Source organism: Actinospineispora spinosispora DSM 44797 (assembly GCF_000429025.1).
Classification (GTDB): domain Bacteria; phylum Actinomycetota; class Actinomycetes; order Mycobacteriales; family Pseudonocardiaceae; genus Pseudonocardia; species Pseudonocardia spinosispora.
Genome location: NZ_AUBB01000017.1, coordinates 113,962 through 169,343 on the forward strand (window position 1 = coordinate 113,962; position 55,382 = coordinate 169,343).

Here is a 55,382-nt window from a genome sequence, read left to right on the forward strand (position 1 = left end):
ACCTGACCCGGCACGACTGGCGCAGCTTCCGCCTGGACCGGCTCTCCGGACCGCACCGGACCGGAGCCCGGTTCCGGCCGCGTGAGCTCCCCGCGGAAGACCCCGTCGCGTTCGTCCGTGCCGGGCTCGGCAATGCCGCGGTCGGATACACGGTCAGCGCGGTCGTGAGCGCACCGGAGGACGTGGTCAGGCAGCAGATCGGGCGGTGGAGCACGGTGACGGCCGTCGACCAGAGCTCCTGCCGGCTCGAGATGGGTGCCGACTCGCTGGAGTGGCCGGCGATGGCTCTCGGCTCGCTCGGCGTGGAGTTCCAGGTCCTCGGACCACCGGAGATGATCACCTACCTGCGGGAATGGAGCGTGCGCTTCGACCGTGCGACCCAACCGCATCATGGGTGACGTCAGTGCGCGAGCCACGCCCTGTGGCTAGTCCCGGGGCGAGACCGAGAGACCGCTACAGGCACGGGTCAGGTCGTCGAAGGTGAGCACCGCCCGGTCCACGAGCAAGGTCCTGCTCAACGTCAGCATCGCAGTGGCGGCGACCCGGTACTCGGGGTCGTCGAGGGTCTCCAGGTCACTGACCTTGGCCAGACCGATCGTGCGCCGAGCAGCCTCGCAGCCGGCGAACCCCAACCCGTCCTGCCGGATCAGCCGGAGCCACGCCGTCAGATAGGCGTCCGGGTACTTGCCGGGTGCCTGCCTGGTGGGCCACAGCTCGCGCATCCGGGCGCGGAAGCTGAACCAGCTCGACCCGACGGCCTCGAAGAGGCTCTCGGCACGTGACCGCTCACCGAGCGCGGCGGCACGGATCCCGGCGAACATCAGGTTGGCCCACCACAGCCCGAGATCGAACCCGATCGGACCGTAGAAGGCGAACTCCGAGTCGAACGCCTTCACCGACAGCTGATCGCCGTCGCCGCGCACGAACACGCTGCCGGAATGCAGGTCACCGTGCAGCAACGCCTCAGCAACGGTGAGGAACCGGTGTTTCATCCCCATCGCCGCGTCGACCCAGGCCTGGTCGGCCTGCAAACGCGACACCAGTGGGGCCACGCACGGGCGGACCGAGTTGCGGTCCGCGCCGAGATACGGCTCGGTGAAGATCAGGTCCTCGGTGATGAGGCACAGCTCGGGGTTGATCGCCGCACCCGCGCGTCGCCGGAACTCCTCCTCACCGAGAGCAAGCCACGACGTCCCGAACGCCACATCGGCGACGTACCGTCCGATCAGCTCGGACACTCCCGCATGCGGTCCGCCGGCGTTCAACCTGGTCCGCAGCACCTGGTGGTCCGAAAGGTCCTCCAGTGCCATGACGTAGCGCTCCTGATCGAAGTCGATCAGCCGGCACACCGAGTCCGACAGCGCGCAGTGCGCCGTGATCGCCGCCGCCTCCCGGGTCGCACGCTCCTCGGTCATCGGCCACTCGGGACCGACCAGACGCACGTAGGGCAGCGCCTGTTTGAGCACGAGGCCACGCCCCTCGGCGTCGGCGCACACGAAGACCAGGTTCAGGTTGCCGTCGCCGACCTCGGCGACGGTCAGCGTCGCGGGGTCCACCAGTCCTCGCAGTGCCGCGCGCCCGGCCAGGTAGCCCGGTACCTCGTCAACCGTCAACGATGTGCCGCCCATGATCGATGACCTCCCGTCACACCGTCGCCGCGCGGCGCTTGCGACGTAGCGAGAACGACATGAGCAGCGCGAAGATCAGCACGAGACCCTTGATCAGGTCCTGGGTGAAGTACGGCAGCCCGAGCTGCGTCAGCCCCTGCAGGATCAGCCCGATGAAGATCGCGCCGACGACCGTGCCCAGCGCGTTCGGCTTCTTCGCCCCGAGCACCGCGTACCCGACAAGGGTCATCGCCACGGCGTCCAGCAGCGCCGAGTCACCGGCTGTCACATCACCCTGGCGCAGGCGCGAGGCGAGGATCATGCCGGCGATCGCCGCGAGCACCCCGGAGATCGCGTACGCGGCGAACTGGTAGCGACGCACCCGGGCACCGGCCAGCCGCGCGGCCTCGACGTTCCCGCCGACGGCGTAGAACACCCGGCCGAACCTGGTCTTCTCCAGGAACACCCAGACCAGCACCGCGATCAGCAGGAACAGGTACACCGACAGCGGAATCCCGAGAACCTGTGCGCTGTCGATCGCGGCGAAGTCAGAGGTGAACCGCCCGGTGACCTTCGTGCCGTCGGGCAGGGACATCCCGGTGATCAGGGTCTGCCCGTCGACCAGCCAACGTTTGAGGCCCTGCACGGTGAACATCGTGCCCAGCGTGGCCAGCAGGGGCGGCACGTTGAGCAGCACGATGAGCGCGGCGTTGACGCAGCCCACGACGGCACCGGCGAGCAGACACGCGACGATCGCGCTGGGCCCGGTCAACGCCATCCGGATCATCACCACGGCGGCGACGGTGACGGACAGACCCGCGACGGCGCCCACCGACAGGTCGAGGTCACCCACCACGGCGGTGAGTGTCATCCCCAGCGCGGCAACAGCAGCCACCGCCTGGGTCTGCAGGATGGACACCACGTTGTCCGCGCTCGCGAAACCGGGGATGACCAGTGAGAACACCACGGCGACGAGCACTCCGACGAGCACGACGCCGTACCGTACGAAGAACTCGGTGACCGAGAATCCGGTCTGATCGCCGACCGAGGCCGTTGTCATGACTCCACCCTTCTCAGGTCCCGGTCGTCTCGGCGAGCAACGCCGACGGTCGCGCGCTCATCGCCTCGATCAGCCGGGGCCGTGATGCCTCGGACAGCTGCAGGTCGGCCGCGACCCTGCCGTGGCTGAACACGACGATGCGGTCACCGACCTCGAGCGCCTCGTCCAGGTCGGACGTGGCGACGAGGACCGCCGCCGACGTGGTCAGCTCGCGCACTGTGGCCCCGATGTCGTGGCGGGCGTTGATGTCCACGCCTCGGAACGGTTCGTCGAGCAGCAGCACCCTGGGGGAGCCCAACAACCACCGCCCGATCATGACCTTCTGCTGGTTACCGCCGGACAGGGTCTGGATCGGGCTGTCCGCGTCCCTGGCGACCACACCCAGGTCGTCCATCATCGACTGGGACGCACGACGCTCCGCGGCGGTCCGCATGACGGTTGCCGAGGAGAACCGCCCGACGAACGGCAACGTCATCTGCGAGTACAGCGGCCAGCCCGGCACGATCGCCTGCTCGTGCCGTGACTCGGGCAGCAGGTACACACCCCGGTCGACCGCCTCGCCCGGATACCGAGGGCCGAACGGCTTCCCGTCCAGCTCACGGCTGCCCGCCACCACCGGCCGCGCCCCGAAGATCCATTCCAGCAGTTCGGTCTTGCCGCTGCCGAGCAGCCCGAGCAGCACGGTCACCTGGCCGGAGTGCAGCTCGAGCGAGAACGGCTCCGAATCCGGGAAGACCTGCACGTCCCGCAACGTCATGGCGGTGGCCCCGCCGGGCAGCGCGGCGCGTGTCGACTCGGCCGGCTGCCGGTCGAACAGTGCCTGCAGCGCCGACGGCCAGTCGAAGGTGCCGGTCTCGTCACGGTCGAACTCGCCGGTCATCGCGCCGTCGCGCAGCACACCCACATGGTTGCTGAGCCGGTCGAACTCGGCGAGCTTGTGAGTCACGAACAGCACCGTCATGCCCTCGTCGACGAGCGACCGGACCAGATCGAACAGCCGGTTGGTCTCCTCGGCCGACAGCGCCGACGTCGGTTCGTCCAGGATCAGGATCTCCGGCCGCCGGGCCAGGGCCCTGGCCAGCACCAGCAGCTGTCGCTCGGACACCCCGAGCCTGCGCACCGGCGACCGGAGGGTCTGCCTGGTCAACCGCATCCCGAGTGTGTCGGCGACCGTGAGCGCATGCCGTTCGGTGCGGCCCCGGCTGAACCCGACCGGCGAACCCCGCTCGGTCAGGGTGTCCAGCGCGAGGTTCTCCGCGACCGTCATGTCCAGGATGACGCCGTCGTTCGGGTTCTGGTGAACGCTGCCGACACCGAGCCGGTGCGCGCTCGTCGGGTCGGGGAAAGCGACCGGGCGGCCGCCCACGACGATCTCGCCGCCATCCGGGGCCTCGGCGCCGGACAGAATCTTGATCAGCGTGGACTTGCCGGCCCCGTTCGCGCCCATCAGCCCGTACACCGAGCCCTTCGGCACCGCGAAGCTGACGCCGCGCAGGACCCGGTTCGGCCCGAAGCTCTTCGAGACGCCTCGGACCTCGAACGCGCTGTCCGAGCCCGCGCCGGCGGTCCCAGCCATGTGCCTAGGCCCCCGGCTGGATCCGGGGCATCCACGCTGAACCGAGGATGTCCGGGGTGTTCAGCTCGGGCAGGGCACGGCGCAGGTCGTCCATGTTCGTCACGTTCTTCTCCCGCAGCATGTCCTGGGGGACGAGCGCCGCCGGGATGGTCAGCTTCTCCGGCATGGCGACACCCGAACCCGCGGCGACCGCGGCGCGGCCGACGATCGCACCCACGTTGGCCGGGTCGGTGGCCGCGGTCGCGCGCCACGGGCTGCCCTGCTCGGTCATCAGCTGGATGTCCGCGGTGGAGATGTCCACGCCGTACACCTTGACCTTGTCCGACAGGTTGTTCTGGCGCAGTGCGATGAGCGTGCCCTTGGCCAGCTCGTCGTACGCGGCGAACGCGACGGTCGTGCCCGGCGCGGCCTTCAGCGCGGCGGCGCCCTCCGTCGCGGTGTCCGACGCGACCGACTCGGTGTACTTACCGAAGTGCGCGACCTGGGTGAAGCCGGGGTTGCTCTTGAGGAACTGTTGGTAGACCGCATCGCGGGAGTCGAGCGGCGCGATACCGGACACGTTCACGTACGCGACCTTGCCGCCTGCCGGGTTGTCCTGCTTGAGGTAGTCGAGGATCTTCGTCGCGATCGATGCGTCGTCCTGCGAGATGTACATGGCCTTGCAGTTGGCGATGGCGACGTCGTACACGACCACCGGGATGCCCTTGCCGATCGCCTCGTCGATCTTCGGGTTGACCGAGTCGGCCAGCCCGTGGTCCACGATGATCACCGACGGTTTCGCGGTGATCGCGTCCGTGAACTGGGAGACCTGCTTGGCGTTGTCACCTCGGGCGTCGAACACGTCGACCTTGCCGCCGGCCGCCTCGATCTGCGCGGTGGCGCCCCGGCCCCACTGCTCGAAGTAGTCCCCGACGCCGGACTGACGTACCAGCGCGACCCGGAACCCGTCCTTCAGCCCGGCGGGCTTCTCGGCCGGCAGGGCGAAGTCGTTGCGCACGGTGCGCTCGCACGGTGCTCCAGCGGCCTGTCCACCCGGCTGGCCACCGCCCCCACCGCTCGGGTTCTGCGAGCAGGCCACCGTCAGTGTCGCCATCGCGGAGGCGAGGACGAGTGCGCCGATCATCCGGACGCCACGCTGCGTCGTGGATTTCATGATGTCTCCTGTTCGATCCCGGGCACTTGGCCGGTGGAAAGGTCGATGACACGTGCGTCGGTGACGATCGCGGTGATCAGCTCGGCGGGCGTCACGTCGAAGGCCGGGTTCAGTGCGGTGGCGCCAGCCGGCGCGACCCGCAGACCCCGGAAGGTGCAGACCTCGTCGCTGCCCCGGTCCTCGATCTCGATGTCCGCCCCGGTGGCGGTGTCCCCGTCGACCGTGGTCTCGGGCGCGACCACCAGGAACGGCACGCGCGCGTGCGCCGCGGCGAGGGCCACCGCGAACGTGCCGATCTTGTTGGCAGTGTCGCCGTTGGCGGCGATCCGGTCGGCGCCCACCAGCACCGCGTCCACACCCCCTCTGGCGAGGGTGATCGCGGCCGCCGAGTCGACGATGACGTCGTAGCTGGCACCCATCCGCGCCAGCTCCCACGCGGTCAGCCTCGCGCCCTGCAACAGTGGCCGTGTCTCGCACGCGACGGCGCGTTCGAGGCGTCCTTCGAGGTGTAGTTGTTCGACGACTCCCAGTGCCGTGCCGTGCTCGACGGCGGCGAGGGCACCGGTGTTGCAGATGGTGAGAACGGTCAGCCGTTCCCGGCCGGGGACCAGCTCGGTCAGTAGATCGCTGCCCCGCCGCGCCATCGCGCGGCACGCGGCGATGTCCTGGTCACGCACGGCGAGCGCCGCGTCGAGTGCCCCCGGCGCACCCGCGCGGTCGAACGCGGCCAGCGCCGTGTCGACTCCGAACGCGAGATTGACCGCTGTCGGCCGGGCCGCCCGCAACCGGGTGATCGCCTGTCGTGCCTGGTCGAGAGGCTGCGTCTGGACCGCTAAGACCACACCCATCGCACCGGCCACACCCAGCGCTGGCGCCCCACGAACCGCGAGCCGAGTGATCGCGTCGATGAGCTCGTCGACCTCGTGAACGTCCAGAACGGCCAGCGTGTCCGGCAGCCGTGTCTGGTCGATCAGCTGAATGTGCCCAGGCCCGTCCGGCGCCGGAATCCAGTCGATCGTGCGCATTCGCGTCTGCCTCCCGCTCCCGTGCTCAGGAGCCTCTCACCCGCCAGAGTGTCCCGTTTCACCCGAAAGGTTGTCGGACAACCTCGCGCACGTCAAGATGGATGTATGGCGACCCCCACACGGCGGCCGCTCGCCGACGACATCGCCAGGGCGCTGAAGGCAGAGATCCGCTCCGGTGTGCACGGCCCTGGCGAGAAGCTTCCGACCGAAGCCGACCTGTGTCGGCGCTTCGGGGTCTCGCGCGCCACGGTGCGCAGCGCGGTGAAAGAGCTCGACGTGCTCGGGCTGGTGCGCACCCAGCACGGGGTCGGCACGTTCGTCCGGCCGCGCCCCGCCGTGCTCGACGGGCTCGAACGGCTGGGGTCGATCAGCGACTCGATCAGGGCGAGCGGCAAGATCCCCGGTCACGAGTATGCGAGGCGCACCCTGCGACACGTCCTGCCGGACGAGGCGGAACGGATGGCGGTCCCACCGGACACCGAGGTGTTGGAACTGCGGCGGCGGATCACCGCCGACGGCCAGGTGGTGGCCTACTCCTACGACCTCGTGCCCCGCAGTCTGCTGCCCGACCCGGTCGAACCCGACAAACCGGACGGATCGGTCTTCGCCTACTTCGAGAACGACCTCGGCGTCCATCCGGCACTGGGACTGGCGCGGGTGCACGCGGTGGAGTCGGCGCACATCGCGTGGGGCCCCTCGGCCAGCAGGCACCGCCTGTTCATCCTGCTCGACCAGCTGCACTACGACGCGACCCACCAGCTGCTTGCGTACTCCCGCACGTACTTCATCGAGGGCGCCTACGAGTTCCAGCTGGTCCGCACCAGCCCCTGACCATGATCGCCGCGGCCTCCGCGCACCCGGTCCGGGCCGGGTTCCTAGTGTGGAGGTGTGAGTGCACCCATTGTTGTCGCGGAAGTGGTCCGGAACGGGTTCGTGGAAGGCCACCATCACGGTTCGGTCGTCGTGACCGGACCGGACGGCTCGATCGAGTCGTCCAGGGGAGTGGTCGAACGGCCGATGTTCCCCCGGTCGGCGAACAAGCCGATGCAGGCCCTCGGCATGCTGCGGTCCGGGCTGTCACTGCGCGAGGAGCTGCTCGCCCTCGCCGCGGCATCACACTCCGGTCAGGACTTCCACCTGACCGGTGTCCGCACGATCCTCGCGGATGCGGGGCTCGACGAGTCCGCCCTCAAGACCACACCGGGCTACCCCCTCGACGACGCGTCCCGGGACGCCTGGGTCCGCGCCGGCAACGGGCCGGCGCCACTGACGATGAACTGCTCCGGCAAGCACGCCGCGATGCTGGCCACGTGCGTCGGGGAGGGCTGGCCCACCGAGACGTACCTGTCGCCAGATCATCCGCTGCAGCGGATGATCCGGACCGCCCTGGAGGACTCGGCGGGGGAGCAGGTCACCTCGGTCGCGGTCGACGGTTGCGGCGCCCCGCTCCTCTCGATCAGTCTCGCCGGGCTGGCCAGGGCGTTCGGGCGGTTCGCCGCGGCGCCCCAGGGCAGCCACGAAGGTCTGATCGCGGATGCGTTCCGCACCCATCCCCAGTACGCCAGCGGCACCCGCCGCGACGAAGCGCGGCTGATCCGCTCGATCCCGGGCCTGTTCTGCAAGGCAGGCGCCGAAGGGGTCCTCGCCGTCGGGCTCCCCGACGGCAGGGGAGTGGCGGTGAAGATCGAGGACGGCGCGGCGCGCGCGAGGATGGCGGTCATGGCCGGCACGTTGCAGACCCTCGGTCTCGACCACGAGGTACTCGATGACCTGCGGGAACATCCGGTGCTGGGCGGCGGTGTGCGGGTCGGCTCGGTCCGCCCGGTCTGAGCGGCTCAGGCCCGCTCGGGAACCGGCGGCGCCGCGACGACCGGGCTCGAGGACCGCTCCCGCAGGCCGAGCGCCGTCACCGAGCCCGCGATGACCACCAACCCGAGCCACTGGGTCGCCGACAGCGTCCCTCCGAGTGCCAGGACACCGATCACCGCCGCGGTCGCCGGGAACGCGAGCTCGGCGACCGTCGCGCGCGCCGCCGCGGTCGAGCGCAGTCCGACGTAGTACAGCGCCAGGCTCAGCAGGCCCGGGATCAGCGCCAGCCCGATGAGCGGCCAGAGCTGGTCCAGGGTGATGCCCACCGGCGAACCCTGCCAGCCCAGGACGACCGCGGAGGCCGGCAGCCCGATCGCGAACCGCAACACCATGACGTCCTGGCTGCGCATGTCGATGCTGACCAGCCGGCCAAGGACCGTGCCGATCGCCCACAGGACGGCGGCCCCGATCGCGAGCAACGCCGCCACGACCGCCCGCAGGTGCACGTCGAGCGGGTCGGCGAACGCCATCAACCACGCGCCGGCGAGCGCGGGCACGGCGAACGTCCAGTACCCCGGCCGCAACCGCTCCCCGAGCAGCAGCGTGGCCGCGACGAGCGCGACGACCGGCTGCAGCTTCTGCAGCACCAGCGGCGTGATCGGGTCCCCCAGCTTCATCGCCTCGGTGAACATCGCCGTGGCGACGGCGGACGCCCCGGCCCCGATCGCGAGGAGAGCACCGCGCTGCCGCCACGAGGCCTCCCGGAACGCCCGCAGCGCCGACGGGAGCCACGGCAGCAGCACCAGCACGGCGATCAGGTGCTCCCAGAACACCACGGTCGACGCCGACAGCTGACCGCTCAACGGCTTTCGGAGCAACCCATCGGTGCCCCACAACGCCGCGGCCAGCGCGATCAGCCAGGTCCGGTCTGGAAGACGGTCCGTCACAACTGGAGTTCAACGCACGCGCGCCCCATCCGATACCGAACGTGAGGATGTTCGCAACCTCCCCGCTCGTCGACTACCGTCCGCCTGCGCACCACCTCGCAGAGCTTCGCGTTGCGTCGCAGACACTGCAGCGTCTGCGACGCGACATGACGCTCTGCGAAGACGCCTGAGAGGCGTCCGGGCGCGGCTGTACGGCTCAGACCGAGGCCAGATCGCTGCGATGGCGGCGGGACGCCATCGCCAGATCCAGCGCGGGCGCCACGTCGTCCGCCAGCATGCGCATGAGCTCCAGGTGGCGGTCGATGCGGCAGTCGGTCGGCTGCGCCTGCACGATCAGTCCGCTGGCCCACGGCATCGCCGGATCGTTCGTCCAGCGGTGAACCAGTTCCTTGGCGGGCGTGTCCCAGGCGGCGAACCGGGACAGCACGACCCTCGGCTCCTCGACCGCGCGCGTCCAGTAGCGGGTCAGGTCGTCGACCACGGTCGAGCCGGCGGCGTCGGCCGGACGACCGGAGATCAGCCCGATTCCCCGGGCAGCGGCCGCGTCCACGGCGGCCGGTGTGCCGGTCGCCCACCACATGCGCTGGTGCAGTCCCGGCGCTGGGGGGACCAGGTCGTCGCCCGACAACAGTCCGTGCAGCTGGTCGACGACGTCGAGACACTCGGCGTGCCGGGCCCGGAAGTCGTGGCCGAACACGTCCGACGCGACGTCGTCGGAACCCGCGCCGACCCCGAGCTGCAGTCTGCCCTCGCTCAGCACGTCGAGCGTCGCGGCGTCCTCGGCCAGGCGGCGGGAGTCCTCCAGCGGAGCCGCGATGACCGCAGTACCGAGGCCGATCGTGGACGTGTGCTCGGCGACCGCGGCGAGCAGGACCAGCGGCGACGGCGACCAGCCGGCGGAGGCGTTGCCGTGGTGCTGGGCGATCCAGAACGAGCTGAAACCGAGGGTTTCGGCGGCGACCGCGAGCTCGATGGTCTGGCGATAGGCGGCGGAGGGCCGGACATCGCTGGCGACGTGGGTGAAGTACCCCAGATGCCCCAACTGACCCAGTTGCATCGTTCGCACGGTAGCTGATCTCGATTTCCCGCGGATCGACAGGGTTCGACAGGCACGCCGCGTACGCGCTCGACGCGAGCGACCGAGATCCCCCACGATGGACGGGCCGGCCGATCAAAGGAGATCCCATGGCTTTCCCGAGTGACCTCGCCATCGCCCGTCGCGCGCGACTGAAGCCGATCGGAGACGTGGCCGAAGGCATGGGCCTCGGCGGGCACCTGCTCGAACCGTACGGCCGTGACGTTCTGAAGGTCCGTCTGGAGGCGATCGACGAGCTGGCCGATCGGCCGAAGGCACGCTACGTGGTGGTCTCGGCGATCACGCCGACGCCTCTCGGCGAGGGCAAGACCACCACGACCGTGGGGCTGGGACAGGCCATGGCTCACATCGGGCGCAGCGCCACCGTGGCGATCCGGCAGCCCTCGATGGGACCGACGTTCGGCATCAAGGGCGGCGCCGCGGGCGGCGGCTACAGCCAGGTCGTCCCGATGGAGATCCTCAACCTGCACCTCACCGGTGACTTCCACGCCGTGACCGCCGCGCACAACCTGTTGTCGGCGTTGTTGGACAACCACCTGCACCAGGGCAACGCACTGGGTCTCGACCAGCACCGCATCACCTGGCGACGGGTGCTCGACGTCAACGACCGGGTCCTGCGCAACGTCATCGTCGGCCTGGGCACCCGGGTCGACGGAACGCCCCGCCAGACCGGTTTCGACATCACGGCGGCCTCCGAGGTCATGGCGATCTTCGCGCTGGCCAGGTCCGTACCTGAGATGCGGGAACGGCTCGGCCGGATCGTGGTCGGCTACACCGGCGACGGCGCACCGGTGACCGCGCAGGACATCGGCGGCGCGGGCGCCATGGCGGTCATCATGCGAGAGGCACTCAAACCCAACCTGATGCAGACGCTGGAGAATACTCCGGTTCTCGTGCATGCCGGACCGTTCGGCAACATCGCACACGGCAACTCCTCGGTCGTCGCCGACCTGATCGGCATCCACGGCGGCGAGTTCCTCATCACCGAAGCGGGCTTCGGCGCGGACATGGGCGCCGAGAGGTTCTTCAACATCAAATGTCGGGCCTCGGGCCTGACCCCGGACGCCGCGGTGATCGTGGCGACCGTCCGCGCGCTCAAGGCACACTCCGGGAACCACCGGATCGTGGCGGGCCGCCCGTTGCCCGAGGCACTGTTCGCCGAGAACCCGGACGAGGTGCACGCGGGCGGGGCCAACCTGCGTAAACAGATCGAGAACATCCGCCTGCACGGGGTCTCACCGGTCGTCGCGATCAACGCTTTCCCCGGCGATCACCCTTCCGAGCACGCCGCCATCGCCGAGATCGCCGCATCGATGGGCGCGCGATCAGCCGTCTGCACCCACTTCGCGGACGGGGGAGCCGGAGCGACCGCGCTCGCCGAGGCCGTGGCCGAGGCGGCCGAGGAGCCGTCCGACTTCCACTTCCTGTACCCGGACGAAGCGTCGCTGCGGGAGAAGATCGAGACCGTCGCGACCAAGGTGTACGGCGCGGACGGCGTCGACTACGACCTGACCGCCGGCCGGCAGCTGGACAGCTACGAACGCAACGGGTTCGGATCGCTACCGGTGTGCATCGCCAAGACGCACCTGTCGATCTCCTCGGACTCGCACCTGCTGGGCGCGCCGACGGGGTGGCGCCTGCCGGTCCGGGAGGTCCGCGCGTCGGTGGGTGCCGGGTTCATCTACCCGATCTGCGGGGACATGCGGACGATGCCCGGGCTGGGCACCGACCCCGCCGCCCACCACATCGACCTGGACGACGACGGCGAGATCGTCGGGCTGTCCTGACGTGGACGACAAGGCCCGGAGCTTCGCGGATCTCACCGTCGCGGAGTTCCTCGACGCACTGGCGGCGCGACGGCCCGCGCCGTCCGCCGGTGCCGCGATCGGCGTGTCGCTGGCCATGGCGGCGGCGCTCGCCGCCATGGTCGCGCGCTACTCCGGGTCCGGGTTCGCCGACCTGGCGGAGCAGGCCGACGGGTTACGTCACCAGGCGATCGCCCTGGCGGACGCGGACTCGGCCGCCTACGCCGAGGTGCTCCGCGCTCGGGCCGCCCCAGCGGGGAGACCCGCGAGGACGGGACTCGTCAGCGAGGCGATGAAGAGCGCCACCGAGGTCCCGTGCGCCCTCGCCCGCCTGGGCGTCGAGGTCATGGCGCTGTGTGTCCGGCTCGCGCTCGAGGGCAACCCGAACCTGACGGGGGATGCGCGGACCGCGGCGTTCCAGGCCTCGTCGGCCGTCACGTCCGCAACCGACCTGGTCCGAATCAACACCAGATCCGAGCCCGGGCTGGCCGATCTGCTCCACCAGGCATCCAGGGATCGTGAGAAGTCGCTGCGGCTCCGGGACAGCCTGGAGTGATGAGGATCTGTCACTCGATCGGCCAGCACTGCGCAACTTCCACACGATCGGCGCGTCTGAACAAGTAGACGTCGCAACTCGTGTGGAGGAGTAAGCATGAACTGGTGCCGGACCGCGGGTGTGATCACCTCTGCTGTCGTGCTCACCGCTGTGGTGAGTGGATGCGGTGGGTCCTCGCCGACCGTCTCCAACCCGCCCTCCCTCGGGGCCGCGGCACCACCGCCGAGCGCCACGACGTCCGAGCAGGCCGCCGCTCCGGTGCCGAACGGCCCGACACCGAAGGCGGCGGGCCCGGATCGCTGCCATTCGGCGATGCTCGCTCTGTCGCTCGGCCGAGGTGGCGGCGCCGCGGGCTCCGTGTACCAGTCGCTGCGGTTCACCAACGTCAGCGGCAAGACCTGCACGCTGCAGGGCTTTCCCGGGGTTTCCTACGTCACCGGTGACAACGGGACCCAGGTCGGCGAGCCCGCCGTCCGCGTGGGAACCAAGGGCGACGTCGTGACGGTCGCGCCCGGCGCGACGGCATCGGTCGAGCTCGGCATGGTCAACGTCGGGAACTATGACGCGGCGGTCTGCAAGCCGACACCGGTCAAGGGGCTGCGGGTGTACCCGCCGAACGAGACGGCCTCACTGTTCATCCCCTCGCCCGGCACCGGTTGCGCGGGAACCCCGCCGGGTCAGCAGCTGAAGGTGACCACGATGAAGGCGGGGCAGGGCGACAACTGACCCCGCCCCGCGGCGCGGCTCACTGCAGGGGGAAGTCCTGGCCGTGCTCGGATTCCGGGCGGGTACCGAAGATCCGCCGCTGCGACTCCTCGATCGCCAGGTCGTTGATGCTCGCCTCACGCCGGCGCATCAGACCGTTCTCGTCGAACTCCCACAGCTCGTTGCCGTAGCTGCGGAACCACTGGCCGTCCGCGTTGTGGCTCTCGTACTGGAAGCGGACCGCGATGCGGTTACCGTCGAAGCTCCAGAGGTTCTTGCGCAGCGCGTAGTCGAGTTCGCGTTCCCACTTCTGTTCCAGGAAGGCCTGGATCGCGGCCCGACCGGACACGAACTGGTCGCGGTTACGCCAGACGGAGTCCTCGGTGTAGGCGAGTGAGACCCGATGCGGGTCCCGGGTGTTCCACGCGTCCTCGGCGGCTTGCACCTTCTTGAGTGCATCCTCACGGGAGAACGGGGGCAGGGGCGGACGCTGGTTCACAACGGGAATCCTCTCGACGCACGACACGGAGAACGATCGCTCTCCCGGAGAGTAGAGAACCGTCGTTCTCAAGGCAAGCGGCAACGCGTCACGACACCGATCGCTAGTTCCCGTTATGTCGAGATGGGCACCACGGGACGGCCGATCTGCGGCACGATCAGGGAGATCTGGTGCGGATGGATCTGCCAGAACCGCGTCTCCACGTCGCCGGCTCGCCACGCGTCGGCCAGACGGGTGGCGGCTTCGGGGTCGATCACCCGCCGGGGTCGCGGCCGCAGTCCGCAACGGGCCCGCACCTCGCTGTCCAGCGCCCGCCACGCCTCTTCCGCGGTGGCATGCACGCTGACCGTCGCCGGCCCCTCCTCGTCACCCAACATCAGGGTGTACACACTCACCACGTCGTACGACACGGACCGACCTCCGCTCACCCCGCCGACGCCGACCGGCTGTGAAGCCGGCGCGACCGTCGCCTATTCAACTCCATCCGACGACGCTGGTTACGCAACGCCACGCACTCCGTGCGCCCCGTGTTCACCGCCGCGTTCACCAGTCCGCCGGCAACTGACCTCGCGCACGCAGCTGACCAGCGAGATCGGCGTGTCCCCTCGCGGCGAGGTCGTCCGCGTACTCGGTGAACAGTTCCCGGTAGATGCCCCCGAGATGCCGATCGAGCAGCTCGGGCGCGGCGACATCGTCGTCGACACCGATCAGGCGCCACCGCGACGCGGCCGACACGAGCGGCTCGCCAGGTCGTCCGTCCTGCCGGTACCAGGACGCCGCGTGCTCGTTGAGGCCGAGCCTGCCGGTGTGCAGCGTGTAGAGGAAACGAACCGGGAAGAGCACCGACTTCGTGACCGACCGCACCCCGAGGGCCAGCAGACGGCCAGGCGCGCGCAGCCCGCCCAGGTAGTCGGCGTCGAAGCTCGACACGGCGAACCGCGCGGCATCCAGGACCAGGTCCTCATGGCCCGGCCGCACGACGGTCCCGCGACGGTCGACGCCGTGCAGCAGACGGCCGGAGTCGACGAGGTCCAGACGGTCGACCTGGGGGAGACGTCCACCGTTCCAGCCCTCTCCCCGGACCCCGGCCCAATCCGTCCAGAAGATCGACAGCCGACGCGCGAGTGGCGACCCGGTCCGCGCACGCTCGCCCACCCGCGCGATCCGCTCCGCCGAGTCCGGCCTGAGTCCGCGCAACACGAATGCGATGTCCACGTCGCTCACCAGCGGCGCGAACCCGCCGTGAGCGAGACTCCCCAGGGCGAACGCCGCATCCAGGTCGTCTCCGAACACCTCGACGGCGGCGTCGACCGCCGCGGCCAGCACTGCCTCGCCGTCCGCCTCGGTCTGACCGACCTCAGACATACAGAGCCCCGATCTCTCGTAGTAGGTGATCCCGCGCGGCTTCGGCCGACCTGACCTCGATGAGGACGTAGTAGGCGAGCCCCTCGGTCAGGGCCACCAGCCCGATCGCCGCATCGTCGGGGTCGAGGTGCGGCCGCAGGGCGGCCGCTCCGGCCGACCTGGCGAGCAACGCGGCCACCGCCTCGTGCAGCCGGGCGTACTGCTGGCGCAGTCCGGCCGCGATGGCGCCGTCGGACAGCGCCCGTGCGGTGAAGGACTGACGGACCCGCAGATGGGCCAGGGTCTCGGCGTCGTGGGGGATGAGCTCAGTCAGCAGGACAGTCAGCGCGAACCGTGGCGGCACGTCGTCGATCGCCGCACCGAGACGGTGAGCGATCCGTGCTTCACTGAGCTCGTTGCCCCGCGCGAACGCGGCCGCGATCAACGTCTCCTTGTTGGCGAAGTAGTGCTGGACCCGTCCCGAGGACACCCCGGCCTCCGTCGCCACCTCGTTCAGCGACACCGCCGCGAGCCCACGGTGCGCGACGATCCGGAGGACGGCATCGGCGAGGTCGTGGCGCCGTTGGTCGTGCTGCGCACCGGGTCCACGAGTCCGTCGATCCATCTCCGCCGATCTCTTCGATGTGACCGCATTGAATTACCCGGCACAGCGTAGCCAGCGGACCGGGAGTTGCGGCTTCGATCATCGGATCGTTAATATACTGACTCATCTATATATATGTGGGCTCACGAATGACTCCGCCGCATGCACTCGAAGGACCATCTTGACGATGACTGACCGAACGGAATTCAGCGGCAAAGTCGTGCTGGTCACCGGCGGCAGCCGGGGGATGGGCAAAGCCATGGTCGAGGCGTTCGCGGCCCGGGGTGCGTCCGTGATCATCGCCAGTCGCAAGATCGAGGCCTGCCAGGAGCTGGCCGTCTCGGTGAGCTCGGCCTACGGGGTCACAGCGGTGCCGGTGGCCTGCAACGTCTCGAGCTGGTCGGACTGCGACGCACTGACGGAGCGGGCGTACGCCGAGCTCGGCCGGGTGGATGTGTTGATCAACAACGCGGGGCTGTCACCGCTGTACCCGAGCCTGAACGAGGTATCGGAGGCGTTGTTCGACAAGGTGATCGGCGTGAACCTGCGAGGCCCGTTCCGGCTCGGCTCGGCGATCGGTACGCGCATGGCGGAGGGTGAGGGCGGTTCGATCATCAACATCAGCTCGATCGCCGCGATCCGGCCGGGACCACACGAGCTGCCGTACGCCGCCGCCAAGGCCGGCCTGAACGTCATCACCGAGGGCATGGCGCATGCGTTCGGCCCGTCGGTACGGGTGAACGCGATCCAGGCCGGGCCGTTCCGTACCGACATCTCGACGGCGTGGAGCCCCGAGACGTTCGCGCGGTTCGAACAGAGCCTGGCACTGAAGCGCTGCGGCGAGGCGGAGGAGATCGTCGGAGCCGCCCTCTACTTCGCCTCGTCCGCTGCGTCCTTCTGCACCGGCGCCGTACTGCGGCTCGACGGCGGCACGCCCTGAGTGATCGCTAGGCGCCGGGTGGCGCTTCGACCACGGCGATGTGGTTGCCGTCGGGGTCGCGCAGCATGAACATCAGGGGTGCCCCGGGGACGCGCATCAGTTCGGGGTCGACGTCCAGACCGTCCACCGCGCTGAGCCGGGCGTGTTCGGCCTCGACGTCGGTGCACTCGACACCGATGGCTCCGCCGCCGGGCTCACCGCCCATCGGCGGGTTGAGCGCCAGCCGTGCACGCGAGCCGGGCGGGGCTACTTCGAGCCAGCGGTACTCGTCGTGGTCACCGAAGCGGGAGTCACCGCGTACCTCGAAGCCCAGCGTCCCGGTGTAGAAGGCCAGCGCGGCGTCCTGGTCGGCGACGGTGAACATGGCGACGCCGATGTTCGAGATGGTCGTGGAGGTACTGATGTCGTTTGTCATGCTGTCCAGACCGGGGGAACGGCCGAAACTCATCGGGGTCCTGCCACATTCATCTAGGTTGACATAATGCCGATTATCGGGTCAGCGCCGACAGCGCGTTGACCAGCGGTGAACGCAGGGTCACCACGTTCCGACCCGCCCAGCCAGGCTCCACGCTGCTTCACCGGCGCCGCCATGTGTCGCGCCGTGACATCGACGTCCGCGCGGTTGCCTGAACCGACATCCCTGTCGATCGGCGGCCGTTCGTTAGTCCTATGTCAATGAGGCGTGCTCAGAGAGACTCGTATAGGTACACTCAATACATCAACACTTGTTGGCACTTGAGATGACAAGTGGCCGGCCGTCGGCGCCCGGAACTCCCCCGTCACTGCCTTCACGGACGATCGGATCCTGTATGAACCGGTTGGTCGACAGTCTGCGCCGAGGCCGCCAGGAGCGGCGTCTCCTCATGGCGGGCTTTCTGCCCACCGCCTATCCGGACCCGGTGGCGTTCACCCGCTGTATCGCCACCGGCTTCCAGGCAGGTATGGACATCGCGGAGATATCCCTGCCCAATCCACCGTTTCCGCAGGACGGTGCCCTGATCCAGCGGGCGTGTGCGGTCGGACGGAACCACGTGTCGGACGCGGCGGCCGCCGTGCGGTTGATGTCGGGTGCCCGGACCGAGGCCCATCAGCCCATCATCACGATGGCGGGTCGTCACACATTCGACACGCTCGGACTCGCGGGGCTGCTCGACGAATGCGTCGCCCACGACGTCGACGCGGTCATGTTCCCGGAGCACAGCCCGGCCGAGCAACGCGCGTTGATCGGACCCGTTCGCGCGGCCGGCCTCGAACAGGTTACTTTTCTCGCCCACAGCACGGACTGCGAAGTCCTCGCCGGTGACGATGTCGAGAACCCCGTCGTCTATCTGCGCTCGGCCGATCTGAAGACCGGTGACCGGTTCAGAACGAATGAGACGGTGGAGCGGCTGGCCTGGTTACGCACGCTGCTCGGCGGCAAGGACGCCTACGTGTTCGTCGGATTCGGAATCAGGGGACCGCGAGAGGTCGCTCCGCTGGCCGCGAGCGCCGGGGTGGACGGCGTCGTCGTCGGCACCGCGCTCGTGGAGGCGGCCGCTGCCGGACCACATGCCGTGCGCGACCTGGTTCGCGCCATCGGGCCGTCGCTCGCCCGGCCGGACTCCTACGCCGCTCCCCTGTGCACGTCAGCCACGGTCAGGTGAGACGCCGATCGGCGGGTATCCGGGCAGCAGCGAGTCGTTGAGCTCCTCCAGGGTCTTTCCCTTGGTCTCCGGAGCCATCATCACGCAGATCGCCGTCCCGACGACACCGCACGCGACGAACAGCCACATGGCGTGCGACAGTCCCCACGCCGAGACGAGGCCGGGGAACAACACGATCCCGAGGATCCCGCCGATGCGGCTGACCCCGGTGGCGAGTCCGGTGCCGGTCGCACGGACCTCGGTCGGCAACAGCTCCGTCGGGTAGAGGAAGTCCAGGATCCCCGGCCCGCCGTTGGCGCACATGACCGCGACCGCGAGCAGAACCGCGACCACGACGAGACCCGCCGACCCGATGACCGCGAGGACGAGCAGGCTCAGGGTGAGCCCGGCGAACGCCGCGATGATCAACGGGCGGCGTCCGACCCGGTCCACCAGAAGGATGCCGATGCCGGACCCGACCAGGCCGATCAGGCCGACGGCGGCGGACCCGACGCTGGCCTGCCACGCGGTGGTGGTCAGGGTGGCCAGAATCGTCGGCGTGTAGATCGTGATGCCGTAGTAGGCCATCGTGTACACGGCCCAGAACCCGCAGCAGAACACCGTCCATCGCAGAACCGGCCTGCTGAACAGGATCCGCCAGGGGCGCACGTCGGGCCCGCCGCCCGCCTTCGACAGCACCGGCGCGGCCGCGACGGTTCCGGCGTGGTCGCCTTCCAGATACGTCAGTACTTCGGCGGCGTCGGCGCCACGGCCTCGGGACCGCAGCCACCTCGGCGACTCGGGGACGCTGCGGCGCAGCCAGATCACCACCAGCGCGAACACCGCGCCGAGCAGCAGCATCAGCCGCCAGCCCAGACCGCCGAGCGGGGTCAGCGCCGCTCCGACCAGATAGGCGGCCGCCGAACCGGCGAACCACGCCGCGCCCATCCGGCACATCATCGCGCCGCGCCGAGCGGCGGGCGCGTACTCGGCGAGCAGGGTCGAGGAGATGGGGTAGTCCGCCCCCAGCGCCAGCCCGAGCAGGAACCGGAAGACCATCAGCTGCCACACGTCCTGTGCGGCGGCGGTGAGCACGGCGAAGACGACGAAACCGAGCAGGTCGATCAGGTACATCGCCTTGCGGCCCAACTTGTCCGTGAGCCGTCCGACGACCAGTGCGCCGATCAGCATCCCGATGACCGCGCTCGCCGCGAGCGGCGCCTCGACGCTCGCCGCCAGGTGCCACTCCTTCTTCAGCACCGGCAACGCCACGGCGATCACCGCCAGGTCGTACCCGTCGAGGAACGTGCCGGCGGCGGACAGGACGGTGACCTTGCGGTGGAACGCCGCCTGGGAGCTCGACTCGAGGAGCTCCCAGCTGTTGGGGGTGGTCGCGGACATCGGTCATCCCTCCCTGAGTCGCTCGGCCAGCGACTTCGTCACCGGCACCAGCAGGTCGACGTTGCGGTCCAGCGGTGTGCCTTCGGCATGCGGGCCGCCGACACCGTCGTGCACGTTCGCCGCCAGCCGACGGCCGATCGAGGCCATCCGCAGGACCCGGTCGGGCTCGGCCTCCGGATCGATCGCGGCGAGATGGTCGACCTGTTCGCAGCGGATGCGCAGGACGTCGTCGTGGAGCGAGAAGTCGACGAACCGAGCCTGGTTGGGCCAGTCGATCATCGCCGACGTGGCGACCTCCCAGAAGCCGCCGGTGGCGGTGCGTACCGCCTGTACCCGGTTCCGGTGGATGTGGCCGGACAGCCACAGGACGACGTTGGGGAACCGGTGCAGCACGGCTTCCAGCTCGGGCGCCACCGTTCTCGGCAGGTCCTGGCCGGGTAGGGGATCGCCGTCCCGGTCGAGCTGGACGTAGGAGTTGGTCAGTGTGGACAGCCCGTGGTGGGAGCAGAGCACGACCAGCTGGTCGGAGTGCTCGGTGTCGACCCAGCCGCCGTCCTCGGCCAGATACCGGGAGTGCGCGGTGACCAGCTCGTCCACCAGCCAGCGCAGCTGCTCGGCGCCGATGCTTCCGTCCGCGTAGCCACCGGGGTTGGTGGTGTCCAGCATCAGGACCTTCAGCGCGGGGTGTGGCTGGTAGCTCGCGTAGGCCCGCGTCTCCCCCGGCTCCGCCGCCGGCGCGAGCGCACCCGCCTCACGCAGCGCCGTCACGAACTCGCCACGTTCGAACGTCCGGCGGCGCACGTCGGCCGGGACGGGTCCGGTCGCGCCCACCGTGAAGCACATCGGATCACGCACATAGGCATCGATCGCGCGATCCGCCCCGGCCGCCTCGTGTACCCGCTCCCAGTCGTCGGGCCCAGCCGGCCCGGTGGGTTTGGCGGCACCGACCAGCAGGTTCTCGACCTCCCCCGTGGTACGCGCCCGACCCTGGACGAGTGCGTCGTGGTTGCCGTAACAGGCGATCCACGGCACTCCCATGCCGCTGGCCACGAAGGGCGCCGACCAGTCGGGCACCGCGCCAGGGTGCCGAGGTGTGTCCGGCGGGAGTGCCCACGCCGGGTGCTCACCACCGGCCGCGGCGTGCGCCGAGACGACTCCGGCTCCGCCGTGGTCACCCAGTGGATGGACGGTTCGGTCACCGGCCATCACGGCGAGGAAGTCAGCGAGCTCGTTGTGCTGCTGGCTGTCGGTGTTGTCGCCGGTGGTGATCACCAGATCGACCTCGCGGCCGGTGTGAGCGAGGTCGCGAATCGTGCGGGCCATTGCCTCGACCTGCGCCAACGCGGTGAACTCCTGCGGGCGGTAGCTGGGCAGCATGAGTGCCCAGCGGGGATCGCCACGAAGGTGTTCCAGGTACTCGACCCGCGCCGGTGAGCTCAGGTCGGCGATCTGGAAGTCGGTGACGTGCAGGATTCGGAACAGCACGGGCCGCTCGTCCCCGGCGTCCGAGTCGGGCCCGGCCACCAGGTCGGCTCGGGACCGGTGATGTTCACCCGGCCCTTCCTCCAGCAGCGCGAACCGCCCGTGCGTGCCGCCCCTGCGAATGGTGCGCGAGGTGGTGGGCCCAGGCCGCACCGGCGGGTCATCGGGGTCGGGTCGTGCTGGATCGAGTCGTGACACCTGGGCACCGCCTCGAACTACAACGTTTGAGTAGTGACGCGGGGGACGGTACAACGCCGCACCCGCCGAGAGGAAGGCTCCGCGAATGAACGCCCGGCGACTACTCCGTGACAGGAGGCACCGCGGTCGAGCCTCGCACCACGAACTCACCGGGCACGACGATGCGGAGCCGGCTGTGGGAGGGTGCCTCGATCCGGTCGATCAGCGCACTCGCGGCCGCCGTCCCGATGGCGACCCGGTCGACCCTGAACGTGGTGAGTGGCGGGTCGAGCAGGGCCGAAGTCGGCAGGTCGTCGTGGCCGATCACCGACAGGTCGCGCGGTACGCGTAGACCGACCGAACGCGCCGCCTGGTAGGCGGCATGCGCGATGAAGTCACCGTTGGTGAGCACCGCCGTCACCCGCTGGTCCGCCGGCCGAGCCAGCTCCGCGGTCAGCGCGTCCACCGCAGCGACGTCCGACAACGCCGTGGTGATCACCGTCGGTGACAGACCGTGATCGGTCATCAGCTCGGTGAACGCCGTGACCCGTTCCGGGTCCGGCGAGGTACGCGGCGGCGCGGTGACCAGCCCGATGCGGCGGTGGCCGAGGGCGAGGAGATGGTGCGTCCCGGTACGGACCGCCGCGGCCGCGTCGACGCGCACGGCGGACAGCTCCCCCGCCACCTGGCGACTGCAGTTGATCACCACGGCGGGTTTCCCGGTCTGGCGGGCCCACGCGCCGGCGGCACGACCGGAGCCGATCGGAGCCATCGCGAGGCCGTCGATGGCCCTGCTGGTCAACGCCTCCAGGAGCTCCTTCTCGTGCGGAACCTCGTAGCGCGACGACGTGATCATGGCCTGGTAGCCGCGCCGCGCGCACTCGAAGTCGAAGCCTTCGACGACGTCGAGGAAGAATGGGTTGCGCAGGTTCCTGATCAGCAGCCCGACGACTCCCGACCGTCCGGTCCGCAGCGTGACCGCGGCGCGGTCGGGCACGTAACCCAGTCGTTTCGCGGTCTCCAGAACCGTTCGGCGCAGCTCCTCCCCCACACCCGGACGCTCACGCAGCGCCAGGCTGACCGCGGACACCGAGATGCCGAGCGACGCCGCGATGTCACGCATGGTCACCGAGGTGCCGCCGGGCCGTGCCATGCCGCGAATCGTATCCCAGCCGCTCCGCGCGCCTTTCGGTCTTGCCGCAGGTCAAGGGAGTGTCCCCCGGCGAACCGGTCAGGTCAGGTGATCGAAGTCCCCTCGCACCCATGCCATGTAGCGGTCGGCCGAGCGCCGGACGATCGCCCGTGCCCCGCTGTCGATCGTGCGGCCGAAGTTGTCGTAGAGCCGGTCGAACTCGAATACCTCCACGGCGGTGGTGACCCGTTCGACGACGGCCGCGGACAGTGGGATTCGGTTCGGGTAGCTGCGCATGAAGGTCACCGACACGCGATCCGGGTTGGCCTGGATCGTGTCCGCTCCGAACAGGACACCCCTCCCGCCGGCGCCGTGTCGCCAGTGCGTCACGGCGCTGCCCGGGAAATGCCCTCCGACCTGGGCCAACGTGACACCGGGCAGCAGGTCGAGCGTGCCTGACCACGGCCGGACGACCGGGTCCGGCCGTGCGACCCACGCGAGGTCGACCTCGGGCACGAGCACCGGAACGTCACCGAGCGCGTGGCTCCATTCCACCTGCAGCCCGTACATGTGGGGGTGGCTGGCCGCGATCGCCACTACGTCGCCGATCTCCCGGACCCCGGCCACCGCGGACGCGTCGACGTACCCCGGAACGTCCCAGAGCAGGCAACCGTCGGCCGTCCGTACCAGATGGGCCTGCTGTCCGATGCCCACCGTGGGCTCGACCGTGACCCCGAACAGGTCCGGTTCCAGCTCGCGAAGCTGTACCCGGTGGCCTTCCGAGGACAGCTCGTCCAGGGTCGTCCAGCGCTGGCCGCCGACCGGCACCCATTGACGCTCGTCGGCGCAGATGGCGCACGTCTGTGCGTCGTCGGTGTGTTCCACCGCGCAGGTGTGACAGATTCGCACGGGCCTTCTCCCTCCGACCGAATGCCATTAATCGTAGGCAAACACTCGTTGGCTGAATAGTCAGTGACGCTACTTGACCGACCGGATGGCCGGTCATCACGATGTGGCCGGAGATCCTCAGCCCCGGCCGGACGGAGCCCGTCGTTCATGATCGTGGACTTCCATACGCACGTCGACGACATTCCGGCGCTGGGCTGGCACCTGCCGGCCGACGCCGTCCTCGCCCAGCTCGACGAGGCGGGTATCGACCAGGCCGTCGTGATGACGATCGTCGACACTCCGGCGTTGCGCCGGGACGCGCTGGAGATCCTGGCCTCGACCTGCGCGTCCTCCGGTGGCCGGCTCCATCCGTTCGCACGGGTGCACCCGTGGTACGACGAGGCGCCCGGCATGCTGGAGCACGCACTGGACGACCTCGGTTTCCGAGGGGTCAAGCTGCACGGGGTCTCGACGCTCGCGCACCCGGGTGAGGAGCCGGTTCTGCGCCTGCTCCGGATCGCGGCGGACCGGGGAGTGCCGGTGATGTTCCACTCGGGGGACGACCCGTTCACCACTCCCCTGGAGCTCGCCGACGCCGCCAGGGCGGTACCCGACGTCGCGGTGGTGCTCGCCCACATCGGCGGCTTCGGCCACACCGAGGACGCGATCGCCGTGGCCGAGGCACTACCCAACGTCTATCTCGACACCTCGGCGATGCCCTACCCCGCCGCGATCGCCGACGCGGTCGACAGGGCCGGCCCGGACCGGGTTCTGTTCGGCTCCGACGCGCCCGGTTGCCCGGCCCCGCTCGAGCTGGCGAAGGTGCGCCTCGCCGGCCTGGCCGAGGACGACCTGGACAAGGTGCTCGGCGGCAACGCGCTGCGGCTGTTGCGATGAGCCGCATCGTCGACGCCTGCGTGTTCCTCGGCCGCTCGCGCTACGGGGGCGAGCTGTCGCCCGCCCACGCCCTCTCCGTCGCGGAGACCCTGGGGGTGGACACGGTCGTCGGAGTCACCGCGGTGCCACCCGACCGCGACCTGCGCTCGGCCACCCGAGGGCTGCTGCAGCTGGCCGCGGTGAACACCGGCCCGGTGCGCCTCGCGGTGCTCGCCCGGATCGATCCCTGGGAACCCGATGCGGTCGCGTCGGCGACCGAGGCTCTGGAGCAGGGTGCGGTGGGCCTGTTCCTGAACCCGTGGGAGGAGACCTTCCGCGTCAACGACCACCCGCTGCTGGACCCGCTCATGCGGCTGCTCGCGGCCCTCGGCAGGCCCGTCGTCGTCGAGGCCGGCCATCCCTGGGTCTCCGAACCGGCCCAGCTCGCCGACCTCGCGGTCCGCCATCCGGATGTGTCGGTCGTCGGGACCAGGGGCGGACATATGAACATGAGCGGTCTGTCCGGCCAGACCGCACTTCGCGCCCTGCGCGCAGCGCCGAACCTCCACGTCCTGACCTCGGGCGTGTACCGGCAGGACTGGCTGGCCGACGTCGTTGCCCAGCTGGGCCCCGACCGGCTCTGCTACGGATCACTCGCTCCGCTGCTGGAGCCCCGCCTGGAGATACTGCGCCCGAAGGCGCTGCCCGACGCCGAGGCGCGCGCCGCGGTCCTCGGCGGCACGGCGAGCAGACTCTTCGCCCTGTGACCGCGTGCCTTCGAAGATCACCACGGCCTCACGGCTGTGCCCCTGCCGAGAAACAGCCGTCAGGCGGTGGTGATCATGAAAATGTTGCCGTGCAGGCCGACAGCAGGCCCTCGACCAGGGCAGGGTCGGCGTAGTAGGGATCGCCGTCGCCCTTCTCGGTCTTGCGCCGGTTGTACTCGAACAGGATCGCCAGCTTCAACAGCTGGAAGGACTCGTGCCAGCGCAGGTGGGCCGGTTCGCGGCCGGTCGCCTCGGCGTAGCGGGCGGCGAGGTCGTCGCGCGTCGGGAAGCCGGCCGCGGCGGTGACCGAGGACATCGCGGTGAGCGCGTGCGGTTCCTCCCCCGCAACCGCGTAGGTCGCCAGCGTGTACCCGAGGTCGGCGAGCGGGTCGCCGATTCCGGCGAGCTCCCAGTCGAGCACCCCGACGACGCGCGCCGGGGTGGCCGTGCCCAGCATGACGTTCCCGATCCGGTAGTCGCCGTGCAGCAGAGTCGGCTCCCCCGACACCGGCATCGAGGCACGGAGCTTGTCGCGCAGCTCACCGAACGGCGCCGGGAGGACGCCGCGGCCGTCGGTGATCAGGCGGGGAAGCCGCTCCAGCTGTCGTTCGAGATACCCGTCGGGACGCCCCAGGTCGGCCAGGCCTCGGCCACGCCAGTCGACGGTGTGCAGCGCCGCGAGCACGTCGATGAAGGCGTCGGCGGCCTCGCGGCGCGCGCCGAGGGTGTCCAGCCCGGCGGGCATCGTCTCGGTGACGACGACACCGTCGAGGCGTTCCATGACGTAACACGGCACGTCCATCACCTCGCCCTGCTCCGCGACGGCGAGCACTCGGGGAACCGGCACCGGCGTGTCGGCGAGCGCACGCAGGATGCGCGCCTCCCTGAGCATGTCGTTCGCGCCCTTCGGGATGGGCGGCGGTGGTGGCCGGCGCAACACGACCGTCCGGTCGCCGTCGGCGACCGCGTAGGTCAGGTTCGAGTGGCCGTCGCCGATGCGGGTCAGCTCAGGCGACCCGGTGCACACACCCTCGGCCCGCAGCCACCGGCCTACCGCCTCGACGTCGAACGGGAACGTCACGTCCGCGCCTCAACGAGGTTCTGGACGTAGGACGCGGGCCACTGTGTCTCGAACTGGCCCCAGCTGGCCTCGCCATCGATGGCCGCCCGGCACGCGGCCTCGTTCAGGACGGTGTTCGCCCCGACGGGAAGCGCGACGCTACCGAAGCGGTCCAGCACCAGTTCCGTCTCACCGCCCTCCTCGTCGACCAGCGTCGCGTGCAGGCGCCGGCTGGTCATGTCGTCGTCGTAGACGGCACGGCAGCGAGCGTCGACCAGCCCGACGGGTTCGCCGTCGCGCAGCACGTAGCCGTTGGTTCCCAGCTCTCCCTTGACCACCCACTGGAAGAGGTTCAGTCCCTGACCCGACGGGGTCTGCGCCACGATCCACTTCCAGTGCTGGGGCATCCGCCAGTTGCGCCGGCCCCACGAGTGGTCCCGGTGCGCGGGTTGGTCGAACCGAATCGTCCGATCGCCCACCCGCACCTCGCCGCTGGCGCGCCCGGTCTGCTCGAACCGGTTGAGCGCCATCCACCGGGGGCAGCCGAGAGGGTTGCGGTCGAAGTCGAACGCCTCGTGCAAGCCCTGGAAGTCGTAGGTGAGCTCGATCGGGGTGCTGCTGAACGTCACCTGCGCGGTACTCAGGGGCTCCAGGTGGCGCATGCGCAGGCCTGCGACGTTCCAGTCGTCGAAGTCCGCCTCGCCCATGTCGATGCCGTGCTCGATCTCGAACGCGTACGGCTTCTCCTCAGGGCCCCACGCGGTCACCAAGCGTCCGGCGACGCCCCTGTGGTCCACCCAGGTGTAGACGAACACGCCGAGCTCGTGCTCGGGCAGCATCAGGTTGAAGTACAGGCTGTCACGGCCCTTGGTCCCGTCGGCGGGACGGTGTCGACGGTCGTCGCTCGGCGTGAGGTTCGACCGTGACCGTCCGGATCGCTCAGCCATCCACACCTTCCCCGGGTTCGCGCGCCCGGGGCGGAGTTCCGCCCCGGGCGGTGTCCGGAACGTATCACCGGTCCACGCGCGACACAGGCCTCGGCGGAGCGTGCTCAGCCGGGATCGGGCGCGGCCTTCGACAGCAGCTCGATGACCGCGTCCCGCTCGAAGTGCTCGGCCCACTCCAGCGGTGTGGCGTCGAACTCGCTGTCGGTCAGCGTCGGATCGGCGCCGCGCGCGAGCAGCAGCCGCACCAGGTCCAGGTCGCCGAGCCGGGCCGCCTCGTGCAGCGGGGTGGTGCGCTGGTAGGCGTTGACGTCGAAACCGAGTGACAGCAGCAGGACGACGGCGTCGCGGCGGCCCAGCTCAGCGGCACGCAGGATCGCGTACGGGTCGGCCGCCAGGGCTCGCGCCGGCAGCGAAGGATCTCGCCCGAGCAGGCCCTCCACCCGGGGAGGGTCCGCGACCATGCACGCCGCGACGAACTCCTGCACGTCGTCGAGCGCTGACGTGGCCCCCTTCGCCGCCAGTAGCTCGGCGATGTGCCGGTTCCCGGCGAGCGCGGCCACCTCGTACGCGGAGCTCGCGTCGTTCCAGAGTCCGGGCGCGTCGGGGTCCACCCCGTGCGCGAGCAGCAGCTCGACCCGGTTGCCGAAGTCGGTACGTGCGGCCCACAACAGCTGGTCCGCGAGCATCTGCGCGGGAGAGGGGTAGGCCGCTCCCAGCCGGGCGCGCCACGGGCCGCCCGCGCCCTGCCCGAGGCCGTGGCGGAACAACAGCTCGAGGTGGCTGTCGTCGGGGTTGAACTGCCGGTTGTAGAGGCCTTGGCTGTCGTTCGCCTCGGCGCCCGCGTCGAGCAGCAGCTCGGCGAGCGCGAGCCAGTCGGGGTGCGGCGGCTGGTCGCTCTCACCACCGCCGAGCACGCCGGTCAGCACGGTGAACGCCGAGGGCAGCCCGCGCCACAGGTAACCCTCGTTGGGGTCGGCACCGTGGTCGAGCAGAAGCCGTGCCATGTCGACCGAGGAGCATCCCGGCCGGTTGCTCTGTACGCGGGAATACGCGAGGTGGAACAGCGGCTTCCAGCCGTACGGGCCGCCCGGAGCACGCGCCAGGTCGGGGTTGCGGGCGAGCAGCTCACGCGCGGCGTCGACCTCACCGGTGGCTGCCATCGTGTGGATGTCCTCGGTCGCGATGGCCGGGGTGGCGCGCAGCAGGTCGCGGGCGGACTCGACGCGGGTGCGATCGTCGTCGTTCTCGTAGGTCAGGCACGCGAGGCGCAGGAAGTCCGCCGCACCCGGCCGAGAGGAGCCGGGGACGTCGGCGGCATTGGGCCAATGGCTGTGCCGGTGCACGACGTCGAGGTGCTCGCGCAGCTTCGACCAGCTGGCGAAGCGGTACTGGCGCGCGAGAACCAGCTGGGCGTCGCTGAGGGTGAAACTCGCCGCGACGGCGTTCGCACGCGGGTGGAACTCGTGGACGGCCGCAAGCTCGGCCGGTTGCGCCGCACGAACTGCCCGCTGCAGGTCTTTGGCCTGTTTCTTGAGCTGTTCGAGGCTGGGCGAATCCGGGAGGGGACGCGTAGACATGATCGACTCCAGTTCCTACAGCGCCTGGTGTCCGCATGATCAGGCCGGAACGGGAGGAATACGGGTGGTGCCTCCGACTCAGGTGGGCTCTGCCCTTCCCGCGGACCGGGTGCGCCCTGCGCGCACCCTCACCTTAGCAACCGGCCGCCCGCGTAGCCACGTCCGGCTCACCGCCGTCCCCGATGCCGTGGCTCTGCCCCGTCCGTGGAACCTCGGCTACTGTCGTTGATCATGTCTTTCAGTGCCGAACTCAGGGGTCGTACCGCTGGCGACTGGGATGCCGCCGTCACACACCGATTCGTCCAGCAGCTGTGGCACGGCACGGCCGAGCCCGCCGTGCTGCGGACCTACTTCGTGCAGGACAACCAGTTCCTCGACTCCTTCGTCGCCCTGCTCGGTGCGGCGGTCGCCTCGGCGGACCAGGCGGGGCCCCGGCTGGTCCTGGCCCGCCAGCTCGGTCTGATCGCCGGACCGGAGAACGACTTCTTCACCCGCGCACTGGATGCGCTCGGCGTGCCGGCAGCTGAGCGCGAGGCCCCGCCGCTCAGCGCGCCCACCGCCGGTTTCCTCGAGCTGATGGACCGGACGCGGCTCGGTGCCGACTACGGGACCTGCCTCGCGGTGCTGCTGGTGGCGGAGTGGCTCTACCTGGACTGGGCCGACCGGGACGGCGAACAGCCGCCGACCGACCCGATCAACCGGGAGTGGATCGAGCTGCATCGCGGACCAGCGTTCAGCGCGTGGGTGGACTTCCTCCGCGCGGAGTTCGACCGGATCGCGATCTTGGTCGGTGACGACGCCCGAGCTCGCCTGGCCTCGACCTTCACCCACGTGGTTGAGCTCGAACGACAGTTCTTCGACGCGGCGTACTGACCGGCGTGTCCCGGACCGGCAGCTGCTCACCACATCGGGGGTTCATACTGTCTACACAAGTAGTTCCTACGTAAACTACTTTTACCGAGTCAGAGCGTCCGGCGTACCGAATCATCCCGTTCGGCTGCCACACCGAGGGGAAGGTCATGGGGTTCCTGGCGCCGAAGCTTCCGCGCCGCTTCGACGTACTCATGTGGCATCTCGGGCCGCGCACCGAGCGCATCGCCCGGCTGATCAAGCAGTGGGCGGAGTACGGCTCCGGCATCCCGTCGAGCATGTATCTGTTCTACCTGGCGAAACTGGCCGGCTACGTCTTCGGCGGTCTCTACTTCGTGCAGCGCACGCCGGGGATCGGTGCCCTGTCCGAGTTCGCGGACTGGTGGCACGAGCCGGTCGTGTTCCAGAAGATGGTCGTCTGGACGCTGCTGTTCGAGGTTCTCGGTCTCGGCTGCGGCGCCGGCCCGCTCACCGGGCGCTTCCTGCCGCCCTTCGGCGGGTTCCTGTACTGGTTGCGTCCCGGCACCATCCGCCAGCCGCCGTGGAACGGCCGGGTGCCGTTGACCCGGGGCGACCGGCGCGGGGTCGTCGACGTACTGGTGTACGCGGGGTTGGTCGCGGCGGCGGTGTGGCCGCTGCTGTCGCCCGCGACGCACGTCGATACCGGTTCCTTCGGCGCCGCATCCAGGCTGGAGCCGGTCGTACTGATCCCGCTGGCCGTGCTCGTACCGCTCGTCGGCCTGCGGGACAAGACGATCTTCCTGGCGGCACGCGCCGAGCACCTGTGGGTCGCGCTGCTGATCCTCTTCCTGCCGTTCGTCGACATGATCGTCCTGCTCAAGGTGCTCACCGTGCTGGTGTGGATGGGTGCGGCGGCATCCAAGCTCACCAGCATGTACCCGTTCAGCATCTCGGTGCTGATCAGCAACAGCCCGATGGTCCCCTCGGCGCTGAAGCGTCGCCTGTACCGCCGCTTCCCGTCGGACATCCGGCCCTCCGGGCTCACCAAGGGCATCTCCTACGGCGGCGTGCTCGTCGAGCTCGTTCCCCCCGCGGTGCTCCTGGCCTCGACCAACCAGTCGGTCACCGTGATCGCGGCACTCGTCATGCTCGTGTTCCACCTGTCGGTCATGTTGTCGCTCCCGGTCGCGGTGGCACTCGAGTGGAACGCCTTCCAGATGTTGTCCGTCGCGTTCCTGTTCTGGGCACACGTCGATCTGGACGTGCCGTCCATCGAGCATATCTGGCTGCTCCCGGCGTTCCTGCTCCCGGCACTCACCATGATCTGCTGGGGACACCGACGGCCCGACCAGGTCTCGTTCCTGCTGTCCATGCGGTACTACTCGGGCAACTGGGCCTCATCGATCTGGGCGATGACACCGTCGGCGCTCCAGAAGATCGACGCACACGTCGTCAAGTACGGCGGCTTCGCCAAGAGCCAGCTGCGGACGATCTACGGTGAGCACGTCGCGGAGGTGCTCAACCACCAGATCTTCGTGTTCCGCGCGATGCAGCTGCACGGCAGAGGACTGTTCGCGTTGCTGCCGCACGCCGCGGGCGAGGAGCACGAGGAGCGGTTCGTGCTGGAGGGCGAGCTGGTCGCGGCGTCCCTGGTCGGCTGGAACTTCGGCGACGGGCACCTGGCCGGGGAACAGCTGATCGCCGCCTTGCGCGAGCGCTGCCGGTTCGAGCCCGGCGAGCTCAGGGTCGCCATTCTCGAAGCGCGCCCGATCCATTCCGACGAGCAACGCTACGTGATGGTCGACGGCGCCACCGGCGAGTTCGACCGCGGGTACGTCCTGGTGTCGGACATGCTGCGCTGCCAACCGTGGGAGGTGGACCGGTTGCCGATCCACTCCGACGGCCCGTCGCGCCACGGCCGCCGCAGCGCTTCGGAACCCGACACCGCTCCCCTGCACCCGGCCGGGGACTTCGCGTTGCGCGCCGAGGACTGAGTCAACCGCGCAACGAGGCGGTCGTGGTCTCCGGAAGCGCGAGCACGCACGCCACGCTGAGCACTCCCAGTGCCGCCATCAGCGCTCCGATGGCGCCGCTTCCGTAGCTCGCCTCCAGCGCGGCGGCCAGTACCGGCGGGATCGCGCCGCCCAGGATCGTGGCGAGGTTGTAGCTGAGGCTCGCGGCCGTGTAGCGATGACCGGTCGGGAACAGCTCGGCCACGTACGCGGCCGCCGGTCCAAGGCTGATTCCGCCGATGCCGAGCAGGAGACACAGCGCCAGTCCGACGAGCGCCACCTCACCGGTGTCGATCAGTGGGAATGCGACGAGCGCGCAGATGATCCCGAGCAGGTTGCCCGCGAGCACCGTGCGCCGTCGGCCGATCCGGTCCGAACACCACGCGGCAGCACCGGTCACGACGGCGAGCACGACTCCGCCGATCACCCCGAGCATCAGCATGGTCGGAGGCGGTAGGTGCAGAACCCGGGTACCGTAGCCGGTCAGGTACACCGTGCCCAGGTAGTTCAGCCCGAACGCCACGCTCAGCGCTCCACCCGCGAGCAGCATCCTCGGGGTGTGGGTCCGCACCGCCTCGCGCAGCGGGAGCTGCCGACGGTCCCGGTTCTCCAGCGCTTCCCGGAACACCGGCGTCTCCTGGATCCGGAGCCGGATGTAAACGCCGACTCCGACGAGCACGACGCTGAGCAGGAACGGCAGCCGCCATCCCCAGCTCAGGAACGCCGCCTGGCTCATGGTCAGGCCGCTGACCAGAAACGTCGTGCTGACCAGAGCGAATGCCACACCGGGTCCGAGCTGCGGATACATGCCGAACCGCCCTCGCCGTGAGTCCGGGGCGTGTTCGACCGCGAGCAGCACCGCGCCACCCCACTCGCCGCCGACGGCCAGGCCCTGCAGGAACCGCAACGCCACCAGCGTGATCGGCGCGGCGACCCCCAGGACACTCGCGCCGGGGAGCAGGCCGACCGCCGCCGTGGACAGCCCCATCAGCGACAGCGTGTAGATCAGGGTTCGCCGGCGCCCCAGACGGTCTCCCAGGTGACCGAACAGCGCGGAGCCCAACGGCCGGGCCAGGAAGGCCACCGCGAACGTACCCAGCGCCGCGACCGTTCCCGCTGCCTCGCCGAGGGCGGGGAAGAACACCGACGGGAACACCAGAGCCGCCGCCGTGCCGTAGATGAAGAAGTCGTAGAACTCGATCATCGTGCCGATGAACGAGGCGGATGCGATCCGCCCGGTCGAGGATTCCCGCGCACTCACCCCCGGATCATCGCGCACTCGATCGCTCGACCCCACGGACCGTGCCGTGCGGCGCGGTGGTGATCTCGCGCCGCGCGGGGCACGATCAGGAATGCCCACCTACGTGTGTCACAGCGATGCCTCGTTGCTCACCGGCCCTCGGCGGGCCGACCTCGCCCGCCGCATCACGTCCGTGCACAGCGTGCACACCGGTGCACCGTCGTCGTTCGCCCAGGTGGCGTTCCGTGAATGGCTGCCCGACGGGCACTACATCGGCGGGCGCGCCGCCGATCCTCGCTCGGTCTGGGTCATCGGGCACATCCGCGCCGGGCGGGATGCCTCGGTCAGGAACCGGCTGGCGCTCGGTGTGCGCGACGCGGTCGTCGAGGTGGCTGGCGTCGCGGCGGAGTTCGTCTGGGTGTACCTCACCGAACTGCCGCCGGGAGACATGATCGAGTTCGGTCACCCGCTGCCGGAACCGGGCGCCGAGCAGGCCTGGGTGGACGCGCTACCGCCGCCGCTGCGCGATCGCCTGCGCGAGCTCGACCGGGGTGCGGGACCTCAGACGGGAACCTGAGCGGCTGATCTCCGGATCCTCGGCCTGCCGATCAGTGCCGGACTGAACCGGGAGTACTGCAGCAAGGCGCAGCCGGCGGTCGTCACACCGACCGTCAGCAGCAGTACGACGAACGCCACCCACGCGCTCGGCGCGACCAGGTCGAGTCTGCGTAGCACCGCGAGAACCACGTCCAGGACCAGCGGGTGGGCGAGGTAGACCCCGAACGACAGGCGTGCCCCGTGCCCGACGAGCGTGCGCGTCGGCGACGATGCCCGGCGGACGAGCCGGACCGATGCGAGGTACAGCACGCCGAGGACCGACACCGCCCACATGATCATGATCGGCTGGAGCGGGCTGCTCGCCCCGACCGCACCCCTACTCTCGACCTGCACGAAATAGGTCCAGGTCAGCACCGCGGCGCAGATCGGGAATGCGCCGAGCAGCCAGAACCGATGACGCATCGCGCACTCGTGCCAGCGATGGACGTGCACCCCGGCCACAGCGCCCGCGATCAGCCAGAACTGGTAGGCGGGCAGGCTCGCGTCACCGAGCAGGGCGCGCCATCCGTTCTCCGGCAGATGACCCCAGTGGTAGACCGCCAATGTCGCCACCTGCAGTGCCAGCGAGGCGATCAACAGCTGTCCGTGCCGGCCCTCCGTGCGCCGCAGCAACCTCAGCACCAGCGGGAAAGCCAGCCCGTACTGGATGCTGACCAGCAGGAAGTACATGTGGTAGTTGCCGCTGCCGGTCACCACGAGGAACAGCCAGCGCAACGGAAGGTCGTTGACGAGCGAACCGAACGCCTGTTCGCCGCCGAGGTCCCGGTACAGCCAGACCGCACCGTAGAGGGTCGTCCACCACAGGTACGGAACGCCGATCAGCCGGAGTCGCCTGCGGCGGAACTCGTCCTCGTCGGGCAACCTGCCATCCGGCCCGACCTTCGGATGGCTGGAGCGCACCAGCACGAGCGCGGAGACGAAGAAGAAGATCTCCCGGCTGTAGTGCAACAGGAAGCTCGCCTCGCCGAGCCCGACGCTGTCCGCCGGGAACGGCGCGCCGATCGCGTGCACGGTGACCACCGACAGGCAGCCGAGGACGCGTAGCGCGTCGAGCTGGCCCAGCCGTTCCACCGTGCCCGGCCGCGCCGGTGCTGGTGCGTCGGTCACGTCGCCCGGTTCACCGGACCCCCCGCAGCAGTGTCAGCAGCCGGTCGAGTGAGAACCAGGAGGCGAACGACGCCCCGCACAGCTGGTAGCGGAACCGGATACCCATGATGACCCGGATGCCCCAGTGCATCCCGAACGTCGCGAGCGCCCACAACCTCCCGGCCTTCGGGTGGAGCAGGCTCAGCGGCGCACCCAGCTCGAGTGCGAGGGAGGCGACCGCGAACCCGGTGAACAGGCTGCGGTGCGGATACAGGGCGTGGGCCGCCGTGGCACCCCGGTCCGAGCCGAACACGTCCTTGCGGACCCGGTCGATGGCCACCTGGCGGCGCATCGCGCCACCGCTGGTCCAGGACAGTCCGCTCGTGCCGCCGAGCTTCGCCACCCCGGACAGCAGGTAGGTCGCGGCGGACGCGGCCTGCATCGCCTGCAGCGGCCACCCGTACCGAGGGTGCGGCCCGCCCGGTGCGCGTCGCGACACGAGCGCGTCCAGCGAAGCGGCATCCGTGGCCCGGCAGGCGCCGAGCACCAGCGTGTGCCACACGAGGGTGTTCTCGCTGTGGAAGACCATCGACCAGGAGTTGCGGTAGGACAGCGTCCAGGTCAGCAGCGCCGAGTGAACCGGGCCGACGACCCGGTGCCCGGCCCCGAGCGCGAACAGGGCGGTGCTCGCCAAGGTCGCGTCGATGAGCGCGTCCGCGACCGGGACCGGCAACGGCTTCTCGAGGACCCGGACCGGTCCTACCGGCTCGAACTGGGAGGCGTCGGTGCGAGCGAGCTTGCGGAACTTCCCGCGCTGACGGCTCAGGTACCAGAGGGTGTAGCCACCGACGACGAGCCGGACCATTCCCAGCCGGCTCGCGGGTGCCGAGGTGACGCCGGGCAGGAGCCTGCGTATCGACCTCACGCTGTGCCGGCCGTTTCCGCCAGTGGAGCCACCGTCGTGGGGACGACCGTGAGGGGAACCGACCCCGGACGCTCGATGTCCGCCCCGGCGAGAACCGTCTCCTCCCCTTCGACGCGCCGCTGCATCAGGCACGCGTCGAGGTCGAAGTCACCCCGCACGATCTCCACCCGTACCACATCGGTCGCGGCCGGGCTCGCGGCGATCCGCGTCGCCAGTGCGGTCGCGTGCTCGTCGACCCGCCCGCGTCGAACCGCGCGCGACATCTGCTTGCGCACCTGGTTGACCCCGCCCGGGCCGATCAGGTGGTAGGGCAGGCGGGCGCGCGAGCCGTCGGCGTGTACACCGACCGCGTAGGCGACGTGCCCGTGTGTGCCACGTCGTGCGCTGAACATCGGGTAGTAGGACAGCGGGAAGCCGTCGACCCGGTCGTCCACCGGGCGTCGGTACTGGCTGAAGGGCCACAGGGCCGCGCCGACCACTCCCACCGTCACCAGCGTGGCCCAACCGCGTTCACCCGCGGACCATCCGGTCGGATGCGAAGACCTCGTCATGTCACTCCTTCCCCACCGGTCGGCGTCCGGGCACGAACCCGGAAGCTGATCAACATCTGTTTCGCCGAACGCTAGGCGACGGAGGAATGGCGAAAGCCCGACTTTCCTGACGATCTCCTGACGAAACCTGTCGCTCGGGGTGCGCTCACGGTCGTTCCGGTGCCGCTGTTCAATGTGACGAGAGGTGCAGGTGCGCTCGACATCGAGGGGAGCACGAGGATGGGCAACAGTGCCCTTCTGGTGGAGGACGACGTCAGGATTCGGGAGGCGCTCACCCTCGGGCTCATCGACGAGGACATCCGTGTCGTGCCCGCCGTGTCCGGCGAGGAGGCGCTCGCGCTGGTCGAGAAGTCCGATGTGCAGGTCGTGCTGCTGGACCTCATGCTCCCCGGGATCGACGGACTCGCCGTGTGCGAACAGCTGCGCGCCAAGGGCGACCTACCGATCATCATCATCACCGCGCGCTCCGGCACCGCCGATGTGATCAAGGGGCTGGAGGCAGGCGCCGACGACTACGTGACGAAACCACTGGTGGCGAGCGAGCTAGCCGCACGGATCCGGGCACTGCTGCGCCGCAGCGCACCGCGCGGCCCCAGCACCGAGACCGAGCTGGTCTCCGGAGACGTCGAGATGCTGCCCGAGCGTGGTGTCGTGCGCAAGGACGGCACGGAAGTGCATCTGACCAGGACCGAGTTCCGGCTGCTCCACGAGATTCTGGGCGCGAACGGCCGGGTCGTCACGCGTGAGGAGCTGCTGCAACGGGTGTGGGGCTACGACTACTTCGGTGACACCCGGTTGCTCGACGTCCACATCCGGCGGTTGCGACGGAAGGTGGAGAGCCACCCGGACGCCCCGAGCGTCGTCCTGACCGTCCGGGGTGTCGGCTACAAGGCGAGCCCGTAGTGACCGCGCATGCGCCGGCCAGGCGGGTGCCGAGGCGCCGGACGTTGCCGCTGCGCTGGCGGGTGGCGGTGGCGTTCGCGTTCGCCTCGTTGCTGGTGACCGGTGTGCTCGCGCTCGTCACCTGGAACCTCGCGTCGAACTACATGTTCGACCAGCGTCAGCAGAGCGCGCTCGGCGAGTTCTCCGCGAACGCCAGGCTGATCACCGCGTACCTGCAGCGGCATCCGACACTCGACCCGAACGCGGCGCTGCTCGAGCTCGAGTACGACCAGGAGGACTCGGTCGCGCTGCGGGCCGACGGCCGCTGGATCGCCGACGGGCCGATGACCGATCCGGCCACCCTGGAGGCGCTGGCCGAGCGTCTGCTGAAGTCGGCGCAGACCCCGACGACGCCCACCCAGCACATCATCGACACCCGGCCGGTGCTGGCGACCGTGGCCGCGTTGCCGCAGCGCGACGGTCTGTACATCGAGCTGTCCACGCTCAGTGACCTCGAACAGACGCTGCGGTTCGTCCGGACCGTGTTGCTCGCCGGCGTGGGAGCCAGCTTCGTACTCGGCCTGCTGCTGGGCCGCTGGGCCGGACACCAGGCGCTGCGCCCGCTGACCGAGCTGACCAGCACAGCGGAACGGGTGGCGGGTGGCGACCTGCGGGCCCGGTTGCCCGAGCAGGCCGATGCCGACCTCGCACCGCTGGCCAGGACGTTCAACCGCACGGCGACCGCGCTCGAACAGCGGGTGGCCCGCGACGCCCGGTTCGCCGGCGACGTCAGCCACGAACTGCGATCGCCGCTCACGACGATGGTCAACGCCACCGCGGTGCTCAACAAACGCGAGCACGAGTTGTCCTCCACGTCGCGGCGCGCGTTGCGGTTGCTGACCGCGGACCTCGCACGTTTTCACCAGATGGTCATCGATCTACTCGAGATCTCGCACGACCACTCGAACCAGGAGCACGAGCTGGAGCCGTGCGACCTCGCGGAGCTGGTGTCCCACACCGTCGCCGCCAGGAACGAGTACGTCCCACTCCACGTCGACGAACCGCACCCCTTGGTGCTCGCGGACCGGCGACGGCTGGATCGGGTCATCACCAACCTGCTCGACAACGCGGACCGTCACGCCGGCGGCGCCGTCCGGGTGGCCGTACTGCGCCGCGAGCGCCATGCACGGCTGGAGATCGACGACACCGGCCCTGGAGTTCCGCCCGAGCTGCGACAACAGGTCTTCGAGCGGTTCACCCGGGGCAACCGGCACGGCGACCGGGGGCCGGCCACCGGCAGCGGACTCGGACTCGCCCTGGTCGCGCAGCACGTCCGGCGCCATTCGGGCGCCGTGTGGATCGAGGACCGTCCCGGCGGCGGTGCCCGGTTCGTCGTCGAGCTGCCGCTCAGCGCGGACTGAGCGGCCGGGGAACCGCCGCACCGATCAGCCGGTGAGCTCCTCCAGCGCGCGCTGAGCCGCGTCGAGCTCCGCGCGTAGCGCCTCGACCCGGTCCAGCTGGCGCTGGCGGGCGGCTTCCAGCGTCGACTCGATGGCCTCGGCGACCTCGGGCGGTAGCGAGCGCGCCGCCTTCGCCACGTCGGCCGGGCTCACCGCGGTCGGCCGCACGGTGCGCTTCTTACCGATCATGACCTCCACCGTCCACTCCCCCTCCGTCGTGGCGATCATCGTGACCGTCACGTCGGGCGGGCGCTTCACCGACCGGCCGGACGCGGGCCGCGGCCGGTCATCGGAAACCTTGGCCGGCTCGGCGTGGACCACCTGGCTTCGCTCGGGCGGCGAGGGCGGCACCGGCGTGCGTACCTGTGGGGCGGGCTCCGGAGCGGGAGCGCGCACGGCGGGAGCGGTCTGCTCCGGTGCGAGCTCGGGCGGCTTCGCCGGACGCTTGCGGGGTGGGCGCGCGGTGGTCAGCTCACTCGGCGAGCAGAACATCGTGTCGCGCGAGCCCGCGGGCTTGACCTGGATGAACTCGCCTTCGGGCACATCGCCGAGTGAGATCACCTTCGCCGAGCCGCCCACCGGGACTCCCACGGCCGCCGAGGTGAACCACACCGTGACCGCCTTGCCGGTGGACAACTCCTCCCGCACCGTCGTCAGCTCTTGCTCCGACAGGGATTTCGGTCCGGCCATCGTTCGTAACGCTCCTCACCTCAGGTACGCCGCATTGTGCCCTGTCACCCCGACAGTTCGGCTCGGGCCGCGCGCGTCCCCGCTCGCGACGGATGTCCGTGGGAGGATCATGACATGGACGCACGGGTGCAGGATGTCATCGATGCGGTCACCGCCGAGGGCGAGCGTCACGACGCGGACGAACCCGACCGCCTGAAGCGGTGGCGCGTGCTCGAGCCGGAGGCCGGAAGGCTCGTCTGGTTCCTCGTGCACCTGGTCAAGGCCCGCGACATCGTGGAGATCGGGACAGCGCACGGTGTGTCCACCCTGTGGCTCGCCGAGGCGGCACGGACCACGGGCGGGCAGGTGCGCAGCGTCGATCTCGACCTGGACGCGCAGGCCGTCGCGCTACGGCACCTGACCACGGCAGGCCTGGCCGACCAGGTGCGATTCGTCGTCGGCGACGGTGGCGCACTGCTCGCCGGCGTGCCCGACGACTCCGTCGACCTGCTCTTCCTCGACGCCGAACGCACCGAGTACCCCGGGTGGTGGCCGCACCCGGTGCGGGTGTTGCGCCCCGGTGGCGTCCTGATCGCGGACAATGCGCGATCCCACCCCAGCGAGATCGCCCCGCTACGTCGCCTGATCGAGCAGGACTCCAGGCTGGTCACCACGACCCTGGACACCGGCAAGGGCGCCCTCGTCGCCACCCGCATCTAGCGTCCCGACCGAGATCATCACCGCCTGAGGGCTGATCGTCGCCGGAGAATCAACCCTCAGGCGGTGATGATCATGCAGTGTCTCGCCGGTCAGAGCGCGGGGACGAGCGCCTTCACCGCGCCGCCCAGCCCGCCACCGGTGTCCGCGTCCCTCGTCTGGGCCGGAATCCGCTTCGGAGTGGGCTTGTGGGCGGGGCTCGATGTCTTCGCCGACGTCGTGCGCGAGGTGGTGCGGTCGCTCGACGACGAGGCCCGATGCTCCGCGGTCTCCTCGACCTCCGTCGCCTTGGCGCGGGTCGACGGCGAGCTCGCGGCTCTGGTCCGGCTCGCGGACGCACTCCGTGACGCGGCCGAACCGGCACGCGTCCCCGAGTTCGAGTCCGTGAAGCTGAGCGGGTCCTTGCGAGCACCGTCCCGGGTCGGGACGGCGGCCGAGGTCGTCGGTGCGAACGACATCATCGGTCCGCTGTTGGTCTGCCATGCGGCGTCGCCGGAACCGGTGAGGTCGCTCTCCGTCGAGGCGGTCCCAGCCGAGCGGTGGAATCCGAAGACCACCAGCAGGAACACACCCAGCAGCACGACAATGCCGGCGATGGCGGCGAAGCCGGAGGGCAGCCGCCGTCCGGGGTTGGTGATCAGTGCATGGCCCGGTCGGCGCATCTTCGCCGAACCGCCTCGTGCCGAGATGCTCACCATGCGGCGACACCCCGCAGCTGCCGTCCGATGCACTCGGTCACGCGGGAGGCCGGCCCGCCCTGTGAAAGTTGTAACCAGTGAGACATATGGGGCTCAACTGATCACTTCCGCTCTGGTTACGACTCAGCGTGACGAAACTTCGCGAAAACGATGGATGGTCACCACGAACAGGTAAACGGTCGCCAGGCTGACTCACAGTAAGTAATCAACTACTCACGGCGCTACTTGACTGCGCGGAGCGACACGGCGCAGCAGGCGCTCGGCGGGGCGCTCCACCCCGTAGTGCAGGACCGCCGCCAGGCCGGTGGCACACAACAGGAAGATCGTCAGGTCGGTCACCGCGCCGTTGCCCCACCATCCCCACCGCTGAGTGACCTGGAACAGCGGTTCGTGCACCAGGTAGAGCGCGAACGACCACTCGCCGAGCCGAACCAGCGGTGTCCTGGCGAGCCATCGCCTGCCGGTCCCCATGTCGGCCGTGACCGAGCTGGCCAGCAACAGGATCAGGAACGGGATCGCCAGCAGGGCCACCAGCGGGCGGGACACCGTGTCCCCGGTGGCGACCGTCGACCAGGTGACGAGCGCGGTGAGCAGCGCGAGCCCGAAACCCGCACCGACGCCACCCCACCGCGCCCACGGGACGCGCAACCCGAGCAGGACCGCTCTGGCCACGATCATGCCGAGCAGGAACTCGCCGAACCGGTACGGCGGGAAGATGTAGAACAGCCACCGGAACCGCTCGGCCGTGACCACACCGCTGAGGCTCCACGGCGCGAGCACCATCACCGAGGTCGTGCTCAGCGCCGCGACCAGCAGGCCGCGCCGGTCCAGCCGTCTGATCAGCATGATGGCGAACGGGAACATCAGGTAGAAGAACATCTCGCAGGACAGCGACCAGCTGACGAAGTTCCCCACGAAGTACACCGACCTGCGCGGGTCCCATGCCTGGATCATCAGGACCGCCGCGGCCTGGTGGACCGGGCCCGGAAGGTGCGCACGCTCCACGACGACGGTGAACCACACCGCCATGAGAGTCATGTTGAGCGGCCAGGTCCGGCTGAACCGCAGCCACCAGAAGCGAGCCACCGGTTGTGCCGAGTACGACCAGGTCAGGACGAAGCCGGACAGGAGGAAGAAGAAGGTGACTCCGACGTATCCGTACCCGGTGGCCACGGCGATCGTGTCGGAGCCGGCGAACTCCGAGCCCACGTGCACCCCGACCACCGCCAGAGCGGCGAAGTAACGCAGGCCGGTCAGGCTGTGCAGTCTGGGCCGAGCGGACCGGGTCGAGGCCGGTGCGGGTTCGACGCACTGCTGGGAGCTCACGCGGACAGGCGCACTCTTGGCCGATGCCGTCGGGTGCCGCTGCCCCTGCACATGAGTTCTCCTCCACGGGTGTGTGCGGCCGCGCATGTCGGCCGTCTCCGAACGGCCACCGATCTTGCCTCCCGGGAGTGACACCGCGTCACACCGCGGTGCTCGGAAGCGCAGTGACCAGCCAGGACGGACCGCCAATCCGGCGGGCCGCCGGCTCCGAAGCACCGAAGAGCATCTATCGAGAGGTCCGCACATGAAGGAAGCTGTCGCCTCCCGCCTGGTCGATCTGGTCGAGCGGTTGATCGGCGCCCCGATGCCGGTCCGGCTCCGGGCGTGGGACGCGAGTGAAGCGGGCCCGGCCGGTGGGCCCGTGGTCGTCGTCCGGCATCGCCGGGCCCTGCGGCGTCTGCTGTGGAACCCCGGTGAGCTCGGGCTCGCCCGCGCGTTCGTCACCGGTGAGCTCGACGTCGAGGGTGACCTGGCCGAAGGCCTTCACCGATTCTGGTCGATCGCCAGGGAGCAGCGCACCGACGGCGGTAGCCTGAGCTTGTCTGAGCGGCTCGACGCGGTACGTCTCGCGGTGAGCCTGGGTGCGGTCGGCCCCCGGCCACCGGCGCCGGTGTCCGAGGCGCGGCTGTCCGGCCGGCTGCACAGCCGGGTACGCGACCGTGCCGCCATCGCGCACCACTACGACCTGTCCAACGACTTCTACCAGCTGCTCCTCGACCCGCGACTGGCCTATTCCTGCGCCTACTGGACCCAGGACCCCGCCGACTACCCGGAGTACGGGCTGGCCGACGCACAGCGCGACAAGCTCGACCTGATCTGCCGCAAGCTGAACCTGCGCCCCGGCATGCGCCTGCTCGACGTCGGCTGCGGATGGGCGGCGTTGCTGATCCACGCGGCCACGCACTACGGGGTCACCGCGACCGGCGTGACGTTGTCGGCACGGCAGCGGGACTTCGGGGTCGCGCGGGTGGCGGAGCTGGGACTGAGCGGCCAGGTCGAGATCCGGGTCCAGGACTACCGGGAGATCACCGACCCGCCGTATGACGCCGTGGCCAGCATCGAGATGGGCGAGCACGTCGGAGAGGACAACTATCCGACGTACGCGGGGGTGTTGTACCGGTTGCTGCGTCCGAACGGCCGGCTGTTGCTGCAGCAGATGAGCCGGGGTGCCGCCGGCTCGGACTCCGCGCCGGGCGGTGGCGCGTTCATCGAACGGTACGTCGCGCCGGACATGTTCATGCGTCCCCTCGGCGCGACACTGGCCATGCTCGAACAGGCCGGCCACGAGGTCGTCGACGTTCACACACTGCGGGAGCACTACGTGTGGACGGTGCTGCCGTGGCTGGAGACCCTGCGTGAACGGCGGGAGGAAGCGGTCGCCCTGGTCGGCGAGGAGCAGTACCGCGTGTGGCTGCTCTACCTCGCGGGGGCGGCGCTGGCGTTCGACGAGAACCGGATGAGCGTGCACCAGATGCTGGCGGTCCGGCCGGACGACCACGGCCGCAACGGGTTGCCCCGCGCTCGCCCGCACCTTCTCGGTGGCGACCCCGGAGAGGAGCCCGCGGTGCCCCTGCCGCACGGCATCGGTCCCTCGGCTCGGCGTGGTGCGCCGGACGGGGTCTGATGACCTCGCCTCCGACGCTCACGGCGGTCCTCACCAACCTCGGTGCGACCGCGGTCGCCACGCTCGTGCTCATGCTGGCCGCGGCCGCGGTCGCGGTGTGGGTACGTGGTGGCCGGCACGACGGTGTGGACGTCGTCTGGGGCCTCGGGTTCGCGGTCGTCGCCGTCACGACGTTCGTGCTCTCGGCCGGTGAGGGCGACTCGTGGCGACGGGTCCTGGTCACGGGTCTGACCTGCGTCTGGGGTGTGCGGCTCGCCTGGCACATCGCCGTCCGCAACCGAGGTCGCGACGAGGACCCCCGGTACCGGGAGCTGCTGGCGAAAGCGCCAGGGAACCGGGACCTGTATGCGCTGCGCACGGTCTATCTGGTCCAGGGCGCGCTGGTGTGGTTGGTGTCGCTTCCCGTGCAGCTCGCGCAGTACGGAACGGGCGACACGCTCGTCGGCGGCGATCCGCTGATGTGGCTGGGCATCGCGCTGTGGATCGTCGGGTTCGTGTTCGAGACCGTCGGCGATGCTCAGCTGTCCCGGTTCCGTGCCGACCCGGACAACCGCGGCGGGGTCATGGACACCGGGCTCTGGCGCTACACCCGCCACCCCAACTACTTCGGTGACGCCTGCGTCTGGTGGGGCCTGACGCTGCTGGCGCTGCACCACCGGCTCGGTCTGGTGTCACTCGTGTCGGCGGCGGTCATGACCTTCCTGCTCACCAGGGGAAGCGGCGCCCGGCTCCTCGAGTCGACGATCGGCCGGCGGCGGCCGGAGTACGCCGACTACATCCGCCGGACCAGCGGCTTCCTCCCGATGCCACCTCGCCGACGCGGAGCGGGACAGCCCGGCGAACAATGATCGACCAACGAGCCACATCCCCAGGAGAGGACCCTCATGAAACCCGGTGACCAGGTACAGGATTTCGAGCTCGCGGACGAGACCGGCGAGCGGCGCACGCTCAGCGCATTGCTGGCCGACGGCCCGGTCGTCCTGTTCTTCTACCCGCTCGCCTCGAGCGGCGGCTGCACCAGGGAGGCCTGTCACTTCCGTGATCTGGCGGCCGAGTTCGCCGCGCTCGGGGCGCGCCCGGTCGGCGTCAGCCCTGACTCGGTCGACAAGCAGCAGAGCTTCGCGGGCGCGCATTCGCTGGGTTACCCGTTGCTGTCCGACGAGGGCGGCGTCGTCGCCAAACGGTTCGGCGCGTGGCGGCGGTTGATCCCGCTGCACACCAAACGGCTCACCTTCGTCATCGGCCAGGACCAGCGGGTCGTCGAGGTCATCACCGGCGAGATGAAGTTCGACCGGCACGCCGACGAGGCACTGCGCATCCTGAGAGAGGTCGCCGGCTCACGCGGCTGACCGAACCACCGGTTGACCATGGAAAACGACGGATTTCGTCTTCATTACTGACTTATATAGCTCTCCTATGCTAAGAACTGAGGTGATGCTTGCTACCGCCACACCGGACGCCGATCGCGCGACCCAGAACTGGCTGGCGCCTCTCCTGGTGCTGATGGTCGGGAGCTTCCTGCCCCCGATGGACAGCGCGATCGTCAACGTGGCGATCCCGCACATCCAGAAGGACCTCGGCGGCGGCAGCGACGACGTCGCCTGGATCAGCACGGCGTTCTCGCTGGGCCTGGCCGTGTTCGTGCCGACGAGCAACTGGCTGGCGAACCGACTCGGGCCGACGCTGCTGCACCGCGTCGCGATGATCGGGTTCCTGCTGGGATCGACGCTGTGCGGTCTGGCCTGGGACCTCAACAGCCTCATCGCGTTCCGCGTGCTGGCCGCGATCCCCGGCAGCATCGTGCCGGTGGTCACCATCTCGATGATCTACCAGATCGTGCCGAAGGACAAAATCGGCGCGGCGATGGGTCTGTACGGACTGGGGGTCGCCGCGGCGCCGAGCTGCGGCCCGACCATCGGCGGGCTCCTGGTCGAAGATCTGAGCTGGCGCTGGATCTTCCACTTCAAGACCCCGATCGGCATCGCCGCCGTGCTCGCCGGGCTGTTCCTGCTGCCGAGGCTGAGCAGGGGCCCCTCGGCGCAGAGGTTCGACTGGTGGGGCTTCCTGACCTTCGGCTACGGCCTCGCCGCGATCATCGTGGTGTCCTCCAAGGGCCAGAAGTGGCACTGGGACTCCTATCTGGTGATGATCCTCGCCGCGAGCGCCGTGGTGTCGCTCGCCCTGTTCGCGGTCATCGAGAACGAGGTCGAGCACCCGCTGATCGACCTGCGGCTGTTCCGGTGCTGGCCGTTCATCAACTCGCTGCTGCTCATCGGGGTGCTGATGATCAGCCTGTTCGCCACGATGTACTACCTGCCGCAGTTCCTGCAGAGCGCACAGGGACTGACCGCTCACTCCACCGGCATGGTGCTGCTGCCGATGGGACTGATGATGGTCGTCCTGGTGCCGTTGGCGGGCGTGCTCTACGACAAGTTCGGTCCACGGCTGCCCGCTCTCATCGGGCTGTCCGGCAGCGTTCTGGGTGCCTACCTACTGGCCACCGGCATCAACGTCGACATGACGAGAACCGAGGCCACCGTCTGGGTCATGGTGGCGGTCCTCGGCGGCGGACTGGGCATGATGCCGATCATGACCAACGGCCTGAACTGGCTGCCGCCGCACCTGGTCGGGTACGGCGGGGCGATGAACAACGTCGTGCAACGGGTGGCGTCCGCACTCGGCGTGGCGATCATGGGCATTCTGGTGTCCAGGGTGAAGGCCCAGCTGTCCTCGGACACCGGCTCGTTGCAGACCGCGTCGACACTGCCGCAGTACCAGAACGCCGACCAGGCGAAGCTCCTCGGTCTCTACAAGACCGCGCAACTGCACGTCCAGGCCATGTCCTACGCCGACATGTTCATCGCCACCGGTGCCGCGACCGGTGTCGGGGTGCTGCTCGTACTGATGCTGAAGAAGCCACCGCCCTCGACCCCGCAGCCCGCGCAACCCACTGTGCCCTCCGAGCCGGTCGCGGTGGAACCGGACGACGACGTGCGCCTGCCGGAACCGCGCGACAGGCGGATCGACGCCGACGCGGTCAGCGCATCCAGGCGGTAGTGCCTCACCCGGTCTGCGTGCCGCGCGCCCCGACATCGTCGACCCCGTCTGGTTGCGCGGCGACGCGTTCGGCACGGCGTTGTCTGGCAAGGCGCTGGCGGGCCGTGTCCCGCGACCTGTCCACCGGGACCGGGCCGAGCGCTCCGCCCAGCCCGAACACCGGCATGTTGACGTACATCGCCTCCGAGTTCCCGGGCAGCACCTGGAAGGTCTCGTGGTAGATACCGACGCTGCCGTCGTTGCCGACCCGCTGGTTGAACTCGCGCCAGGTGCGGGCGTGCGGTGCCTGTGAGTCCGAGGCGAACGCCATCAGCTCGTCCATGCTGCGCCAGTACTGCACCAGGATGAGGGTGCGGCCGAACCAGTACCTGCTCTGCAGCAGGCCGGCGTCACCCCGGTCGAGATAGCGCAGCATGCGCGCCATCCCGGTGAGGATGAACCACCATTTGTCGATGCGCCACCAGTGGTTGAACCGCATACCGATCAGGAACACCACAACACCGTCGTCCGACAGCTCGGCGGTGTAGCGGCCCGGTTGCACGGGATTACTGAACACGAAATCGACCTGCCTTCTCAGTTGGCGACCGGTGCGTTGGGGCTCAGTCCCCAGAAGAGCTGGGTGCCGAGCACCCCGATGATGTGGATGAGCACCATGTTGATCATCATCGAGCGGGCGGTGGCTCTTCCCACCCCGACCGGGCCGCCGTGTGCGGTGAACCCGTGGTAGCAACCGACCAGCACAATGACCGTTCCCATCGCCATCACCTTGAGCTGTGCGTACAGGAAGTCGCCGGGAGTCTGGTACAGCCAGAAGATGTACAGGTACCCGCCGGAGGAGACCCCGCCGAGGTTGATCACCGTGACGAAGTACTCCGCCAGGTACATGATGGCAAGCCCGATGGTGAACAGGAAGGGGATGGCGATCCAGGCCGCGAGCAGCCGAGTTCCGACGAGGTAGGTACGTGACCGGACGCCCATGACCTCCATGGCGTCGATCTCGTCGGCGACGCGCATCGACCCGAGCTCCGCGACGAACCCGCACCCGACCTTCGCGGCGAAGATGTAGCCCCACATGTACGGCGCGAGCTCACGCAGGCCGCACCAGGCGTTGAACACCCCCGAGTACAGCGGCGCCCCGACCTGCTTGAGCGTGTAGGCGGCCTCGGTTCCGCACATCGTCCCGATCACACCCTGCATGGCCCAGATGATCAGTCCGCTGGTCAGGATGAGCACGCCGGCCTGGTGCGCGACCTCGCTCGCGTACCTGCGGGTGTGCGGCAGCTCGCGGATCACGCTGCCGCTGAACCGCACGATCTCGCCCACCGAGGCGAGGGAGCCGCGCACGGTGACCTGGGCGCTCATCGGTAGACCTGCATGTACGGGTGGAGCCCGAGCAGCAACGCGGTGAACACGTAGTTGGTGGAGTAGATCAGCGCGAAGGCGATCACCACGGCCTGGTTGACCGCGCGGCCGACCCCCATCGGTCCGCCCTGCGCGTGGTAGCCCTTGTAGGCGCACACGATGCCGACGATCAGTCCGAACATGAACGTCTTCACGACGCTGCCCCACATGTCCGTGGTGGTGGCGTTCGCCCAGAAGTTGGCGAAGAAGGCGTCGGAGTCGGCGCCGAGCTCGAAGGCGGCGAGCCAGCCACCCAGCACTCCGAACACCAGCGCGACCAGGTCCATCAGTCCGGTCATGATGACCAGCGCGACCACTCGCGGCAGGATGATCACCCGGATCGGGTCGACGCCGAGAACCTCCATGGCGTCGAACTCCTCGCGGATACGCCGGGCGCCGAGATCGGCTGTGATCGACGTACCGATCACGCCCGCGACGACCATGGCGTTGATCCACGGAGCGAACTCCCGGACGCTCGCCATGATGAAGAACGACCCGAGGCGCTCGGGCATGCCGAACAGGCTGAAGAAGTTGCCACCCTGCAGACCTGGCGCACCGAAGCCGAACGCGACGCAGGACACCATCATCGGCATCCAGCACAGTTTGAGGATCTCGTACATCTGGTCGCGGACCTCGCCCCAGTAGCCGAGTGGGCTGCCCACCGAGGTACGCACCACGCGGGCGAGCAGGATCGTCATCCCGCCGGCCTGTTCCAGCGCTCGCGCGACCCCGCCCACCGCGCCGGAGGCCAGCACGGCCGTTCGACCGGGACGATGTCGTGTCGCGGTCGGTCCGGTGTGGACAGCTGCTGCCGACGGCGTCGTTGCCTCGAGCATGACCGTGCTCCATCCATCAGTAAACGGGTGTGTGTTTACTGGCGAATAGTAAGCAAGTCGGTAATCACCTGTAAAGTGACCCGTATGAGTGCGGCAGCGGTGAAACGACAGCGCAACCCGCGAGGTCAGGGCGCACAGCTACGCGATGACATCCAGGCAGCGGCCACGGAGCTCCTGGAAGAGACCGGCAACGAGGACGCGGTCACGCTCCGCGCGGTGGCCCGGCGGATCGGCATCACCGCGCCGGCGATCTACAGCCACTTCCCCGACCGTGAGTCGATCCTCGAGGCGGTCGTCGATGCGGCGTTCGACGACCTGTACGTCGCGGTGTCGACGGCAGTCGCGGCACAGACCGACCCGGTGGATCAGCTGCGCGGTGCGTGCGAGGCCTACCTCGAGTTCGCCGAGGAGCAGTCCGGCAGGTACCACGTCTTGTTCGACCGCCGCCGCACGCTGACCACCGGCATCGCCAAGGCGGACTCCGTCCACACCATGGTCGGCGCCGAGGCGTTCGCCACCCTCATCACCGGGATCGAGAACTGCGTCGCGGCGGGACGCTCGTCCAGCAACGATCCGGTGCGCGACGCGACGGCACTGTGGATCGCGCTGCACGGATACGCCACGCTGCGCACGAACGTCCCATACTTTCCCTGGTCGGAGGACGACGACACGCTGGAGAACCTCGTCCACCGCCTGGCTCGGCTCACCTGATCAGCCCCACCGAAACCGGGTGGACAGCCCTCATACGGTGGTGATCTTGGATTGAGAGCCCACGCCCGAGGGAAGTGATGATCAGGTGAACGACGACGACTTCGTCGCGCACGTCGCGGATCGGCTCATCGCGCTCCCCCACGTCGACGCGGTGACGCTCGGCGGGTCCCGGGCGCAACGCACCCACCGCCCGGACAGCGACTGGGACATGGCGGTCTACTACCGGGACACCTTCGACCCCGGCGACCTGCGCGCCCTGGGCTGGCCCGGCGAGGTGTTCGAGCTGGGCGCGTGGGGTGGCGGGGTGTTCAACGGAGGCGCATGGCTGGAGGTCGACGGTCGGCGCGTCGACGTGCACTACCGCGATCTCTGCTCGGTCGAGCACGAGCTGGCCGAGGCGCGGGCGGGCCGATTCCGGATCGAGCCGCTCTTGTTCCACCTCGCCGGCATCCCGTCCTACCTCGTCGTCGCCGAGCTGGGGATCAATGAGGTGCTGCGTGGACAGCTGCCCCGTCCCACCTATCCGGCGGCGCTGCGTGCGGCGGCGCCCACGGTGTGGTGGAACAGTGCCGAGCTGCTGTTCGGCTACGCCAGGTCGAGCCATGCCGCGCACGCTCGGCTGACCCAGTGCGTCGGGCTGCTCGCACAGGGCACGTCCCAGGCCGCGCACGCCGTTCTCGCGGCGAGGGGCGAGTGGGTCACGAACGAGAAGACACTGCTGTCCCGCGCGGGTCTTGCGCAGGTGGATGAGCTCCTCGCCGACGCGCGGCCCACGTCCGGCTCGTTGGACGAGGTCACCGACCAGGTGCACGGTCTGTGCGGGAGCGCGGTCCGCTCCGCTACGACGGGCTGACCTCGGCGTACCAGTGGCGGCCCCGGGTCCGGCGCCAATGGCGCCCTCGGCGGGTGCCCTCAGGGCCGCCCGGCCCGGCGAAGTCCGGGTGCAGCTCGGTGAAGCGTTCCGCGTCGATACCCATCCGCACCAGGTCCTTGATCCCGCCGTGGAGCAGCTCGGTGTCCCGAGACCGACCCTCCTCCCTGAACCCGAGGCCTTGGTGCAGCGACAGCGAGGACAGGTTGCCGCCGAAGATGCTGACCTCGCACTCGCGGTAACCACGCTGGGTGAACATGAACCCGAGCAGGATGGCTATGGCGTCGCCGGCGTAGCCGCACCGCCGGTGCCGCGGTCCGATACCGATGCCGTAGCTGAACCGTCCGGACGACGGGTCCGCCTCGATCGCGCAGACCGATCCGACGAGCATGCCGCCGCGCAGGGTCTCGATGGCGAACTGCAGGCTGGGGTCCTCAGCCGCGGCCCGATGGGCGGCCCAGTGCCGGTACCCGCCGATTCGCGGGTCGCCACCCCGTGCCGCATCACGGTCGAAGCGGATGAGGGTGCGGAGGTCGGGCCCGGCGATCTCGCGGAGCCGGACCTTGCGGCCCACCGTGCCGGACAGCTCCGTCGACGCCGGCGCACCGGTCCTCGCCAGGCCCCAGCGGGGCCGGTGCATCATCATCGGCGACAACGATACCGAGCCCGTGAACCAACGCCTCGCCGATTCACGCAAGAGTGGAGCGGTGCCGCTAGCGAACACTCAGCGTCACCGAATGCACCTGGTTACGCGCGTCGGCAAGCGGCTGGACCCGTCCGAGGGCATCGGTCGCCCTCGCGGTGATCTCATGATCGCCTGCCTCGAATCGGTGCCGGTGGGAGAACCGCTGCCAGCCGAACGTGCCGGTCGGTCGCCGCTCCAGCTCGGTATCCGTCCAGGATCCACCGATCCGCAGTTGCAGACGCTCGATCTGCGCCGCGCCCCACGCCCAGCCCTCGATCAGCACCTCGCCGGGCGCCCGGGATCCGGGCGCGATGGTGATCAGGCTGGTGACATCGATGTCGCGCACCGGCCTGGGTTCTGAGGATCCTGGTTCGAGGCGTTGGTACAGCCGTGTCGTGAACAGGTGTTCGGGCCTGCGGTCGGTCACGGTGAGCTCGCGGAGCCACTTGACGTTGTTCGTGCCGAAGTAGCCGGGCACGAACAACCTCGCCGGGAACCCGTGTTCCGCGGTGAGCGGCGCGCCGTTCATCTCGTAGGCCACGATGCCCCGTTCGACGGCGATCTCGAGAGGCAGGTCCTTCAGGTACTCGGTGCAGTCGACGTCGTCGAACCGGCCCGAGTCCATGCCCTCGGCCCACAGGGCCGTCGCTCCCGGTTCCACCCCCGCGGCCATGAGCAGGTCGGCCACGGGGACACCGCGCCACACGACGTTCGCCGCGCGCCGGACCGGGATCGAGGGCGCGAGCGGGTTGCCGAAGCACTCCAGTACGGCCGTAACGGTCACCGATGGCAGCGCCCTCAGCCCCGACATGGTGAGTTCTAGCGGCTCGGTGACCGCGCCGCCGATCCGCAACGACCAGTCCCGCTCGGCGACCCGGGCGATCCCGAAGTGCCCGATGACGTACACGTTCTCGATCTCGGTCACCCGGGACCGCAACGCGGTCGGCGGCAGGGTCAGCTTGGTCGGTCCACCCGAACCCGTCATCCCGCCATCCTGGCGCTTACCGGCCCCCCCTCCAACGGCACGAATGTGGCTTTAGGGACGTTCAACGTCCCTAAAGCCACATTCGTGCCAGTGGGGCATGCCGCTAGTCGGGCTGCGAGGCGTCGCGCGAGGCCGAGGCCGGCTCCAGCTCCGGGTCGAAGTCCGGGACCTTGTTCCGGACGGCGCGCCATCCGACGAACAGCGCGATGACGACGACCGGGATCGCATAGAACGACACCCGCTGGGAGAAGTCCTTGGCGAACGCGATGAGCACGACCACCATCAGCAGGAACGCCAGCGTGATGTAGTTGCTGTACGGGGCGAACGGCATCCGGAACTTCGGCGGCTCCAGCTCCCCGCGCGCGGCCATGGCCCGCATCCTGATGTTGGCCACCAGGAACGACGACCACACGATGATCGTGCCGAGGCCCGCGATGTTGACGACGATGTCGAACGCCTGCTGCGGCACCAGGTAGTTGAGCACGACACCGAAGACGTAAACGATGGTGGTCAGGATCAGACCGCCGACCGGGACGCCGCGCTTGCTGATGCGCGCGGTGAACGCGGGTGCCTGTTTGACCGCGGCCAGTCCGTGCATGATCCGGCTGGTCGAGTAGAGGCCCGAGTTCACCGACGACCACGCGGCGGTGATCACCACGAGGTTCATGATGTGACCGGCGGCCGGGACGCCGATGCTGGAGAACACCAGCACGAAGGGCGACTCGTCCGGGCCGTACATGGTCCAGGGCAGGATCATGACCAGCAGCAGCACCGAGCCGCAGTAGAACAGGCCGATCCGCCACGCGACGGAGTTGATCGCCCTGGGGATGATCTTCTTCGGCTCCTTCGCCTCACTCGCCGCGATGCCGACCATCTCCACCCCGTTGTAGGCGAAGATCACCGCCTGCAGGCTGAGCAGAGCGATCGCGAACCCGTTCGGGAAGAAGTCGCCGAACAGGCCGTTGCCGGTGAACAGGTTCTCCGGCCCGGCGTGACCGGTTCCGATGGACGCGTGGGTGACGACCAGGTACAGACCGGTCACCAGGAAGATCGAGATGGCCAGCACCTTGATCATGGAGAACCAGAACTCGAGCTCCCCGAACAGCTTCACCGAGATCAGGTTGGCGGCGAACACCACGACCAGCGCGATGAGGGCGCTGATCCACTGCGGCATCTCCGGCAGCCATTTGTGCATGTAGACGCCGATCGCGGTGAGCTCCGCGATGCCGGTGAACGCCCAGTTGACCCAGAACATCCACCCGGTCACGAACCCGGCCCAGGGGCCGATGAAGTCCCGGGAGTAGGACACGAAGCTGCCGGAACGGGTCCGATAGACGACCAGCTCGCCCAGCGCCCGCATGACGAAGAACGCACACAGACCGCAGACGAGGTAGGCGAGGATGAGTGACGGCCCGATGTCCTTGAGCCTGCCACCGGCACCGAGGAACAGGCCGACGCCGATCGCGCCGCCGATCGCGATCATCTGCACCTGGCGGTTGCCCAGGTCCTTGTGGTAGCCGGCCTGGGCCGGCGGCGCGCCGGTGGCGTCCGCGCTCGGGTTGGTTGAAGTCACGCTCGACCTTTTCTGGGCTGTTGGACTGCGTTGCCTCGGGCTGGACAACGCGCGGTGACCGAAGTCACGGACAGTGTGCCCTTCATCATCGTTTCGGGAAAGTTGGTATGTTCGAACGTAAAGGATCGAAAAAGCCGAAAGATCATAAACGATGCTGGACCTGCGCCGACTAAGGCTACTTCGAGAGCTCCACCGTCGGGGAACGATAAGTGCGGTCGCGGACGCGCTCTCCTACAGCCCCTCCACGATCTCCCAGCAACTCTCCCAGCTCGCGCGGGAGGCAGGTGTCGCGCTGCTCGAACCGGAGGGCCGGCGCCTCAAGCTGACACCCCAGGCGGAGATCCTCGTCGCGCACACCGAGACGATCATGCGGGCGCTCGCCGCCGCCGAGTCCGAGATCGCGCAGTCGATGACCGAGCTGACCAGCACCGTGCGCATCAGCGCCTTCCAGACCGTGAACCTGACCATCGTCCCGGTCATGCTGACGATGCTGAGCGAGGCCTTCCCCCGTCTGCGGGTCGAGGTCATCCAGGTCGACTCGACGACCACCCTGCGCACCATGATCACCCACGACGTCGACCTGGTGATCGGCGAGGAGTACCCGGGATACGCGACCGCGAGGCCCGCCGAGCTGGAACGGGTCGAGTTGTGTGACGACCGGATGCGCCTCGCGCTCCCGCCCGGCGATCCGAGGCAGGACCTCGCCGAGCTGGCTGAGCAGCCCTGGGTGATGGAGCCCGAGGGCTGCGCGTCCCGGCAGTGGTCCATCGAGCTGTGCCGCCTCGCCGGGTTCGACCCGGACATCCGCTACGAGACCAGCGACATCCAGGTGCACAAGAGACTGGTCGAGATGGGCCACGCGGCCGCGTTCCTTCCCGACATCATCTGGATCGACCAGCGACCGACAGTGTCGCTGCGGGCGCTCCCAGGAGGCCCGCACGTGCGCAAGCTGTTCACCGCGGTGGGACGTGGCAGCGGTGAGCACCCGGCCATCGCGGCCTGCCGCGAGGCGCTGCGACACGCGGTCCGCCGGATCGAGGACACCGTGCGCCCCTGACGCTCGGACGCCCCTGTGCCAGGTGAGAGGGACCCGGACCGTGCTCACTAGTATGGCGACGGCTCGGGAGGGGCGTTGATGTCATTTCACGAGGAGGCCTCGGCGCGCACCCGGGAGCATCTCATCGCCGTGGCGGTGCGACTGTTCTCCGAATCCGGGTACGAGCGCACCACGGTGCAGGACATCGTCGGGGCAGCGGAGCTCACCAAGGGCGCCTTCTACCACCATTTCCGCAGCAAGGACCACGTGCTGCGACTGATCCACCACAGCTTCCTCGACGAGGAGATCGAGCGGGCGAAGGAGATCATCGATCGGTCGCCGTCCGCGCCGGAAGCGCTGCGGGAGCTGATCCGTGACCTACTCGAGTCGGTCGAGGTCCATCGGGATCGCATGGCGATCTTCTACCGGGAGCGCCGGTCGTTGACCCCCGAGGACTTCGCCGAGATCAAGGCCAAGCGCGACGAGTACGAGGCGCTCTTCACCGGTGTCGTCGAGGCCGGAATCCGCGACGGAGCGCTCAGCACGCAGGGCGATCCGAGGTTGGTGAGCTTCGGGATCATGGGCATGTGCGCGTGGGCGCACGAGTGGTATCGCTCCGGCCGTGGCAGCAGCATGCAGGCCATCGCCGAGTCCTACTCCGACATGGTTCTCCACGGGTTGGCAACCGACACAGGCTGAGCTCGGTCGACAGGGAGGCCGACAACCGGGTCTCGCGTACATACCCACTGGTCGGTATGCTTCGTCTCGACGGACCGGGAGGAGACGGCGTGCGAAAAGTTGTGGTGGTCGGGGCAGGTATCGTCGGGACGGCGGTCGCCGCGGAGCTGGCCTCGCGGCCGAATATCGCTGTACGCGTGATCGACAAGGGCGCGCCGGGAAGCAACCCGGGGTCGACAGGACGCGCGCCCGGAT

General features: G+C 69.4%; 57 protein-coding genes (2 of these 57 only partly in view). 25 read left to right on the forward strand and 32 right to left on the reverse strand.

Features of this window, described 5'->3' with window-relative positions:
- A protein-coding gene (locus G406_RS0106645) for a helix-turn-helix transcriptional regulator (protein ID WP_028933243.1) crosses the window boundary here: on the forward strand, positions 1-398 show its 3' portion. It extends 571 nt beyond the left edge of the window; 398 of the gene's 969 nt are visible here — the last part of the coding sequence; the start codon falls outside the window, past its left edge; it ends in the stop codon at positions 396-398.
- Between the two features lie 27 nt (positions 399-425).
- Here G406_RS0106645 and mtnK read toward each other — a convergent pair whose 3' ends face one another.
- Genes mtnK through mtnA form a run of 5 tightly spaced genes read right to left on the reverse strand, consistent with a single transcriptional unit; the run spans position 426 to position 6,421 of the window.
- Complete coding sequence (mtnK, locus tag G406_RS0106650; protein ID WP_028933244.1) at positions 426-1,628, reverse strand: S-methyl-5-thioribose kinase; 1,203 nt, start codon at positions 1,626-1,628, stop codon at positions 426-428.
- A gap of 16 nt (positions 1,629-1,644) precedes the next feature.
- Positions 1,645-2,667, reverse strand: coding sequence for an ABC transporter permease (locus G406_RS0106655; protein ID WP_028933245.1), 1,023 nt, complete (start codon positions 2,665-2,667; stop codon positions 1,645-1,647).
- A 13-nt stretch (positions 2,668-2,680) separates the two neighbouring features.
- Entirely contained in the window at positions 2,681-4,243 is a 1,563-nt protein-coding gene (locus tag G406_RS44990; protein WP_051341729.1) for a sugar ABC transporter ATP-binding protein, read from the reverse strand.
- A gap of 4 nt (positions 4,244-4,247) precedes the next feature.
- On the reverse strand, positions 4,248-5,396 hold the full coding sequence (locus G406_RS0106665; RefSeq protein ID WP_037075430.1) for a sugar ABC transporter substrate-binding protein: 1,149 nt from the start codon (positions 5,394-5,396) through the stop codon (positions 4,248-4,250).
- Positions 5,393-6,421, reverse strand: coding sequence for an S-methyl-5-thioribose-1-phosphate isomerase (gene mtnA, locus G406_RS0106670; protein WP_028933247.1), 1,029 nt, complete (start codon positions 6,419-6,421; stop codon positions 5,393-5,395). Before mtnA ends, G406_RS0106665 begins: the two co-directional genes overlap by 4 nt.
- A gap of 105 nt (positions 6,422-6,526) precedes the next feature.
- Here mtnA and G406_RS0106675 point away from each other — a divergent pair, with 105 nt between their 5' ends.
- Positions 6,527-7,252, forward strand: a complete 726-nt coding sequence (locus tag G406_RS0106675; protein WP_051341730.1) for a GntR family transcriptional regulator — start codon at positions 6,527-6,529, stop codon at positions 7,250-7,252.
- Between the two features lie 57 nt (positions 7,253-7,309).
- A complete protein-coding gene (locus G406_RS0106680) occupies positions 7,310-8,251 on the forward strand; it encodes an asparaginase (protein WP_028933249.1) in 942 nt (313 codons plus the stop codon).
- A gap of 5 nt (positions 8,252-8,256) precedes the next feature.
- On the opposite strand, the gene G406_RS0106685 is transcribed toward G406_RS0106680, so the two are convergent.
- Together G406_RS0106685 and G406_RS53690 are read right to left on the reverse strand one after the other, a co-directional pair.
- Positions 8,257-9,177 (reverse strand): DMT family transporter, encoded by a 921-nt coding sequence (locus G406_RS0106685; protein WP_028933250.1) that lies wholly within the window; start codon positions 9,175-9,177, stop codon positions 8,257-8,259.
- A 196-nt stretch (positions 9,178-9,373) separates the two neighbouring features.
- Positions 9,374-10,234 carry an LLM class flavin-dependent oxidoreductase gene (locus G406_RS53690; protein ID WP_084215823.1) on the reverse strand — a complete coding sequence of 287 codons (861 nt, stop codon included), beginning with the start codon at positions 10,232-10,234 and terminating at the stop codon, positions 9,374-9,376.
- Positions 10,235-10,362: 128 nt separating this feature from the next.
- Between G406_RS53690 and G406_RS0106695 the strand changes: the two genes are divergently transcribed.
- The 3 genes from G406_RS0106695 to G406_RS0106705 all read left to right on the forward strand — a co-directional run bounded on the left by G406_RS0106695 (position 10,363) and on the right by G406_RS0106705 (position 13,360).
- Positions 10,363-12,060 carry a formate--tetrahydrofolate ligase gene (locus G406_RS0106695; RefSeq protein WP_028933251.1) on the forward strand — a complete coding sequence of 566 codons (1,698 nt, stop codon included), beginning with the start codon at positions 10,363-10,365 and terminating at the stop codon, positions 12,058-12,060.
- Position 12,061: 1 nt separating this feature from the next.
- Positions 12,062-12,634: a cyclodeaminase/cyclohydrolase family protein gene (locus G406_RS45000; protein WP_051341731.1), complete on the forward strand. Its 573-nt coding sequence runs from the start codon at positions 12,062-12,064 to the stop codon at positions 12,632-12,634.
- A gap of 96 nt (positions 12,635-12,730) precedes the next feature.
- Positions 12,731-13,360: a DUF4232 domain-containing protein gene (locus G406_RS0106705; RefSeq protein ID WP_037075432.1), complete on the forward strand. Its 630-nt coding sequence runs from the start codon at positions 12,731-12,733 to the stop codon at positions 13,358-13,360.
- A 19-nt stretch (positions 13,361-13,379) separates the two neighbouring features.
- On the opposite strand, the gene G406_RS0106710 is transcribed toward G406_RS0106705, so the two are convergent.
- The 4 genes from G406_RS0106710 to G406_RS0106725 all read right to left on the reverse strand — a co-directional run bounded on the left by G406_RS0106710 (position 13,380) and on the right by G406_RS0106725 (position 15,807).
- Positions 13,380-13,838 (reverse strand): nuclear transport factor 2 family protein, encoded by a 459-nt coding sequence (locus G406_RS0106710; protein WP_037075434.1) that lies wholly within the window; start codon positions 13,836-13,838, stop codon positions 13,380-13,382.
- 113 nt (positions 13,839-13,951) lie between these two features.
- Positions 13,952-14,248: a hypothetical protein gene (locus tag G406_RS0106715; protein WP_028933254.1), complete on the reverse strand. Its 297-nt coding sequence runs from the start codon at positions 14,246-14,248 to the stop codon at positions 13,952-13,954.
- A 133-nt stretch (positions 14,249-14,381) separates the two neighbouring features.
- Positions 14,382-15,203 carry a hypothetical protein gene (locus tag G406_RS53695; RefSeq protein ID WP_051341732.1) on the reverse strand — a complete coding sequence of 274 codons (822 nt, stop codon included), beginning with the start codon at positions 15,201-15,203 and terminating at the stop codon, positions 14,382-14,384.
- The gene (locus tag G406_RS0106725; RefSeq protein ID WP_028933255.1) at positions 15,196-15,807 is read right to left on the reverse strand and encodes a TetR/AcrR family transcriptional regulator; all 612 of its coding nucleotides are present in this window, start codon (positions 15,805-15,807) and stop codon (positions 15,196-15,198) included. Before G406_RS0106725 ends, G406_RS53695 begins: the two co-directional genes overlap by 8 nt.
- 166 nt (positions 15,808-15,973) lie before the next feature.
- Here G406_RS0106725 and G406_RS0106730 point away from each other — a divergent pair, with 166 nt between their 5' ends.
- Positions 15,974-16,726 (forward strand): SDR family NAD(P)-dependent oxidoreductase, encoded by a 753-nt coding sequence (locus tag G406_RS0106730; RefSeq protein WP_028933256.1) that lies wholly within the window; start codon positions 15,974-15,976, stop codon positions 16,724-16,726.
- 7 nt (positions 16,727-16,733) lie between these two features.
- On the opposite strand, the gene G406_RS0106735 is transcribed toward G406_RS0106730, so the two are convergent.
- Positions 16,734-17,174 carry a VOC family protein gene (locus G406_RS0106735; RefSeq protein ID WP_245607032.1) on the reverse strand — a complete coding sequence of 147 codons (441 nt, stop codon included), beginning with the start codon at positions 17,172-17,174 and terminating at the stop codon, positions 16,734-16,736.
- A gap of 361 nt (positions 17,175-17,535) precedes the next feature.
- On the opposite strand from G406_RS0106735, the gene G406_RS0106745 reads away from it, so the two are divergent.
- Positions 17,536-18,369: a tryptophan synthase subunit alpha gene (locus tag G406_RS0106745; protein WP_028933258.1), complete on the forward strand. Its 834-nt coding sequence runs from the start codon at positions 17,536-17,538 to the stop codon at positions 18,367-18,369.
- On the opposite strand, the gene G406_RS45010 is transcribed toward G406_RS0106745, so the two are convergent.
- From G406_RS45010 to G406_RS0106765, 4 genes are all read right to left on the reverse strand, one after another.
- Positions 18,352-19,749 (reverse strand): MFS transporter, encoded by a 1,398-nt coding sequence (locus tag G406_RS45010; RefSeq protein ID WP_051341733.1) that lies wholly within the window; start codon positions 19,747-19,749, stop codon positions 18,352-18,354. The two genes, G406_RS0106745 and G406_RS45010, sit on opposite strands and share 18 nt — an antisense overlap.
- Before the next feature lie 3 nt (positions 19,750-19,752).
- Complete coding sequence (locus G406_RS0106755; protein WP_028933259.1) at positions 19,753-21,384, reverse strand: metallophosphoesterase family protein; 1,632 nt, start codon at positions 21,382-21,384, stop codon at positions 19,753-19,755.
- A 145-nt stretch (positions 21,385-21,529) separates the two neighbouring features.
- A complete protein-coding gene (locus G406_RS45015; RefSeq protein WP_051341734.1) occupies positions 21,530-22,561 on the reverse strand; it encodes a LacI family DNA-binding transcriptional regulator in 1,032 nt (343 codons plus the stop codon).
- Between the two features lie 78 nt (positions 22,562-22,639).
- Positions 22,640-23,449, reverse strand: a complete 810-nt coding sequence (locus G406_RS0106765; protein WP_028933260.1) for an MBL fold metallo-hydrolase — start codon at positions 23,447-23,449, stop codon at positions 22,640-22,642.
- Between the two features lie 147 nt (positions 23,450-23,596).
- On the opposite strand from G406_RS0106765, the gene G406_RS53700 reads away from it, so the two are divergent.
- Positions 23,597-24,325 carry an amidohydrolase family protein gene (locus G406_RS53700; protein ID WP_051341735.1) on the forward strand — a complete coding sequence of 243 codons (729 nt, stop codon included), beginning with the start codon at positions 23,597-23,599 and terminating at the stop codon, positions 24,323-24,325.
- Entirely contained in the window at positions 24,322-25,071 is a 750-nt protein-coding gene (locus tag G406_RS0106775; RefSeq protein ID WP_028933261.1) for an amidohydrolase family protein, read from the forward strand. Before G406_RS53700 ends, G406_RS0106775 begins: the two co-directional genes overlap by 4 nt.
- Before the next feature lie 73 nt (positions 25,072-25,144).
- Here G406_RS0106775 and G406_RS45025 read toward each other — a convergent pair whose 3' ends face one another.
- The 3 genes from G406_RS45025 to G406_RS0106790 form a co-directional block, all read right to left on the reverse strand.
- Positions 25,145-26,152: a phosphotransferase family protein gene (locus tag G406_RS45025; protein WP_051341736.1), complete on the reverse strand. Its 1,008-nt coding sequence runs from the start codon at positions 26,150-26,152 to the stop codon at positions 25,145-25,147.
- Positions 26,149-27,078 (reverse strand): DUF7064 domain-containing protein, encoded by a 930-nt coding sequence (locus G406_RS0106785; RefSeq protein ID WP_028933262.1) that lies wholly within the window; start codon positions 27,076-27,078, stop codon positions 26,149-26,151. Before G406_RS0106785 ends, G406_RS45025 begins: the two co-directional genes overlap by 4 nt.
- Positions 27,079-27,182: 104 nt before the next feature.
- A complete protein-coding gene (locus G406_RS0106790) occupies positions 27,183-28,655 on the reverse strand; it encodes an ankyrin repeat domain-containing protein (RefSeq protein WP_028933263.1) in 1,473 nt (490 codons plus the stop codon).
- Between the two features lie 231 nt (positions 28,656-28,886).
- On the opposite strand from G406_RS0106790, the gene G406_RS0106795 reads away from it, so the two are divergent.
- Together G406_RS0106795 and G406_RS45030 are read left to right on the forward strand one after the other, a co-directional pair.
- The gene (locus G406_RS0106795; RefSeq protein WP_028933264.1) at positions 28,887-29,528 is read left to right on the forward strand and encodes a TenA family protein; all 642 of its coding nucleotides are present in this window, start codon (positions 28,887-28,889) and stop codon (positions 29,526-29,528) included.
- 146 nt (positions 29,529-29,674) lie between these two features.
- Positions 29,675-31,480, forward strand: a complete 1,806-nt coding sequence (locus tag G406_RS45030) for a DUF3556 domain-containing protein (protein ID WP_051341737.1) — start codon at positions 29,675-29,677, stop codon at positions 31,478-31,480.
- Between the two features lies 1 nt (position 31,481).
- On the opposite strand, the gene G406_RS0106805 is transcribed toward G406_RS45030, so the two are convergent.
- On the reverse strand, positions 31,482-32,759 hold the full coding sequence (locus tag G406_RS0106805; protein ID WP_028933265.1) for an MFS transporter: 1,278 nt from the start codon (positions 32,757-32,759) through the stop codon (positions 31,482-31,484).
- 91 nt (positions 32,760-32,850) lie between these two features.
- Here G406_RS0106805 and G406_RS0106810 point away from each other — a divergent pair, with 91 nt between their 5' ends.
- The gene (locus G406_RS0106810) at positions 32,851-33,315 is read left to right on the forward strand and encodes a tautomerase family protein (RefSeq protein WP_028933266.1); all 465 of its coding nucleotides are present in this window, start codon (positions 32,851-32,853) and stop codon (positions 33,313-33,315) included.
- Here the strand turns inward: G406_RS0106810 and G406_RS0106815 are convergent.
- From G406_RS0106815 to G406_RS53705, 3 genes are read right to left on the reverse strand one after another with little or no spacing between them, the layout of a single operon-like run.
- Positions 33,300-34,463, reverse strand: a complete 1,164-nt coding sequence (locus tag G406_RS0106815; RefSeq protein ID WP_028933267.1) for an acyltransferase — start codon at positions 34,461-34,463, stop codon at positions 33,300-33,302. The genes G406_RS0106810 and G406_RS0106815 overlap by 16 nt on opposite strands.
- Positions 34,464-34,473: 10 nt before the next feature.
- Complete coding sequence (locus G406_RS45035; RefSeq protein ID WP_051341738.1) at positions 34,474-35,367, reverse strand: hypothetical protein; 894 nt, start codon at positions 35,365-35,367, stop codon at positions 34,474-34,476.
- Positions 35,364-35,918, reverse strand: coding sequence for a hypothetical protein (locus G406_RS53705; protein WP_156934707.1), 555 nt, complete (start codon positions 35,916-35,918; stop codon positions 35,364-35,366). Before G406_RS53705 ends, G406_RS45035 begins: the two co-directional genes overlap by 4 nt.
- 219 nt (positions 35,919-36,137) lie before the next feature.
- Between G406_RS53705 and G406_RS0106830 the strand changes: the two genes are divergently transcribed.
- Complete coding sequence (locus G406_RS0106830) at positions 36,138-36,821, forward strand: response regulator transcription factor (protein ID WP_028933268.1); 684 nt, start codon at positions 36,138-36,140, stop codon at positions 36,819-36,821.
- Complete coding sequence (locus G406_RS0106835) at positions 36,821-38,221, forward strand: sensor histidine kinase (RefSeq protein ID WP_245607033.1); 1,401 nt, start codon at positions 36,821-36,823, stop codon at positions 38,219-38,221. Before G406_RS0106830 ends, G406_RS0106835 begins: the two co-directional genes overlap by 1 nt.
- 24 nt (positions 38,222-38,245) lie before the next feature.
- Here G406_RS0106835 and G406_RS0106840 read toward each other — a convergent pair whose 3' ends face one another.
- Entirely contained in the window at positions 38,246-38,950 is a 705-nt protein-coding gene (locus tag G406_RS0106840) for a DUF6319 family protein (RefSeq protein ID WP_028933270.1), read from the reverse strand.
- A 114-nt stretch (positions 38,951-39,064) separates the two neighbouring features.
- On the opposite strand from G406_RS0106840, the gene G406_RS0106845 reads away from it, so the two are divergent.
- Positions 39,065-39,649: an O-methyltransferase gene (locus G406_RS0106845; protein WP_028933271.1), complete on the forward strand. Its 585-nt coding sequence runs from the start codon at positions 39,065-39,067 to the stop codon at positions 39,647-39,649.
- An 89-nt stretch (positions 39,650-39,738) separates the two neighbouring features.
- On the opposite strand, the gene G406_RS0106850 is transcribed toward G406_RS0106845, so the two are convergent.
- The gene (locus tag G406_RS0106850) at positions 39,739-40,344 is read right to left on the reverse strand and encodes a hypothetical protein (protein WP_028933272.1); all 606 of its coding nucleotides are present in this window, start codon (positions 40,342-40,344) and stop codon (positions 39,739-39,741) included.
- A gap of 213 nt (positions 40,345-40,557) precedes the next feature.
- The gene (locus G406_RS45045) at positions 40,558-41,670 is read right to left on the reverse strand and encodes an acyltransferase family protein (RefSeq protein ID WP_051341740.1); all 1,113 of its coding nucleotides are present in this window, start codon (positions 41,668-41,670) and stop codon (positions 40,558-40,560) included.
- A 244-nt stretch (positions 41,671-41,914) separates the two neighbouring features.
- On the opposite strand from G406_RS45045, the gene G406_RS45050 reads away from it, so the two are divergent.
- From G406_RS45050 to G406_RS45055, 4 genes are all read left to right on the forward strand, one after another.
- Positions 41,915-43,294 carry an SAM-dependent methyltransferase gene (locus G406_RS45050; RefSeq protein WP_084215827.1) on the forward strand — a complete coding sequence of 460 codons (1,380 nt, stop codon included), beginning with the start codon at positions 41,915-41,917 and terminating at the stop codon, positions 43,292-43,294.
- On the forward strand, positions 43,294-44,142 hold the full coding sequence (locus G406_RS0106865; protein ID WP_028933273.1) for a DUF1295 domain-containing protein: 849 nt from the start codon (positions 43,294-43,296) through the stop codon (positions 44,140-44,142). Before G406_RS45050 ends, G406_RS0106865 begins: the two co-directional genes overlap by 1 nt.
- Before the next feature lie 36 nt (positions 44,143-44,178).
- A complete protein-coding gene (locus G406_RS0106870; RefSeq protein ID WP_028933274.1) occupies positions 44,179-44,643 on the forward strand; it encodes a peroxiredoxin in 465 nt (154 codons plus the stop codon).
- A gap of 85 nt (positions 44,644-44,728) precedes the next feature.
- Positions 44,729-46,351: a DHA2 family efflux MFS transporter permease subunit gene (locus tag G406_RS45055; RefSeq protein ID WP_051341741.1), complete on the forward strand. Its 1,623-nt coding sequence runs from the start codon at positions 44,729-44,731 to the stop codon at positions 46,349-46,351.
- Between the two features lie 4 nt (positions 46,352-46,355).
- Here the strand turns inward: G406_RS45055 and G406_RS45060 are convergent, their stop codons facing one another.
- Genes G406_RS45060 through G406_RS0106890 form a run of 3 tightly spaced genes read right to left on the reverse strand, consistent with a single transcriptional unit; the run spans position 46,356 to position 48,588 of the window.
- The gene (locus G406_RS45060; protein WP_156934708.1) at positions 46,356-46,907 is read right to left on the reverse strand and encodes a DUF4188 domain-containing protein; all 552 of its coding nucleotides are present in this window, start codon (positions 46,905-46,907) and stop codon (positions 46,356-46,358) included.
- 17 nt (positions 46,908-46,924) lie between these two features.
- A complete protein-coding gene (locus G406_RS0106885; protein ID WP_028933275.1) occupies positions 46,925-47,713 on the reverse strand; it encodes an ABC transporter permease in 789 nt (262 codons plus the stop codon).
- Entirely contained in the window at positions 47,710-48,588 is an 879-nt protein-coding gene (locus tag G406_RS0106890) for an MlaE family ABC transporter permease (protein ID WP_245607034.1), read from the reverse strand. The genes G406_RS0106885 and G406_RS0106890 overlap by 4 nt, the downstream gene beginning before the upstream one ends.
- An 84-nt stretch (positions 48,589-48,672) precedes the next feature.
- Here G406_RS0106890 and G406_RS0106895 point away from each other — a divergent pair, with 84 nt between their 5' ends.
- Together G406_RS0106895 and G406_RS0106900 are read left to right on the forward strand one after the other, a co-directional pair.
- On the forward strand, positions 48,673-49,299 hold the full coding sequence (locus G406_RS0106895) for a TetR/AcrR family transcriptional regulator (RefSeq protein WP_037075443.1): 627 nt from the start codon (positions 48,673-48,675) through the stop codon (positions 49,297-49,299).
- A gap of 85 nt (positions 49,300-49,384) precedes the next feature.
- Positions 49,385-50,152: a nucleotidyltransferase domain-containing protein gene (locus G406_RS0106900; protein ID WP_028933278.1), complete on the forward strand. Its 768-nt coding sequence runs from the start codon at positions 49,385-49,387 to the stop codon at positions 50,150-50,152.
- On the opposite strand, the gene G406_RS0106905 is transcribed toward G406_RS0106900, so the two are convergent.
- The 3 genes from G406_RS0106905 to G406_RS45070 form a co-directional block, all read right to left on the reverse strand.
- Positions 50,139-50,816, reverse strand: a complete 678-nt coding sequence (locus G406_RS0106905; protein WP_084215829.1) for a GNAT family N-acetyltransferase — start codon at positions 50,814-50,816, stop codon at positions 50,139-50,141. The genes G406_RS0106900 and G406_RS0106905 overlap by 14 nt on opposite strands.
- 67 nt (positions 50,817-50,883) lie before the next feature.
- Positions 50,884-51,840 (reverse strand): molybdopterin-dependent oxidoreductase, encoded by a 957-nt coding sequence (locus G406_RS45065; RefSeq protein ID WP_051341743.1) that lies wholly within the window; start codon positions 51,838-51,840, stop codon positions 50,884-50,886.
- 103 nt (positions 51,841-51,943) lie between these two features.
- Positions 51,944-53,323, reverse strand: coding sequence for an amino acid permease (locus G406_RS45070; protein ID WP_084215844.1), 1,380 nt, complete (start codon positions 53,321-53,323; stop codon positions 51,944-51,946).
- A 241-nt stretch (positions 53,324-53,564) separates the two neighbouring features.
- Between G406_RS45070 and G406_RS0106920 the strand changes: the two genes are divergently transcribed.
- The 3 genes from G406_RS0106920 to G406_RS45080 form a co-directional block, all read left to right on the forward strand.
- Complete coding sequence (locus G406_RS0106920; protein WP_028933280.1) at positions 53,565-54,470, forward strand: LysR family transcriptional regulator; 906 nt, start codon at positions 53,565-53,567, stop codon at positions 54,468-54,470.
- Positions 54,471-54,548: 78 nt separating this feature from the next.
- Entirely contained in the window at positions 54,549-55,148 is a 600-nt protein-coding gene (locus G406_RS45075) for a TetR-type transcription factor C-terminal domain-containing protein (RefSeq protein ID WP_051341745.1), read from the forward strand.
- An 89-nt stretch (positions 55,149-55,237) separates the two neighbouring features.
- A protein-coding gene (locus G406_RS45080; protein WP_211241054.1) for an NAD(P)/FAD-dependent oxidoreductase crosses the window boundary here: on the forward strand, positions 55,238-55,382 show its beginning. It continues 1,076 nt past the right edge of the window; 145 of the gene's 1,221 nt are visible here — the first part of the coding sequence; it begins with the start codon at positions 55,238-55,240; its stop codon lies beyond the right edge, outside the window.

What these genes read in the sequence shown, in the direction of transcription:
- G406_RS0106795 (WP_028933264.1), top strand. Translation starts at nt 28,887, where the DNA reads ATGTCTTTCAGTGCCGAACTCAGGGGTCGTACCGCTGGCGACTGGGAT.
- G406_RS45050 (WP_084215827.1), top strand. Translation starts at nt 41,915, where the DNA reads ATGAAGGAAGCTGTCGCCTCCCGCCTGGTCGATCTGGTCGAGCGGTTG.
- G406_RS0106705 (WP_037075432.1), top strand. Translation starts at nt 12,731, where the DNA reads ATGAACTGGTGCCGGACCGCGGGTGTGATCACCTCTGCTGTCGTGCTC.
- G406_RS0106830 (WP_028933268.1), top strand. Translation starts at nt 36,138, where the DNA reads ATGGGCAACAGTGCCCTTCTGGTGGAGGACGACGTCAGGATTCGGGAG.
- G406_RS0106725 (WP_028933255.1), bottom strand. Translation starts at nt 15,807, where the DNA reads ATGGATCGACGGACTCGTGGACCCGGTGCGCAGCACGACCAACGGCGC.
- G406_RS0106730 (WP_028933256.1), top strand. Translation starts at nt 15,974, where the DNA reads ATGACTGACCGAACGGAATTCAGCGGCAAAGTCGTGCTGGTCACCGGC.
- G406_RS0106885 (WP_028933275.1), bottom strand. Translation starts at nt 47,713, where the DNA reads ATGAGCGCCCAGGTCACCGTGCGCGGCTCCCTCGCCTCGGTGGGCGAG.
- G406_RS53695 (WP_051341732.1), bottom strand. Translation starts at nt 15,203, where the DNA reads ATGTCTGAGGTCGGTCAGACCGAGGCGGACGGCGAGGCAGTGCTGGCC.
- G406_RS44990 (WP_051341729.1), bottom strand. Translation starts at nt 4,243, where the DNA reads ATGGCTGGGACCGCCGGCGCGGGCTCGGACAGCGCGTTCGAGGTCCGA.
- G406_RS0106850 (WP_028933272.1), bottom strand. Translation starts at nt 40,344, where the DNA reads ATGGTGAGCATCTCGGCACGAGGCGGTTCGGCGAAGATGCGCCGACCG.
- G406_RS45075 (WP_051341745.1), top strand. Translation starts at nt 54,549, where the DNA reads ATGTCATTTCACGAGGAGGCCTCGGCGCGCACCCGGGAGCATCTCATC.
- G406_RS0106920 (WP_028933280.1), top strand. Translation starts at nt 53,565, where the DNA reads ATGCTGGACCTGCGCCGACTAAGGCTACTTCGAGAGCTCCACCGTCGG.
- G406_RS0106890 (WP_245607034.1), bottom strand. Translation starts at nt 48,588, where the DNA reads ATGCTCGAGGCAACGACGCCGTCGGCAGCAGCTGTCCACACCGGACCG.
- G406_RS45065 (WP_051341743.1), bottom strand. Translation starts at nt 51,840, where the DNA reads ATGACGGGTTCGGGTGGACCGACCAAGCTGACCCTGCCGCCGACCGCG.
- G406_RS0106895 (WP_037075443.1), top strand. Translation starts at nt 48,673, where the DNA reads ATGAGTGCGGCAGCGGTGAAACGACAGCGCAACCCGCGAGGTCAGGGC.
- G406_RS0106735 (WP_245607032.1), bottom strand. Translation starts at nt 17,174, where the DNA reads ATGAGTTTCGGCCGTTCCCCCGGTCTGGACAGCATGACAAACGACATC.
- mtnA (WP_028933247.1), bottom strand. Translation starts at nt 6,421, where the DNA reads ATGCGCACGATCGACTGGATTCCGGCGCCGGACGGGCCTGGGCACATT.
- G406_RS45055 (WP_051341741.1), top strand. Translation starts at nt 44,729, where the DNA reads ATGCTTGCTACCGCCACACCGGACGCCGATCGCGCGACCCAGAACTGG.
- G406_RS53690 (WP_084215823.1), bottom strand. Translation starts at nt 10,234, where the DNA reads ATGCAACTGGGTCAGTTGGGGCATCTGGGGTACTTCACCCACGTCGCC.
- G406_RS0106775 (WP_028933261.1), top strand. Translation starts at nt 24,322, where the DNA reads ATGAGCCGCATCGTCGACGCCTGCGTGTTCCTCGGCCGCTCGCGCTAC.
- G406_RS45015 (WP_051341734.1), bottom strand. Translation starts at nt 22,561, where the DNA reads ATGGCACGGCCCGGCGGCACCTCGGTGACCATGCGTGACATCGCGGCG.
- mtnK (WP_028933244.1), bottom strand. Translation starts at nt 1,628, where the DNA reads ATGGGCGGCACATCGTTGACGGTTGACGAGGTACCGGGCTACCTGGCC.
- G406_RS0106655 (WP_028933245.1), bottom strand. Translation starts at nt 2,667, where the DNA reads ATGACAACGGCCTCGGTCGGCGATCAGACCGGATTCTCGGTCACCGAG.
- G406_RS0106845 (WP_028933271.1), top strand. Translation starts at nt 39,065, where the DNA reads ATGGACGCACGGGTGCAGGATGTCATCGATGCGGTCACCGCCGAGGGC.
- G406_RS45010 (WP_051341733.1), bottom strand. Translation starts at nt 19,749, where the DNA reads ATGTCCGCGACCACCCCCAACAGCTGGGAGCTCCTCGAGTCGAGCTCC.
- G406_RS53700 (WP_051341735.1), top strand. Translation starts at nt 23,597, where the DNA reads ATGATCGTGGACTTCCATACGCACGTCGACGACATTCCGGCGCTGGGC.
- G406_RS0106870 (WP_028933274.1), top strand. Translation starts at nt 44,179, where the DNA reads ATGAAACCCGGTGACCAGGTACAGGATTTCGAGCTCGCGGACGAGACC.
- G406_RS0106905 (WP_084215829.1), bottom strand. Translation starts at nt 50,816, where the DNA reads ATGATGATGCACCGGCCCCGCTGGGGCCTGGCGAGGACCGGTGCGCCG.
- G406_RS0106695 (WP_028933251.1), top strand. Translation starts at nt 10,363, where the DNA reads ATGGCTTTCCCGAGTGACCTCGCCATCGCCCGTCGCGCGCGACTGAAG.
- G406_RS0106675 (WP_051341730.1), top strand. Translation starts at nt 6,527, where the DNA reads ATGGCGACCCCCACACGGCGGCCGCTCGCCGACGACATCGCCAGGGCG.
- G406_RS53705 (WP_156934707.1), bottom strand. Translation starts at nt 35,918, where the DNA reads ATGACGAGGTCTTCGCATCCGACCGGATGGTCCGCGGGTGAACGCGGT.
- G406_RS0106790 (WP_028933263.1), bottom strand. Translation starts at nt 28,655, where the DNA reads ATGTCTACGCGTCCCCTCCCGGATTCGCCCAGCCTCGAACAGCTCAAG.
- G406_RS0106785 (WP_028933262.1), bottom strand. Translation starts at nt 27,078, where the DNA reads ATGGCTGAGCGATCCGGACGGTCACGGTCGAACCTCACGCCGAGCGAC.
- G406_RS0106810 (WP_028933266.1), top strand. Translation starts at nt 32,851, where the DNA reads ATGCCCACCTACGTGTGTCACAGCGATGCCTCGTTGCTCACCGGCCCT.
- G406_RS45030 (WP_051341737.1), top strand. Translation starts at nt 29,675, where the DNA reads ATGGGGTTCCTGGCGCCGAAGCTTCCGCGCCGCTTCGACGTACTCATG.
- G406_RS45070 (WP_084215844.1), bottom strand. Translation starts at nt 53,323, where the DNA reads ATGATCGCGATCGGCGGCGCGATCGGCGTCGGCCTGTTCCTCGGTGCC.
- G406_RS0106840 (WP_028933270.1), bottom strand. Translation starts at nt 38,950, where the DNA reads ATGGCCGGACCGAAATCCCTGTCGGAGCAAGAGCTGACGACGGTGCGG.
- G406_RS0106745 (WP_028933258.1), top strand. Translation starts at nt 17,536, where the DNA reads ATGAACCGGTTGGTCGACAGTCTGCGCCGAGGCCGCCAGGAGCGGCGT.
- G406_RS0106665 (WP_037075430.1), bottom strand. Translation starts at nt 5,396, where the DNA reads ATGAAATCCACGACGCAGCGTGGCGTCCGGATGATCGGCGCACTCGTC.
- G406_RS0106865 (WP_028933273.1), top strand. Translation starts at nt 43,294, where the DNA reads ATGACCTCGCCTCCGACGCTCACGGCGGTCCTCACCAACCTCGGTGCG.